This window comes from Acetomicrobium sp. UBA5826, assembly GCF_002433005.1.
Classification (GTDB): Bacteria; Synergistota; Synergistia; order Synergistales; family Acetomicrobiaceae; genus Acetomicrobium.
The window spans coordinates 1-49236 of record NZ_DJHF01000013.1; the positions used below are offsets into that span (position 1 = coordinate 1).

Annotated in this window: 47 protein-coding genes; 18 read left to right on the top strand and 29 right to left on the bottom strand. The window is 43.9% G+C overall.

Translation table 11 applies throughout. From position 1 onward, the window contains the following. The first annotated feature begins 339 nt into the window (after window positions 1-339). Genes B3N34_RS03325 through trpA form a run of 6 tightly spaced genes read left to right on the top strand, consistent with a single transcriptional unit; the run spans window position 340 to window position 6102 of the window. The gene (locus B3N34_RS03325) at window positions 340-1716 is read left to right on the top strand and encodes an anthranilate synthase component I family protein (protein ID WP_286974939.1); all 1377 of its coding nucleotides are present in this window, start codon (window positions 340-342) and stop codon (window positions 1714-1716) included. After that, window positions 1709-2734, top strand: a complete 1026-nt coding sequence (gene trpD / locus B3N34_RS03330; protein ID WP_286974941.1) for an anthranilate phosphoribosyltransferase — start codon at window positions 1709-1711, stop codon at window positions 2732-2734. The genes B3N34_RS03325 and trpD overlap by 8 nt, the downstream gene beginning before the upstream one ends. Next, window positions 2731-3480 carry an indole-3-glycerol phosphate synthase TrpC gene (trpC, locus tag B3N34_RS03335; protein ID WP_286974944.1) on the top strand — a complete coding sequence of 250 codons (750 nt, stop codon included), beginning with the start codon at window positions 2731-2733 and terminating at the stop codon, window positions 3478-3480. Before trpD ends, trpC begins: the two co-directional genes overlap by 4 nt. A 2-nt stretch (window positions 3481-3482) precedes the next feature. Further along, a complete protein-coding gene (locus tag B3N34_RS03340) occupies window positions 3483-4106 on the top strand; it encodes a phosphoribosylanthranilate isomerase (RefSeq protein WP_286974946.1) in 624 nt (207 codons plus the stop codon). A gap of 11 nt (window positions 4107-4117) precedes the next feature. Next, complete coding sequence (gene trpB / locus B3N34_RS03345) at window positions 4118-5302, top strand: tryptophan synthase subunit beta (protein ID WP_286974948.1); 1185 nt, start codon at window positions 4118-4120, stop codon at window positions 5300-5302. 2 nt (window positions 5303-5304) lie between these two features. Beyond that, the gene (gene trpA / locus B3N34_RS03350; RefSeq protein WP_286974950.1) at window positions 5305-6102 is read left to right on the top strand and encodes a tryptophan synthase subunit alpha; all 798 of its coding nucleotides are present in this window, start codon (window positions 5305-5307) and stop codon (window positions 6100-6102) included. 83 nt (window positions 6103-6185) lie between these two features. On the opposite strand, the gene B3N34_RS03355 is transcribed toward trpA, so the two are convergent. The 9 genes from B3N34_RS03355 to B3N34_RS03395 form a co-directional block, all read right to left on the bottom strand. Further along, on the bottom strand, window positions 6186-6983 hold the full coding sequence (locus tag B3N34_RS03355; protein WP_286974951.1) for a putative hydro-lyase: 798 nt from the start codon (window positions 6981-6983) through the stop codon (window positions 6186-6188). Beyond that, window positions 6980-7753: a LamB/YcsF family protein gene (locus B3N34_RS03360; protein WP_286974953.1), complete on the bottom strand. Its 774-nt coding sequence runs from the start codon at window positions 7751-7753 to the stop codon at window positions 6980-6982. The genes B3N34_RS03355 and B3N34_RS03360 overlap by 4 nt, the downstream gene beginning before the upstream one ends. A gap of 33 nt (window positions 7754-7786) precedes the next feature. Further along, window positions 7787-8854 carry a biotin-dependent carboxyltransferase family protein gene (locus tag B3N34_RS03365; protein WP_286974955.1) on the bottom strand — a complete coding sequence of 356 codons (1068 nt, stop codon included), beginning with the start codon at window positions 8852-8854 and terminating at the stop codon, window positions 7787-7789. Then, entirely contained in the window at window positions 8851-9573 is a 723-nt protein-coding gene (gene pxpB / locus B3N34_RS03370) for a 5-oxoprolinase subunit PxpB (protein ID WP_414632100.1), read from the bottom strand. Before pxpB ends, B3N34_RS03365 begins: the two co-directional genes overlap by 4 nt. 96 nt (window positions 9574-9669) lie before the next feature. Continuing rightward, entirely contained in the window at window positions 9670-10902 is a 1233-nt protein-coding gene (locus B3N34_RS03375) for an NRAMP family divalent metal transporter (RefSeq protein WP_286974959.1), read from the bottom strand. Between the two features lie 32 nt (window positions 10903-10934). Then, on the bottom strand, window positions 10935-11471 hold the full coding sequence (locus B3N34_RS03380; RefSeq protein WP_286974961.1) for a macro domain-containing protein: 537 nt from the start codon (window positions 11469-11471) through the stop codon (window positions 10935-10937). 154 nt (window positions 11472-11625) lie between these two features. Then, window positions 11626-13065, bottom strand: a complete 1440-nt coding sequence (gene proS / locus B3N34_RS03385) for a proline--tRNA ligase (RefSeq protein WP_286974963.1) — start codon at window positions 13063-13065, stop codon at window positions 11626-11628. Window positions 13066-13088: 23 nt separating this feature from the next. Then, window positions 13089-13337 carry a glutaredoxin family protein gene (locus B3N34_RS03390; RefSeq protein ID WP_286974965.1) on the bottom strand — a complete coding sequence of 83 codons (249 nt, stop codon included), beginning with the start codon at window positions 13335-13337 and terminating at the stop codon, window positions 13089-13091. Between the two features lie 28 nt (window positions 13338-13365). Next, the gene (locus B3N34_RS03395; RefSeq protein WP_286975015.1) at window positions 13366-13500 is read right to left on the bottom strand and encodes a hypothetical protein; all 135 of its coding nucleotides are present in this window, start codon (window positions 13498-13500) and stop codon (window positions 13366-13368) included. A gap of 254 nt (window positions 13501-13754) precedes the next feature. Here B3N34_RS03395 and B3N34_RS03400 point away from each other — a divergent pair, with 254 nt between their 5' ends. Then, window positions 13755-14240 carry a hypothetical protein gene (locus B3N34_RS03400; RefSeq protein ID WP_286974967.1) on the top strand — a complete coding sequence of 162 codons (486 nt, stop codon included), beginning with the start codon at window positions 13755-13757 and terminating at the stop codon, window positions 14238-14240. A gap of 163 nt (window positions 14241-14403) precedes the next feature. Further along, window positions 14404-14550 carry a hypothetical protein gene (locus B3N34_RS03405; RefSeq protein WP_213698705.1) on the top strand — a complete coding sequence of 49 codons (147 nt, stop codon included), beginning with the start codon at window positions 14404-14406 and terminating at the stop codon, window positions 14548-14550. A 50-nt stretch (window positions 14551-14600) separates the two neighbouring features. On the opposite strand, the gene B3N34_RS09835 is transcribed toward B3N34_RS03405, so the two are convergent. The 9 genes from B3N34_RS09835 to B3N34_RS03445 form a co-directional block, all read right to left on the bottom strand. Beyond that, on the bottom strand, window positions 14601-15137 hold the full coding sequence (locus tag B3N34_RS09835) for a tripartite tricarboxylate transporter TctB family protein (RefSeq protein WP_414632099.1): 537 nt from the start codon (window positions 15135-15137) through the stop codon (window positions 14601-14603). Window positions 15138-15210: 73 nt separating this feature from the next. Beyond that, a complete protein-coding gene (locus B3N34_RS03410; protein ID WP_286974971.1) occupies window positions 15211-16188 on the bottom strand; it encodes a tripartite tricarboxylate transporter substrate binding protein in 978 nt (325 codons plus the stop codon). A 25-nt stretch (window positions 16189-16213) separates the two neighbouring features. Beyond that, a complete protein-coding gene (locus B3N34_RS03415) occupies window positions 16214-17749 on the bottom strand; it encodes a tripartite tricarboxylate transporter permease (protein WP_286974972.1) in 1536 nt (511 codons plus the stop codon). 88 nt (window positions 17750-17837) lie between these two features. Beyond that, a complete protein-coding gene (gene larA, locus B3N34_RS03420; protein WP_286974974.1) occupies window positions 17838-19079 on the bottom strand; it encodes a nickel-dependent lactate racemase in 1242 nt (413 codons plus the stop codon). Next, entirely contained in the window at window positions 19069-20049 is a 981-nt protein-coding gene (locus B3N34_RS03425) for a phosphoglycerate dehydrogenase (RefSeq protein WP_286975017.1), read from the bottom strand. Before B3N34_RS03425 ends, larA (B3N34_RS03420) begins: the two co-directional genes overlap by 11 nt. A gap of 40 nt (window positions 20050-20089) precedes the next feature. Then, the gene (locus tag B3N34_RS03430; RefSeq protein ID WP_286974976.1) at window positions 20090-21637 is read right to left on the bottom strand and encodes a gluconokinase; all 1548 of its coding nucleotides are present in this window, start codon (window positions 21635-21637) and stop codon (window positions 20090-20092) included. A gap of 35 nt (window positions 21638-21672) precedes the next feature. Then, the gene (ilvD, locus tag B3N34_RS03435) at window positions 21673-23391 is read right to left on the bottom strand and encodes a dihydroxy-acid dehydratase (protein ID WP_286974978.1); all 1719 of its coding nucleotides are present in this window, start codon (window positions 23389-23391) and stop codon (window positions 21673-21675) included. 473 nt (window positions 23392-23864) lie between these two features. Next, complete coding sequence (locus tag B3N34_RS03440) at window positions 23865-24113, bottom strand: glutaredoxin family protein (protein WP_286974980.1); 249 nt, start codon at window positions 24111-24113, stop codon at window positions 23865-23867. A 29-nt stretch (window positions 24114-24142) separates the two neighbouring features. Next, complete coding sequence (locus tag B3N34_RS03445; RefSeq protein WP_286974983.1) at window positions 24143-25060, bottom strand: AEC family transporter; 918 nt, start codon at window positions 25058-25060, stop codon at window positions 24143-24145. 119 nt (window positions 25061-25179) lie between these two features. Between B3N34_RS03445 and B3N34_RS03450 the strand changes: the two genes are divergently transcribed. Both B3N34_RS03450 and B3N34_RS03455 read left to right on the top strand, forming a co-directional pair. After that, window positions 25180-27453, top strand: a complete 2274-nt coding sequence (locus tag B3N34_RS03450) for a DEAD/DEAH box helicase (protein WP_286974985.1) — start codon at window positions 25180-25182, stop codon at window positions 27451-27453. Next, a complete protein-coding gene (locus B3N34_RS03455; protein ID WP_286974987.1) occupies window positions 27450-28610 on the top strand; it encodes a ribonuclease H-like domain-containing protein in 1161 nt (386 codons plus the stop codon). Before B3N34_RS03450 ends, B3N34_RS03455 begins: the two co-directional genes overlap by 4 nt. Before the next feature lie 113 nt (window positions 28611-28723). Here the strand turns inward: B3N34_RS03455 and B3N34_RS03460 are convergent, their stop codons facing one another. Both B3N34_RS03460 and larA (B3N34_RS03465) read right to left on the bottom strand, forming a co-directional pair. Continuing rightward, window positions 28724-30100, bottom strand: coding sequence for a sodium:solute symporter family protein (locus tag B3N34_RS03460; RefSeq protein WP_286974989.1), 1377 nt, complete (start codon window positions 30098-30100; stop codon window positions 28724-28726). Window positions 30101-30104: 4 nt separating this feature from the next. Further along, window positions 30105-31370: a nickel-dependent lactate racemase gene (gene larA, locus B3N34_RS03465; RefSeq protein WP_286974991.1), complete on the bottom strand. Its 1266-nt coding sequence runs from the start codon at window positions 31368-31370 to the stop codon at window positions 30105-30107. A 147-nt stretch (window positions 31371-31517) separates the two neighbouring features. Here larA (B3N34_RS03465) and B3N34_RS03470 point away from each other — a divergent pair, with 147 nt between their 5' ends. Next, a complete protein-coding gene (locus B3N34_RS03470; RefSeq protein WP_213697205.1) occupies window positions 31518-32000 on the top strand; it encodes a ribonuclease H-like YkuK family protein in 483 nt (160 codons plus the stop codon). Here B3N34_RS03470 and B3N34_RS03475 read toward each other — a convergent pair. From B3N34_RS03475 to B3N34_RS03505, 7 genes are all read right to left on the bottom strand, one after another. Next, entirely contained in the window at window positions 31997-32197 is a 201-nt protein-coding gene (locus B3N34_RS03475; RefSeq protein WP_213697206.1) for a heavy-metal-associated domain-containing protein, read from the bottom strand. The genes B3N34_RS03470 and B3N34_RS03475 overlap by 4 nt on opposite strands. 22 nt (window positions 32198-32219) lie before the next feature. Further along, a complete protein-coding gene (gene pepF, locus B3N34_RS03480; RefSeq protein WP_286974992.1) occupies window positions 32220-34037 on the bottom strand; it encodes an oligoendopeptidase F in 1818 nt (605 codons plus the stop codon). Window positions 34038-34054: 17 nt separating this feature from the next. After that, a complete protein-coding gene (locus B3N34_RS03485) occupies window positions 34055-36211 on the bottom strand; it encodes a heavy metal translocating P-type ATPase (RefSeq protein WP_286974993.1) in 2157 nt (718 codons plus the stop codon). Window positions 36212-36335: 124 nt separating this feature from the next. Further along, on the bottom strand, window positions 36336-36656 hold the full coding sequence (locus tag B3N34_RS03490; RefSeq protein WP_040348841.1) for a hypothetical protein: 321 nt from the start codon (window positions 36654-36656) through the stop codon (window positions 36336-36338). 14 nt (window positions 36657-36670) lie between these two features. Further along, a complete protein-coding gene (locus tag B3N34_RS03495) occupies window positions 36671-36826 on the bottom strand; it encodes a hypothetical protein (RefSeq protein WP_286974994.1) in 156 nt (51 codons plus the stop codon). 91 nt (window positions 36827-36917) lie between these two features. Further along, entirely contained in the window at window positions 36918-37346 is a 429-nt protein-coding gene (locus B3N34_RS03500) for a hypothetical protein (RefSeq protein ID WP_286974996.1), read from the bottom strand. Between the two features lie 130 nt (window positions 37347-37476). Further along, window positions 37477-38526 (bottom strand): homoserine dehydrogenase, encoded by a 1050-nt coding sequence (locus tag B3N34_RS03505; RefSeq protein ID WP_286974998.1) that lies wholly within the window; start codon window positions 38524-38526, stop codon window positions 37477-37479. A 440-nt stretch (window positions 38527-38966) separates the two neighbouring features. Here B3N34_RS03505 and B3N34_RS03510 point away from each other — a divergent pair, with 440 nt between their 5' ends. From B3N34_RS03510 to B3N34_RS03535, 7 genes are all read left to right on the top strand, one after another. Beyond that, window positions 38967-39626 carry a bifunctional 2-keto-4-hydroxyglutarate aldolase/2-keto-3-deoxy-6-phosphogluconate aldolase gene (locus tag B3N34_RS03510; RefSeq protein WP_286975000.1) on the top strand — a complete coding sequence of 220 codons (660 nt, stop codon included), beginning with the start codon at window positions 38967-38969 and terminating at the stop codon, window positions 39624-39626. Window positions 39627-39650: 24 nt separating this feature from the next. Further along, on the top strand, window positions 39651-40679 hold the full coding sequence (locus tag B3N34_RS03515; protein WP_286975001.1) for a sugar kinase: 1029 nt from the start codon (window positions 39651-39653) through the stop codon (window positions 40677-40679). Between the two features lie 74 nt (window positions 40680-40753). Then, window positions 40754-42181: a glucuronate isomerase gene (gene uxaC, locus B3N34_RS03520; protein WP_286975003.1), complete on the top strand. Its 1428-nt coding sequence runs from the start codon at window positions 40754-40756 to the stop codon at window positions 42179-42181. A 92-nt stretch (window positions 42182-42273) separates the two neighbouring features. Next, window positions 42274-43266 (top strand): TRAP transporter substrate-binding protein, encoded by a 993-nt coding sequence (locus B3N34_RS03525; protein ID WP_286975005.1) that lies wholly within the window; start codon window positions 42274-42276, stop codon window positions 43264-43266. 188 nt (window positions 43267-43454) lie between these two features. Then, the gene (locus B3N34_RS09840; protein WP_414632101.1) at window positions 43455-43859 is read left to right on the top strand and encodes a TRAP transporter small permease; all 405 of its coding nucleotides are present in this window, start codon (window positions 43455-43457) and stop codon (window positions 43857-43859) included. Between the two features lie 5 nt (window positions 43860-43864). Beyond that, the gene (locus B3N34_RS03530) at window positions 43865-45163 is read left to right on the top strand and encodes a TRAP transporter large permease (protein WP_286975007.1); all 1299 of its coding nucleotides are present in this window, start codon (window positions 43865-43867) and stop codon (window positions 45161-45163) included. Window positions 45164-45201: 38 nt separating this feature from the next. After that, window positions 45202-46734, top strand: a complete 1533-nt coding sequence (locus B3N34_RS03535; RefSeq protein ID WP_286975009.1) for a tagaturonate reductase — start codon at window positions 45202-45204, stop codon at window positions 46732-46734. 62 nt (window positions 46735-46796) lie between these two features. Here B3N34_RS03535 and B3N34_RS03540 read toward each other — a convergent pair whose 3' ends face one another. Next, window positions 46797-48296: a UxaA family hydrolase gene (locus B3N34_RS03540; protein ID WP_286975011.1), complete on the bottom strand. Its 1500-nt coding sequence runs from the start codon at window positions 48294-48296 to the stop codon at window positions 46797-46799. 18 nt (window positions 48297-48314) lie between these two features. Then, entirely contained in the window at window positions 48315-49079 is a 765-nt protein-coding gene (locus tag B3N34_RS03545; protein WP_286975013.1) for an IclR family transcriptional regulator, read from the bottom strand. Window positions 49080-49236: the final 157 nt, after the last annotated feature.

Here is a 49236-nt window from a genome sequence, read left to right on the forward strand (position 1 = left end):
CCTACAAAAACTTGACGCGGTCAAAATGTTTTTACCACTTGACAATTGTTATCAGGCCATGATAAATTCTACCCAACCTGACGAAAGGGGCAATAGCAATATGATAATACTCAATGATCTCAATAAAAAGAACAATAATTGGTGGTGGCAGGCTCGCTGAGTCTGCCTGCCGTGGCCTAGATAAATTTTAAAGAGGGCCAGGGAGGCAGATCCCACAAGGATCGGTCTTCGTGGCCCTCTCTTTATACCCAGGTGTAATAAAACCGGAGGGCCCTCTAAAGAGGACTCTCCGGTTTTATTTTTAGAGATTAATTTTACTGATATGAGGAGTGATGGGAAATGTATGTGCAAAGAAAAAAATCACTGGCGACAGTTTCGGACAATACAAACCTCAAATCACCATACGATAACTTAATAGCCGAAGATAAAAGGGATTTATACGAGATATTGAAATACTACGAACCATCTTTTTTGATGGAATTCAATGATTATATCGTTATTGGCACTTCTCCAAAAAGAATCTTTCAAGCTAAAAAAGACGAAACCATCGTATTAGACCTGGATGGGAGAGAGAGCAAATTCCCAAAAAGAGACTTCCTCAAAATAGTAGATGAATACCTTAAAGAAAAGAGACCCTGTCCGAACAACTACGCGCCCTTCGACGGAGGACTTTTAGGATACATAGGATATGACATTATATCGGACTCGTGCTCATCTTCTCCCTTCCCCGATGCCTTTTTATTCGAGCCAGGGATTTATTGCGTTGCAGATAAGACCACCGGAAAGATTATTTCTTCCAACCAAAGGGCGTTCTTTGATGAATTACACTTTGAAACGGCCTTTGAAGCTCAGGGATATGAAAACGTGCCTTTCAAGTTAGAGTCCATCCCGTCGAAGGAAGACTTCATAAGCATGGTTTCCGAAGTATTGGAACGAATAAAAAAGGGCGAGGCAACTCAGGTCGTCCTATCAAGACAAATCAAATCCAAAGACGTTTTCTGCCCTCTCTCGTTGTACAAAACATTAAAAACCGTTAACCCCTCCCCCTATATGTTCATCATGAATTTCGACGGGAAAAGCCTGATCGGATCCTCTCCGGAACTTCTTTTAGGGATCAAAAATGGCGTAGCCGTCACCAGACCGATAGCAGGCACCAGGCGGCGAGGCAAAGACCTCGATGAAGACAATTTCTTCGAGATGGAGATGTTGTTTGACGACAAGGAACGGGAGGAGCACCTGCTTTTGTTGGAGCTCTCAATGGAGGAGTTCAGGGAAATATGTCTTAGGGAAAGCATCAAAGTCTCTAAGTACTTTGAGGTGGAAAGGTACAGCAAGGTCATGCATCTTGTCTCTCAAGTAGAAGGGAAGCTCAGACCTGATATCAGCGCAACCCGGGCTCTGCAAGCCTCCTTCCCGGCAGGGACGGTAACGGGAACGCCTAAGGAAGTCGCCATAAGAATTATAGGCGAGGCGGAGCCCTTTTCGAGAGGTCCCTATGGTGGCGCAATAGGATATATGGGGTTTAATGGCAACTTAGAGATGAGTATTGCCATCAGGACCTTCATGCAAACCGATGAAGGGCTGACAATTCAGGCCGGAGCCGGAATAGTCGCAGCTTCCGACCCGAAAAGAGAGTTTTTAGAGACGCAAAACAAAGCAGCAGGCTTGATCGAAGCTTTAAAAATTGCGAAAAACAGGAGGGATAGCAATGCTTAAAAACTACATTGAAAAACTTACCATGGGAGAAAACCTATCTTTCGAAGAGATGCACGAAGCCGTGGTGGAAATCCTAAACGGCACCGCCACCGAAATAGAGTCTGCGGGGTTTTTAGTGGCTCTAAGAAGCAAAGGAGAAACCGTCGAGGAAATCACTGCCGCAGCAAAGGTAATGCGGGAAAAGGCAACTAAAGTCACCGCCCCCTCTACGGCCATAGACACCTGCGGCACGGGCGGAGATGGGGTGGGCACGTTTAACATCTCAACTATCGCGTCTATCGTAGTAGCCGGCGCCGGAATTCCTGTGGCCAAGCACGGAAACCGCTCCGTTTCGAGTAAAAGCGGCAGCGCCGATTTGATTGAAGCTTTAGGAATTAAAATTTTGTCATCTCCTGAAATGATTAATGAAGCAATATCTCAGGTTAACTACGGATTCCTCTTCGCTCCCAACTTTCACAAAGCTATGAAAAACGTGGCCAGAACCAGAAAGGAACTGGGCATCAGGACGCTTTTCAACCTACTTGGCCCTTTAAGCAACCCTGCCTTCGTAAACTACCAGATAATGGGCGTATATGACGATTCTCTGACTCGACCGATTGCAGAGGTCCTAATGAACCTGGGGCTTAAAAGCGGAATGGTGGTTCACGGCCATGGAGGACTGGACGAATTGTCTCTCAGCGGCCCGAATCACGTCGTCTATTTCAAGGGAGGACAAATGAAAGAATTTTACCTCGCTCCTGAAGACGTAGGATTGAAAAAAGCTCCCATAACAAGCTTATTGGCCAACTCACCCAAGGAGAACGCAAAAATTGCGTTAGAGATCTTAAACGGCAAGGAACGCGGCCCTAAAAGGGACGTAGTTACGCTGAATGCAGGTGCTGCCCTTTTCGTTGTCGGAGCAGCCGGCGATCTCGCCGAAGGAATAAGGCTCGCCGCAAAGGTTATAGACGAGGGCCTTGCTGCAGATATACTGTACAGAATCGTTAAATTCACAAATAGCTTCGGTGAGGCTGCATGATACTTAATCAAATTGCAAGAGAAAAAACTAAAGAACTGAGAATCCTCAAGGCCCCTAAAAGATCGCTTTATGCAGCATTGGACAAGCCTGGCATCTCAATAATTGCCGAGATCAAAAGGGCCTCGCCCAGCGCTGGCACGATCTTGGAAGATATCAATGTCCCATTGCGAGTCAAACAATACGAGATGGGAGGAGCAAGTGTTATTTCGGTAGTCACTGAAAGGTGTTTCTTCAAGGGAAATATAGGCATGCTTGAAGAGGCCAAAAGGACGACTTCTCTGCCCGTTCTCCGAAAGGACTTCATTATAGACCAAATTCAAGTCTACGAAAGCCTCTTTGCAGGGGCTGATGCCCTTCTTTTGATCGTCTCTCTGATCGAAGAGGAGAAGAAATTAAGGGATTTGTTAAATCTAGCCAATGAACTTGGAATGGAAGCTCTCGTGGAAGTCCACGACGAAGAAGAACTGATAACAGCCCTGAAATGCGATGCCAAGATAATAGGGTTTAACAACAGGAACTTGAAAACCATGACCGTTGACGTCAACCGATGCGAGCACCTTATGTCTTTTTTCAAAAAGCTCGACCCAAAAAGCAACAGGAAGGTAGTAGCAGAAAGCGGAATGAAGACAAAGGAAGATGTAAAAAGGCTAAAGGAACTGAACTTCGACGGTCTTCTTATCGGGGAAACTTTGATGCGCTCTTCTTCTCCAGACAAGACCATTAGGTCCTTACTAGGTGGGGAATAACTATGAGGGTAAAGATCTGCGGACTGACCAGGAAAGATGATGTAGAGGCCGCTTTGAGGGCGGGAGTAGATGCAATCGGCTTTATATTGGCACAAAGTCCGAGGAAAGTAGATTTAGACACAGCGAAAGAACTGGCCTGCTGCATTCCGCCTTTCGTTTCAGTCGTGGCTGTAGTAAAAAATCCGACAATTGAATTTTTGAATGAAGTTATAAAGTCCAAAATCTTTGATATGGTCCAGTTCCACGGCCAAGAAGATCCAAACCTCATATATGATTGCCCCCTAAAGACGATTAAAGCCATACCCTTAAAAGATAAAAAAGACCTCAAGGCTATATCTCGTTATGCCCATGTTGCTAATTTTTTTCTATTCGATGCTAAAGCGGGACCCCTTTCGGGAGGGACGGGCAAGACTTTCGATTGGCGAATAATCAAGGGCCTTGACCCGGGTAAACCTTTTATACTGGCAGGCGGCATAGGGCCAGAAAACATAGAAGAGGCCATCGAATTTGTAAATCCACATGCAATTGACGTTAATAGCGCCGTCGAATCTTCTCCGGGAATTAAAGACGAGAAGAAAATTTACGGACTCATGGAAAAGTTAAAAAACTGGAAATATAAATTTTAGGAGGGATAAAATTGGATCTTAAAGGATATTTCGGAAGATTTGGAGGAAGGTTCGTACCGGAGACGCTAATTCCGGCCCTGGAGGAATTGGAAGAGGCCTTTTACAAAGCCATAAACGACGAGGCCTTTATGGCACAATACCGATATTTGTTGAAGGATTATTCCGGAAGACCGACATCGCTTTATTTTGCCGATCGCCTCTCGAAGCACCTTGGCGACATCAAGCTTTACCTCAAGCGCGAGGATTTAAATCACACGGGAGCTCATAAGATCAACAACGTCCTGGGACAGATCCTTCTGGCTCTTCGCATGAACAAAAAAAGGATAATAGCCGAGACCGGCGCAGGACAACATGGCCTGGCCACGGCCACGGCGGCGGCCAAGTTTGGCCTTGAATGCCACATCTACATGGGATTGGAAGACATGCATCGCCAAGCCCTAAACGTCTACAAGATGAGGACTTTAGGAGCCGAGGTCATACCAGTTACTTCAGGTACGATGACGCTCAAGGATGCCACCAACGAAGCCATAAGAGATTGGGTAACAAACGTGTCGACCACTCACTACGTCATAGGCTCCGTCGTCGGCCCCCACCCCTATCCCATGATGGTGCGCGAGTTCCAACGCGTAATAGGAGATGAAACGAAAGAACAAATACTGCAAAAGGAGGGTCGCCTTCCCGACCTTTTGGTTGCCTGTGTCGGCGGGGGAAGCAACTCCATGGGAATGTTCTATCCCTTCGTAAACGATAAAGATGTGAAGATGGTCGGAGTCGAAGCAGCAGGATACGGAATAGAAACAGGGCAGCACGCCGCAGCACTCACGGGAGGTAGCGTTGGCGTGTTGCACGGATCGCGCTCTTATATCCTTCAGGACGGGAACGGCCAAATTGTTCCTGCAGTTTCCATATCGGCAGGCTTGGATTATCCGGGGGTAGGTCCTGAGCACAGTTTTTATCATGAGACTGGCAGAGTTCACTATACCCATGCCACAGATGACGAGGCCATAGAAGCCTTCAAGCTCTTATGCGAAACGGAGGGCATTATCCCAGCGTTAGAAAGCGCCCATGCCCTTGCATTCTTAGTGAGAGAACACAAAAACATCGAGCCGGGAACGCTCGCAGTCCTATGCCTTTCCGGCAGAGGAGACAAGGATATGGAAGCGATAAAGGGAAAACTTTTCGAGGAGGAGATGTAATTATGAAGACATTAAACGAGGCTTTCGATGCCGGCAAAATACTCATACCCTACATAGCAGCCGGCGACCCGGACCTTGATACGACTGCCGAGATCATAGGAGAGCTGGACAAATTAGGGGTGGGGATTATAGAAGTGGGTATGCCTTTCTCAGATCCGCTTGCAGACGGACCGATTATCCAGGCGGCATCCCAGCGCGCATTAGCCGGCGGGACTAATATATCGAGGATATTTAAGATGTTGGAAGAGTTAAGGGACGTCAAAACACCCATCGTCTTAATGGGATATTTTAACCCCATTATGAAGTACGGCGAAAAAAGCTTCATCGAAGATGCCCTCTCCTGCGGAGTCTCTGGCGTTCTAATACCCGATCTTCCCTTCGACGAAGGCAAAGAATTCTACGATATTTGCTCTGAAAAGGGTCTGTGCCCCATCTACATGGTAACGCCAAACACCAAAGAAGAAAGGCTGTCTCAAATCGGAAGCAAAGCACGGGGATTCCTGTACTGCGTGTCTCTCCTTGGCATAACGGGAGATAAAAGAGGACCCATAGAAGGGATAAAATCCTACATGGAGAGAGTAAGAAGCCATGTCTCCGTTCCCCTTGCCTTGGGTTTCGGCATAGACAGCCCCGATAAAATAACAGCAGTAAAGCCCTACGTTGACGGAATAGTAATAGGAAGCGCAATAGTGAATATCATCTCTGAAAAGGCTGATATGGGAAGAAAGGCCATCGTCAACGAAGTATCGGTCTTTACATCCGCACTCATCGATGCCCTGAGAACAGCTTTGCAACCTTAAACGCCTGATCATACCCAAAGACCCTTCTCTTCGTACATAAAAAGGAGCGAGGATAAAAAGATCTCGCTCCTTATAAAAACTCCTTAAAATATGGCGTAATCGGAATCCTTTGGGTCGCATACGAACATATGGCCCGGTGCATGGGTTATCGCGAAGGGTGGCTTACTTGCCATCAAGGCTGCCTGAGGAGTAACGCCGCAGGCCCAAAAGACGGGAACCTCTCCTTGGTTTATAGGAACGGGATCGCCAAAATCGGGTCTGTTTATGTCTTTTATCCCTATGACAGAGGGCTCGCCAATGTGTATGGGAGATCCGTGAACTGCGGGAAAACGTCCCGTCGTCAAGACGGCCTTTGGCACCTGATGAGCGGGAATGGGCCTCATGCTAACTACCATTGGGCCGGAAAGCCTCCCGGCCGGCATGCACTGGATGTTCGTTATATACATCGGGACGTTGCAGCCGCATTCGATATGGCGCACAGGGATTCCGGCATCAAGCAAAGCGGATTCGAAGGTAAAGGAACAACCCAACAAAAAGGCAACAAGGTCATCTCTCCAACAAGAGATAATATCTGTAGGTTCGTCAACTAATTCGCCTCTTTCCCAAACCCTGTACTTGGGCAAATCGGTGCGAAGGTCGGCTCCCCTTGCTACAAGCTTGGGCTCGGGATCCCCAGGTTCCGTTATATCCAGCACTGGGCAAGGTTTCGGATTACGCTGTGCAAACACGAGAAAATCGTATGCCCAATCCTTTGGCAATATGACCAGATTTGCCTGCACGTGCCCCTTGGCCATCCCGGCAGTAGGACCCGTCCACTCCTTATTTCTGATCGCCTGTCTGACTTCTTTGGGACTCTTTGAGGCGTAATCTATGGCTTTCATCGTCTAATCACCTCTGATATGGGCATTATCTCTATGCCTGCCGCTTGCAAGCCTTTTCTGATTTCGGTGGCCATCTGAACGGCTTTGGGCGAATCTCCATGCAAACATATGGAATGTGGTTTAAGGTCTACGACATGACCGTCTATGGTTTCGACTTTGCCTTCCTTAACCATGCGAACTACCCTAGCTACAGCCAAGCTGACGTCATGTATCATGGAACCCTGGACTTTGCGCGGCACCAACGTGCCATCCGCTTGATAAGCTCTATCGGCAAAGGCCTCCGCTGCATAGAGCACCCCAACTTCCGCTGCCGCCTTGTCGAATTCAGAATTAGCCAGTCCCAGCAGAATTAAACCTTGGCCTGCATCCTTGACAGCCTGTGCTATGGCGACAGCGAGTGCACGATTTTTGGCTGCTTGGTTGTATAAAGCCCCATGGGCTTTGACGTGCTGCAGCTTAACTCCCACCGCATTGCATGCCGCCTGCACGGCACCTATCTGATACAGAGTGTAGGCATATACTTCATCTGGCGTTACGTCTATATTTCTACGTCCAAAGCCAATTAAATCGGGATAACCGGGATGGGCTCCTATGGCCACACCCTTTTCTTTGGCAGCCCTCACTGTTGAAAGCAACACTACGGGATCCCCGGCATGAAAGCCACAGGCTATATTGGCAGAACTGACGAACTGCAATACAGCATCGTCATTGCCCATTTTCCAGGCCCCAAAGCTTTCACCAAGATCGCTGTTTAAATCTATGGCATACATGAAACACACCTCCTCAGAACATCTTTACAGAATTCAATCGACCTCTTCAACGGTCACATCATAAGTCACTTCTTGAATCTTCAGCCTCATGCGATAAGCTTCTTTCCTGACCGTTCCCTCTCCGGGAAAAACCTTGCGAGTCCTGTATGAAGCTCGAAGCCTTAAAAGCTCTTCTATCTGCTCCCTTTCGACCTTTACGGCAGCTATGGATTCTTCAAGGGTTATAGACTTAAAACGTACCCCTTGTCCCGGCATTCGCTGCGCTAAATTAGCTATATCGGGGGTACAAAGCACTGCTATTTTCGTATAGCCTCCAGTAGTCTGTCTGTCGGCCAACATACATATAGGCTTGCCGTGACCGGGAACCTGAATTGCCCCTAAGGGGATTGCATCTGAGATAATATCCGCTCCGGATTTATGCTCTATCACCGGCCCCTCAAGTCTGTAACCCATTCTGTCCGCCTCGTTAGTTATGGTGTACTCCGATTCCAAAAAAGCCCTGATTCCCTTTTCCGTGAAGGCATCGTCTTGTGGCCCCAAGACCACGCGCAATGGAGAATCTTCGCTTCTGTCCGGTCTCAGATGCTCGGGGCATTGAAAATCGGCCGTCTGCCATGTTAAGGGTTTAAGAGGACCCGTGGAAAGCTTGTCTTGTGCTTTAAGAGGGCGCCCTTCCAAGCCGCCTACTTTTGCCCTTAGATAGGTAGATTTGCTTCCCATTACCATCGGGACATCGATGCTGCCCGATAAGCAAAGGTAGGCTCTGCAACCTCTTCCCTTGGGTGAAGTGACAGATATTTCGTCACCGGATTTTACCCTAATCGATTGCCACATAGGCGCACCGACACCGTTAATATTAAACCCCAGCTCCGCTCCAACTAAGGCAATCAGCCCTTCCCCTTCCGTCACAATCAATTTAGGTCCCATGGCCGTAATCTCCAAAGCAGCTTCCTTAGGATCGTTTCCCACCAATATATTCCCTATCTGCAGGGCCTGTGGATCCATTGCCCCCGCCACCGGCATCCCCTTTCCCTGATATCCCCATCGGCCTAAATCCTGAACGGTCGTCAGCAATCCCTGAGTTTGCACTTCTAATATCATGCAACATCACCGCTTTTTTGCAATATTGCAGGCTTGTAAGTTCTCGAGGCTACTTCGGATGCAATTTCGTCGTATTCCTCTCTGTCGATGCTTTTAAATCTAACCCACATACCGGCATCGATCAAAAAAGGTTGTTCGCCTTGAGGATCAAAAAGCCTCAAGGGAGTCCTTCCAATCAGTTGCCATCCTCCCGGGCTGTCTATGGGATATATGCCGGTTTGCTTTCCCGCTATTCCCACGCTTCCCGCGGGAATCACCTTTCGAGGCTCCTTCAACCTTGGAGTAGCGAGGCTCTCGTCCATCCCTCCCAAATAGGAAAAGCCGGGCGTAAAACCCAACATATAACAATAGTAATCCGGAGCTGTATGCCTGCGTATAATTTCTTCTTCCAAAATCCCCGTATGGCTTGCAACATTTTCCATATCGGGCCCAAATTCCCCACCGTAACAGACGGGAATTACTATGACAAGTCCTCCTTTGGAAATTTCTCCTTTGGTCCTTTGGGCCATGCTTTTGAGCTTTTCAAAGAAGAGGCCTATATCGCCTACGGCAAGAGGATCAAAATAAATTGCCAGGGACCTGTATGTTGGGACCAGTTCCACAATGCCGTAAAGATGTGAGTTTTCAATGTATCGGCGAAGCTGTTGAACCCTGGCGTTGATTTTCATATCTATACTGTCCCCGAATTCAATAACTACCGCACTATCACCGGCGCACATGATCTTGGGTTCAAGATATTCGGCCAATTAAACACACCCCTTAATGCCCTAATATAAAGGGCAGAAGGCTATTAGCGCCTTCCGCCCTTAACAATCCTATCCAAACATAGTAAATATTCTGCCCAGCGAAGTAATGCCCATCCACAACGTAATGGCCACCATGAGATACCCCGTAACGGTTAACCATTTAGGATGTCGATACTCTCCAATGATATCCTTTCTGTGGGCTGCGAGCATGACCGACAACAAAGCCAAAGGAAGGATCAATCCGTTGACCGAACCGGCGAAGATCAACAGCGTCACGGGTTGACCTATTGTAATCAGGACCACAGTAGAAGTAACGATGAATCCTATGATCCACCAACGATTATTCTTCTGAATTCCCTTAAATAAAGTCTGCAAGAAAGATATGGACGTAAAAGAAGCACCTACGACGGATGTGATCCCGGCAGCCCAAAGCACCACTCCAAAAATTCTATAGCCAATCTCGCCTGCCCCCAACCTAAAAGCAGAGGCCGGAGGATTTTGCGGATCTAAGGTGTGACCTGCCCATACAACGCCAAGGATTGCCAAAAACAGGAGTATCCTCATGATACCTGTTATTACGATGCCGTTAGTTGCTCCTCTCGTCACGTCCTTGATATGCTCAACACCGCATATTCCGGCGTCCAAAAGCCTATGGGCCCCTGAAAAGGTAATATACCCGCCGACGGTGCCTCCGATTAACGTAATGATGACCATCCAATCGATTTGAGAGGGCATGAAAGCTTCTCTAGTCGCAACCCCAACAGGCGGCTTAGTAACAAAGACTGTATATAAGACCAAAGCTATCATGATAAAACCAAGTATTTTAGTGAACTGATCCATAGCTCGTCCCATTTCTCTGTATAAAAATATTATGATGCCTATACTGGCACTAATAACTGCTCCCCATGCAATAGGTATCCCTGCTATTACATTTAAACCCATAGATGCTCCGGCAACGTTTCCTATGTTAAACACCAAACCGCCCAAGGCAACTAAAAAGGCAATAAAATATCCAAGACCGGGAAGGACTTTGTTTGCCACGTCTTGGGCACGCATCTTAGATACGGCTAATATTCGCCATACATTTAGCTGAACTATCAAATTAATGATAATGGAAATCAAAATAGCAAAGGCAAAAGAGGCTTTGAGCTGGTTGGTGAAGACCGCAGTTTGCGTAAGAAACCCCGGACCTATCGAGGATGTGGCCATCAAAAATGCGGCACCTAACAGTATGCTTAACGTTTCTTTTCTGCTCCTTTGTCCTACATTGTCGATGCCATTCTGAGATTCTTGCTGTGACAATTAATCCACCTCCCAATAGTTTAAGTAGCTTTTCAGGAAACAATTTTTACTAGTGCTTCGACAAAAATCTGATAGGCCTTATCATCATATAGATATATGGCAATTTCTTTTAGCAATGTATCCTCTTCTTCAATGTAATACATCATTTCTTCCAACATTGCCCCCGCACATGTCTCGTAGTCGATGGAACCAACGCCCGTACCCAAAGCCGGAAAGGCAACGCGCTCGATCTTCAATTCGTCACAACGCATTAGCGCGCTTTGAGTAGCCTCTCTTATCGACCGCTCATTTGTTTTAAGATCTTGGCCCATCACCACAGCATGAATTACATAGTCAACTTTCAGTTTTCCGGCCCCAGTAACCACTGCTTCCCCCACTTTTACCGGCCCTTCGGAGATTGCTTCTTTCTCTATTGCGTCACCTCCTTTTTTCTTTATCGCTCCAGCAACCCCAGAACCCATCCAAAGGTGATTGTTCGCTGCATTGACTATGGCATCCCCATCGTATTCAGTTATATCTCCTTTATAAAGCCTTATCGTAACAGCTTTAACCTTTGCCTCCGTAAGCATCTTTCTCCCCCCAAGGGAAATATTAGATAGCGTTTAACTATATGATAATACACGCATGACAATAGACTCAATTATTATCGAGGCTTGCAATAGCTTTAAATTATGCATAAAACCATCTGTCGCCTATTGCACATACCAGAATATTCCCATATCGCTAATAGGCCTTGGCGAATACGGCTAATTTGCCGCCCCTTTTTTTCGTATAAAAACACGTTCCCTCAGTTGGCTCGTTTAACAGGAAACATCGTATGGTAGCGGTGGTTGCTTCCTTTATGGCCTTCTCGTCCTCGGGAGAGCCGGCAAAGTATGCTTTGATAAACCCTCCTTTTTTGTTTAAGACCTCATTAAATTCCTCAAAGGAAGTCACGTGATAGGTGTTTTCCTCTCTGAAAGATCTTGCCTTCCGGTACAATGTGTTCTGTATATTTTCTAAAAGCCTGGGAACTTCTCTCTCTACAGCATCGAAGGATATGTTTACCACCTCACCAGTATCCCGTCTTACAGCACGTAAATGGGATGACTTCATCTCTGCTTCTCCCAACTCCAATCGCAGAGGAACGCCCTTTTGAAGATGATAAAAGAACCTATCGCCCGGTCTCATATGAAATTGTGTATCCAAAACAACCCGATTTGCTCCTAAAATTTTCTTAAGACTTTCCGAGATCTTTTGTGCTTCGGGCAATATTTTCTCCTGTAACAGATTTTGATCAGGAGTTATCGGTAAAATTACAGTTTTAACGGGCGCAACATTTGGGGGCAATACAAGGCCATCGTTATCGGCATGAGTCATGATAATTGCACCTATCAAACGCGTGGAAACACCCCAACTTGTCGTCCAGGCGTATTCCAATTCCCCATCCTTATTCTGAAATCTTATATCGAAGGCCTTTGCAAAATTTTGCCCTAAAAAGTGGCTTGTACCGGCCTGCAGTGCGCGCTTATCTGTCATCATGGCCTCACAGGTATAGGTGTTTTCCGCTCCTGGAAATCTTTCTCCTTCCGACTTCTCACCCGTAAGCACCGGAAGAGCCAAAACCTCTTCCATGAAAGAACGGTAAACTTCCAACATTCGAAGAGTCTCTTCGAGGGCTTCTTCTTTCGTCGCATGGGCAGTGTGCCCCTCTTGCCACAAAAACTCAGAAGTGCGCAAAAACAGCCGCGGCCTTTTTTCCCAGCGAAGAACGTTACACCATTGATTTATCAGGATGGGAAGATCCCTCCACGACTGTATCCATTTGCTGTACATGTGCCCAATTACCGTCTCCGAAGTGGGCCTTATAACCAATGGTTCTTCCAACTCTTCGCCTCCGGCGTAAGTAACGACAGCGCACTCTGGAGAAAATCCCTCAACGTGTTTTGCCTCCTTCTCCAAGAAAGAACTGGGAATCAAGAGTGGGAAATAGGCATTTACGTGCCCCGTCTCCTTGAAGCGTTCGTCCAGTTGGCTTTGTATGGATTCCCATATTGCATACCCCGTAGGTCGGATGACCATGCACCCCCTCACCGGGGCGTAGTCGGCCATCTCAGCAGCTTTTATTACATCCAGATACCACTGCGAATAATCTTTTTCGCGGGGCGTTATATTTCGTGCCATTTCAATCCCTCCGTAATCTAGCGCTATAGACTTGCGATCCCCTCATCCTCCAAAAGGTCGATGAGGCGCTCTTTGTTAAATCCGATTACAAACCTATCTCCTACCTGAACTACAGGAACGCTCAATTGATGGGTACGCCTGACCAGTTCCATGGTTGCTTCTCTATCGCGGCTTATATCAACAACCTGATACACAATTCCTCTTTCCGACATGATTTCCTTAACCTTCTCGCAGGCATGACATGTCGGATTGGTGTAAACCTTGATATGCATTACAAAATCACTCCTCGCTTCTATTGTCCTAAAATAAAATGTAAACCCATACTGGAACTACCAATATGGAGATAAATGTACTTGTAGCAATAAGTTCTGCTGCGTACTTATGATCCGTGCCTATCCCCTTGGCAACTATAGACGTATTAACTGCTACAGGCATGGCAGAAACTAGTATAACAGCGTTTCGGACGTTATGGGCAATCGGCCACACAAAAAAACAATAACAATACTAAAAGTAGGTAAACAGCCACCTTTATCAGCATATCTACCCAAGTATATTTTATGCGCTAGATGTAAACTACAAGTGCAACGGGGCTAAGATTCCCAAGATTTAAGTATAAAAGAATAGCCCACAGCAGAACACTTAGTTAATATTGTTTCTGGACAAAACCTATTGATGAAAAAGCCCCTGCCATGAGCTACCATCATTTTACCGCAGAACAGAGAGAAAAGATATTCTCCCTGAAGGAGAAACTGAGTTATGCAGACATAACCGACGAAGTAGGCTGTCATAAAAGCACTATCAGCATAAAGCTCTCCCGTAACGGAGTCCTATCTGGATACAGTGGAGTTCGTGCTCAAAAACGTTACCTGGAATGCCGAGTGCTCGGAAAACATGGAACCGGATGCCTTGTCACTCTGGCGGGGAAACTCTCCGGAAAGCATGCAGATCCCCTTTCAGAAGTTGTCACGAAGCTTCTGGAAGGCAAACCTTGCGAAACCATTACTTTCGATAAGGGCAAAGAATTTGCCCGACACCAGAAAATAGGAAATGCCCTGGGAACCAAAGTCTACTTCTCCCATCCTAACAGCCCCTGGGAGCGAGTAACAAACGAAGGAAAACACGAATGGACTGCTTCGGCAATTCTTCCCCAAGGGGAAAAGCATGACTCAAGTTAGCCATAAGGATGTGGACGCAGCTGTCCGCCTTCTTAACGATAGACCCTGAAAGTGTCTTGGCTGAAAAACTCCTCTGGAAGCTTTTTTTAGAAATACTTCATCAGGATGGCCAAAAGCGTTGCACTTGATTTGACAAACTAAGTACAGAAAGATAAACGTAACCGTGGAGATTTTAAAGATATACGAACATAAACTAAAGGATGCAAAGGCAGCCCTATCTTGGGCCGACAAGGCGATGAGGATTTCCTACAATATCGTCCCTTTGCTCTGGCATGGCAAAATAGACTGTCTGATCTTTCAAAGCGCCTAGAACGTTTGAAAAAGAGATGGGGTGTGTCTTAAAAAGATCTTATACCGCAATCAGAAAAACTGAGACCTTGGCATTACCAATCCCAATGCTTCAACAAATACAAACCACATAATTGCGGTTGTAATAATCGAATACAATATACCAAATACAAAACCCTTTTTGGTCAAATCTGTTTTTAAAAATGCATAGGTTAACAGAGACAATAAAAGGGAAAACAAGATAAAACCTATAGTATCAAGAAGATATACCAGCAAGCAAAACAACAACAAGTATATTACTATTGAGATAGTCTGCTTTCTCGAATTTCCTTTTTTTGCTTCGACATTAGTGCTGGCTTTGATGTTACCTTTATATTTAATAAACGATTTAAGAGCAGTTACAAACCACAGAACCGATAAAATTATTAACAAACTGGATATGGTCTTGGGGAAGAAATCGCCTCCCAAAGATCCAAAGCTCAGCGCGCGAATTTTCCCGGCCTCTACCCGAAATATTATTCCGACAATAATGAAGCAGATCGAGGCAATTAAATCCAACTTCCGCTCATTCATACACAACAACCCCCAAATGCGCCAAGTTTCAAGCATTGATTTTAAAAGAAAGAGGCTAGCGTTACCATCGGTAGGAAATAACGTTATTCCCTACCGATGGTAAACAGTGTTACTTTTTATTTACAATATATTCGGCTAACTTCTTATAGGTAACCTCTTGTTCTTGCCAAAACTCTACCAATTCGTCGCCTGTTTTGAAAAATGGAACGGCGTAAACCATATCTGCAAGCTTTTGTTTGAACTCAGGGTCATCGATAATCTTTTTCATTATTGCATTAAAGCTAGATACAACAGATTCAGGAGTTTTAGGCGGGAAGAAAAACGTATTGGTCATAGGAAATACCAGGTCGGAATAGCCAAGCTCGGCAGAACAAGGAACGTTAGGAATGAACTCATCCCTTTCATTATCATGAACGGCCAATACTTTGATCTCGTCCGTCTTAATATAGGATACCAGCGACACCAACCCAACAGGTATCAAGTCGACATGTTTCCCGAGTAAAGCTACTATTCTTTGAGCATCTCCACCCTCGTTAGGAACTACGCGAAAGGCCTTTGGTGCCGCAGCTTCCACAGCGGCATACTCAAGATAAGCGATTCCACCAGCACCCGTACCATAAACGTATTTATCAGGATGGGCCTTAGCGTCTTCAATGGCATCCTTCAGGTTTTCCCATGGCATATCGGGTCTGGTAGCCGTAACCCTTGATGTCTTCGTCACGACACATGCAGGGACAAAATCGGTCCAGTTAAGATCTGCTACCCCCAAGTAAAGATTGCCCAAAATTGCCTGATGGTACCATAAAACGGTATAGCCGTCAGGTCTGGCTCCCTTAACTTGCCTTGCTCCTACGGCACCTTCTGCTCCAACAACATTTACGATGGCCATTTCTTGACCTGTGTACTTTTTCCAAAACTCAGCTATCAACCTAGCTGCGACATCGCTAGCTCCTCCAGCTGAGTAAGGGACGATGACTGTAACGGCTTGTTCCGGATAGGCATCTTTTGCTTCAGCCTTTGGAACTACAGTCATATGGCCAACAACGATTGACAACAAAAGAACAACCAAAATGCACTTCTTAAACATCATTACACCCCCTAATACTTGATTATTATTGCTCTTGCGCTTTGCCAGGTTGCAACTTGGCAGCAAGTCTTGTGTTCACGTATATGCCCAACAAGAACAAGAATACCGCACCGATAAGGAGGATAACGCAAATAGGCCTAATGAACAAAGGCATTATACTGCCACCTGAATGGGCAAGCCCTTGACGTAAGCCCTTTTCTATAATGGGCCCCAACACGAAAGCTGTGATAATGGGAACAATAGGTAGATTTATTTTTCTGAAAAGATATCCCATCACTCCAGAGACCAACATCAGCCATATATCTAAAAACCTACTATACAATCCATAGGCACCTATAACCATGCAAATCGTGATAATGGGGAACAAATAGTAAGATTTTATACTAAGTACCTTTATGAAGAAGCCCATCAACAAAAGGCCCATGATCACCATCACTATCGTTCCTACAAACTGAGCCGCAAATATCGTGTACACCAATTCCGGGGTATCCCTAAACAATAGTGGCCCAGGAAATAAACCGTGGATCATAAATCCACCAATCATCATTGCAGTAGTCGCATCCCCTGGAATCCCTAAAGACAACAAAGGTACCAAAGCTCCCGGGACAGTGGCATTATTTGCCACTTCAGAGGCAATAATGCCATCAGGAATTCCGGTACCGAATTTCTCAGGATGTTTTGAAGACGATTTGGCAAATCCGTAGGATACAACACATGACGTTGCGCCGCCAACTGCAGGGAAGACGCCTATTATAAAACCTATTAACAAAGAACGAATAAAATTGATCGGCTGCTCAAACAGGACAGTTTTAATTGCCTCCATAAAAACCTTGATACCCATCTTGGACTTCCTGGCTTCCAGGGGCACCACATTCTGTGTTCTTTGCTCTATTGCTACAAGAACCTCGGAAATGCCAAACATTCCAACAAGCAAGGGCAAGATGTCGATACCAGCTATCAAATCCGGTATCCCAAATGTCAGTCTACCTACACCTGTCAACATGTCAGCACCAATTGATGCCAACAGTAAGCCGATAATTATCCCAATGGCATTTTTAATGAGGCCGCCTTCCATCATTCCCATGCATCCGGCAAAGGCCAGTATACCCAAAGCAAAATATTCAAATGGCCCAAATTTAAGCGCAATTTGCACCAAGCCGTATGTTGCTATAATCATGAGAAAAACAGCCACTATTCCCCCTAAAAAGCTGGATGCCAGGCTTAGTGCAAAGGCTCGTGCGGTTTCTCCCCTCTTTGACATGGGATATGCATCAAATGTAGTGGCAATGGATGAAGGCGTTCCTGGCATATTAATTAAGCCCGCAGAGACAAAACCACCCGATATGGCACCTACGAATATGCTGGTAAGCAATATCAATGCCGTCTCAGGCCTCAAGCTATAAGTAATGGGAATTGCTAAAGCAACACCCATTGTAGCTGTAAGACCAGGTATAGAACCAAAGATAATACCCCACAAGATACCTACCACCATAATAACAAAATTTAAAGGTTGAAAGAGAATACTCATGCCCACTTGAAATGTTCCGATTAAAGCCTCCATATTCCGTCACCTGCCAAACTAATCTCAATACGTTACTTGGTTAAATCTACAATTTCTTCTCTGGGGAAGGAGTATTTGACGCATACTATCAATCCACTATCGGCAAAAGCTCTCCCCCGCATTTGCACAGAATTATGTCATCTCCACCCACAAAGGATTCCGCAATACCTAAAGCTTCTTTAAGATTATTAGCAGGAATAAATCCTATTTTTTTTGCAACCTCAGCTTCTATACCAGGACATAAAATAATCCCCACACCTTTGTCCTTTATAACACGTCCTACATGAACCAAATGTGCAGCAACTATGAGATTATCAAGTTCCCCGCTCTCTACCAGCTCTTTAACGTCTTCGTATCCTTTGTAACCGTATCTTTGAACTAAATTACCAAACTCTACGCCAACTCCCTCAGGACAAGGTGTAACCAATATCAACGCCCCCCCCTCGTCCAGTACGAGATCTCCAGAGTATACGCCCTTGGCGGCCTGCCATAGCTCTAAGTCAGCAGGAAAAGAATCGGTTATTACTATCTTCGATTTTGACGACTTAACAGAAAAGTATTCTCTGGAAAACTGAGCAGCCTCATAAAAGGTGGGCTTGGGCTCGCCAGCGAAAACCTTGATTGGATTCCCTTGGCTATCGGGAACAACATTAATGATAAAATCTAGACCCGCGAATTCCGCTATTTCCTCTATTTCCTTGCGCACAGGATTGTCAGCCTTTCCTAAAATCTCCCGCCCTTCATATTTAGCACTTAACCAATGCGTTAAGCCTGTAGTATTTTCTCCTGATATACCAGGCTGAACAATCTTACCACCACCACTAAAACCGGCTACCCTGTGAGGTATAACGCTTCCTACACCCATGATGAAATCATGCTCCAAGACTAGTTTGTTAACCATTACCGGGATGCCGCTTCGAGTGTTGCCTATATTTACTACATCATTCTTGTAATCGTGAAATTTAATGTTTACCGCATTGACGATAGATTCACCATACTTCTCTATCTGTTCCTTCAAGCTCATGGGGCGATGTGTACCCGTTGCGACCAATATATCAACTTTCTCGCTAGGAATTCCAAAGCGAGCGACATGATCCAAAACTATAGGCAAGATCCAGGAAGTAGGGGTTTGCCTGGTGATATCATCAACTAAAATTAATAAATTTCTTACGCCTGATAATTTAGATGCTAGCTTTTCCTCAAGCAAACGATGCAAATCCCTCTCAAAGGTTTCTCTGTTTATCTGCTGGCCATGGGGCGGTTCTAGTATTGCCTTAATTCTTTCATCTGGAATCATGGCTTCCGCGAAATCATAATATTTAACTTTCATGACTTATCCCCCTTGTATTTACAGCCCTTGACACGACCTCTCGATTGACGACAATACTGGCGGAAATGTTCCCTTTAAAGAAATCAACAACAGCCTGAGCTGCCATCATGTTCATCCTATAGATAGCTTCTTTAGTATGTGCTCCAATATGGGGAGTAACAATTATATTTTGACATTCCAAAAGAGGCGATTGTGGATTCAGCGGCTCTTCAGCAAAGACGTCCAATGCTGCCCCCGCAATCCAATTCTCCTTTAAGGCTCTAGCCAGTGCTTCTTCATTCACAATATGACCCCTGGCTGTATTAATGAGGAAAGAAGTCCTCTTCATATTCCTAAGCTCTCGTTCTCCTATTAAGTTCCTCGTCTTCGAAGTTAATGGTACATGCACCGAGATAAAGTCGGCCTCTTTAAAGATCTCGTCAAAGTCAGCCGGTGTTACGCCTGCCTTTATAATATCATCTCTTTTTACGAAGGGGTCATGAGCCATGACCTTCATCCCCAAACACTGAGCCTTCTCGTTTAATAGCCTGGCAATATGTCCAAAGCCCAATAAACCTAATATCTTACCGCCGATTTCCATGCCCACAACATTAGGCCAAGATTGTTTTTGAAACACCTCGCAGTGTGCTGCAACGACGTTTCTTGAAAGAGCAAGAATAAACGCTAAAGCTAACTCTGCCACTGACGGAGTGTTTGCCCCAAGGGTTATCGTAACTGGTATCCCCAATTCGGTAGCAACCTTAAGGTCTATGTTATCTACCCCAACTCCATGTTTAGCTATTATCTTAAGCTTTGATTTTCTTAGCATTTCTGCAGTTATAGGTGTTGTTCCAACTATTAAGGCATCAGCATTCCCTAAATGATCAATAATATTTTTCTCATCTACGTTTATAATTTCGAAATCATTTTCTTTAAGTAAATTTACAGGATCATCAGAGTATCTTCCAAAAGTTCGGGTACTAATGAGCACTTTTCTCAATACAATAACGCCTCCCGAGTTAAAACTATTTTCATAGATAGTAATTAAGGCCGTATTTTGCATAAATATTTTTTTCTATTGATATCATTTCATTTAACCATTTAGAGTATGCGGAATTGCAATGCAAGCTTATTTTTCTATCCGGGGAAATGATACAACTATTCGCAGACATCGCTCTAAACACAGCAGAAGCTCTGTCCTTAAGATAAAACATTATCAACCCAACAGAGGCATCATATTTACTCTCTCGAACGGTCATAGAACAATTAAGTACGCTTGCCAAAAGGCCTAGCCAATTTTCTATTTGACACATACCTCCTGTTGCAACGACTCTGAACGACCCATTGTCATGGCTATTGAAATAATTTTTAACCGACTCGAAAACTCTCTTGAGGTTAAAGGCAATACCTTGCATTACCGATTTAGTTGCGTCATTTATCGTTGTAGCACCTTTGAATCCAATGAATGCACCAGCTCTATCTGGTATCCAGCGAGGCACTCTCTCGCCATAAACGGCAGGTATAAAGATGGGCAACATGCTTTCGGTTGATATCTCCTGATCGTGAATTAGCATCGATCGCAATGCGTTTGTGATTTCATCGTAATCATTAGATTGTAAGAAGTTCTTCAACCACCAATCTATAACACAACCGCCGCTCCTCATGGCCATTCCAATGATATAGGTTTCTTCATCAACGATATAGCACCATATGCCTTCATTGGGAACATTGGAATCATTAAAGGGGGATTTGCACATCCTCCGAATCGCAGCGCTTGTACCCATAGAAATTGTAAAGGCATCAAAATCATAACATGTAGTTCCAATGCTCGATGCTGCTGCGTCAGATATTCCCACTAGAAAGGCGATCTCTGAATTGTAGCTTTTAAAAATTTCTTGAATATCATTTACCGGTTTTAGGACTTGGCTAGGAGAGACAACGGTGGGGAACTTTGCAGAGCTCACTCCTGCCAGTTCTAAGAGTAAGTCATCTGCCCAAGTTCTCTTTGAAGTATCAAGACAGCCGCTTCCCGATGCTACTGAATAATCGATGACATGCTCTCCCGTCAATCTGTAAAGCAGATAATCCTTTGTGGCTGCAATTTTCCCAACTGCATTCATTAGGGAGGCATCGTTCTTGACAAACCATATAATTTTATATAGGGGATAAACGGAATCAACCGGGCATCCAGTGCGTTTATGGATCTCCGAACAGTATTTAGACCTCAATATATCAACGGCTATCGCATCGGCCCTCGTGTCCATCCAGGGTATTATGTCGCTGATTGGGTTCATTTCCTTATTAAGAAACAACAGAGAGTGCAAGGCAGTATCCAGAACGACTATGAAGGATTTAAATCCACTTGCCTGTTTTTCTAATGTTGCAACAATATTTTTTAATATACCAACAACAGCCTCGTAGATCGCCTCCGGGTCTTGGCGAACCTGACCTTGATGGTCGAAGGAGGCTGGGTAGCCCTCGCTAAGCTGCAAAACGATCTGCTCTTTCGCAGTATCCCACACTGATGCCTTTACACTTGACGTACCTATGTCCAACCCTACAACATGAGAGGCATCCATATCGCAATTCCCTCGCTTATATTTGTCTTAAGTGATTACTCCATATAGGCTCCTTTCATAGGAGATACCGCAAGTTTCGTATATATAGCAAGCGCACCTTTAGTATACCTGGGCTTAGGTTTCTCCCATCGTTCTTTACGTTCGGCCAGTACCCTTTCGACTTCATCTTTAGTCAAAGCCTTACCATTTATTCCAATCAAATCCAATTTTCTATTGGGGATGTCGATTTTTATCAAATCACCATCTTCAATTAGGGCAATCGGGCCTCCTTCGCTTGCCTCCGGAGAGACGTGTCCTATAGCAGGTCCTCTAGTGGCGCCGGAAAACCTTCCGTCGGTGATTAGCGCAGTGGTAGAGATCAGTTTTTCATCCGAAGCTATCGCTTCCGTTGTATAAAACATCTCAGGCATGCCGCTTCCCTTTGGACCTTCATACCTTATGACAACAACATTGCCCGGTTTGATGTTTCCGTCTAGTACTGCTTTCAAAGCTTCTTCTTCACAATCAAACACTCGCGCGACCAATACCGCTGTCAACATCTTCTCGTCTATGGCCGAATGCTTCACTACGGCTCCTTCGGGAGCAATGTTGCCTCTTAAAATGGCAATAGCGCCTTGGCTTCGAATTGGATTGAAGCTCTTTTTTATAATATCTGCCCTTGAGATGCCCGTATTTTTAAGGTACTCGTCGCATCTTTCGTAAAAACCAGATCTTTTAAGATTTTCAAGATTTTCCCCAAGGGGAAGCCCTGTAATCGTAAGAACATCTAAATTTAAAAAATCTTTTATTTCCTCCATAACAGCAGGAACGCCACCTGCATACCAAAAATACTCAGCTGGATAAAAACCACTTGGCCTTATGTTTGTAATATAGGGGATATTCCTGTGTATTTTGTCAAAGAGATCTGGAGAAATGTCTATTCCAAGTTCATGGGCAATAGCGGGAAGATGAAGCAATGCGTTCGTAGAACCCGCAATGGCAGCGTGCACCATGATTGCATTTTCAAAAGACTTTAAAGTCATTATGCTAGACGGTTTTAATCCCTTATACACTAAATCAACGATGCGGCGTCCAGCTTCGGAAGCTGCGTTCAGGAGATCGCCAGATGTGGCCGGCATAAGCGCTGTCCCGGGTAAGGCAATTCCCAATGCTTCTGCCATAATTTGCATCGTCGAAGCCGTCCCAATGAAAGAACAAGCACCACAGCTCGGACATGCGTTACATTTGTAGTAATTAAATTCCTCTTCAGACAACTCTTTTCTCTCGTACATAGCGCTATATTTACCAATTTCTTCTAAAGTAAGCATATTAGGACCGGCCTTCATCACACCACCGCAGATTACTATCGAAGGAATATCTAATCTTGCCACAGCTTTGAGGTGTGCTGGCATTGCCTTATCGCAACTTGCTATAAAAATCCCACCATCGTATGGAGTGGCATTAGCATGAACTTCGATCATATTGGCAATATATTCTCTTGAAGCCAAGGAGTAATTCATACCATCGTGCCCTTGTGCTTGACCATCGCATATATCTGTGACGAAATACTTGGCAGGCTTTCCACCATTAGCATCTATATTTTGACATGCTATTTCTACAAGACGGTTTAAATGAACGCTTCCAGGATGACTATCACCATAGGTGCTCTCCACCAATATTTGCGGCTTAGATAGGTCCTCCAACTTCCAGCCCATACCAATCCTCAAAGGATCCATTTCTGGGGCTTTCTTTCTAATCTCCTGGCTTCTTAACACTATTGGCACGCTCCCATATGAATAAAATTGGTCTATAAAGTCACAGGATTTTAAACAAGGCAAAGTTAATTTTAGCTAAGGAAATCAATATTATTTATAATTATGATATAAAAACGATCTGTCATTGTCAAGAATAATTATCCATATTGTAAACAATTGGTTCATTATACGGAATGATCAATATCAATTGACACCTGGCTTTTAAACTATACACATTGTCATGTTGACTAACCTATGCTAGGTTAAATTAATAGCATAGGGCCTCCTTATTTGAGGCCCTATGCTATATAAGAATTTTAAGTCAATAGAAAAAATTACTTTATTGCGATCAACAGAGGAAAATAGGCATTCACATATCCCGTCTCCTTGAAGCGTTCGTNNGCAGCTTTTATTACATCCAGATACCACTGCGAATAATCTTTTTCTCGTGGTGTAATATTTCGAGCCATCTTCATTCCCTCCGCAATCTCGATCTATATATTGACTATCCCTTCGTCCTCTAGGAGGCTCAATAGACGATCTTTATTGAAACCAACCACGAACTTGTCCCCAATTTGAACCACGGGCACAGCTAGCTGATGAGTTCGTCTGACAAGCTCCATAGCCGCATTTCTATCGCGACTAATATCCACCACCTCAAAGCCTATCCCTTTTTCAGATAGAACCTCTTTAACTTTTTCACAAGCCGGACAGGACGGGCTCGTATAAACCTTGATATCCATAGAAGTATCACTCCCCATTTGCCAATAATTTAAAACAAAATAGCAACCCATAAAGGAATGGTTATTAACGAAACAAAAGTGCTAGTTGCGATAAGCCTGGCTGCATAGTCATGATCCATATTCATGCCCTTGGCAACAATGAAGGTGTTTACAGCAACAGGCATTGCAGAAACTAGTATAACAGCGTTTCGGACGTTATGGGCAACCGGCCAGAGGAAAAATAAAAACATAAGCAAAAGAGGATAAACGGCGTTTTTCATCAGGGTATCGATCCAGGTCTCTTTCAAGGATTCGCCCATTTCACTTAACCGTATGTTTGCTCCCAGCGCAAGCAACGCCAATGCTGTGGCCGAATTGCTTAACATCTTAAGGGATTCGTCAATCCATAAGGGCAAGCTGATGCGAAATATTTCCGAACACACCGTAGCAAAAATACAAGAAATTATTAAGGGATTTCTTGCTAATTCCTTTAGCGTCTTTGAGACAGCATTAAAGTTGAGTTTACCGTAAAGGCCGAGCTGTCCGCATGCAACGGAAAAAATATGGTAACCTACAAGTGATATCCCTAAATATTTAGATGCTGCCGTAACCCCCGCCTCCCCCATTACTAAAGAAACAACGGGTATCCCCATATAAATGTTATTAGACCTCATGCAGGTCAGGAGGGAAACCCCACGCCTTTGAGGATTTTTCTTCCACGGAGACATCACAAAAGATACAGCGGGCATGATAATAAAAGAAACATACACAACATATAATAAATTTAGATCCTCTTTCGCAAATCCTCCTGAATAAAAGATGCTCCTGAAAAGAAGGGCCGGCAATATTCCCCAATATAGAACGTTTTCTAAATTACCCACATCGCCTTTTATAACTTTTATTCGCCGTAAAAACCATCCCAATCCCATAATTGCAAATATGGGCAATACCACAGTTACATACTTCACAAGACATCTACTCCTCTCAAAGAAAGACGCAGGGATCCCGAAAAATTATAAGCTACTTTTAGAAAAATAAATTACCGATCCTCCATCTAATGCTAAACTTTAATCGGAGGTGTATAAGCTTGGAAGCGCTCATGCACAAGAAAGATTTAACGGAATTTTTAAAATCACTTCAAATTCTTCCCGGGGAAATCGCTGCCTATGAAAAGATCCCCGCACAAGAGGCAAAATTTGGTCCGTGGCCGAAAATCGACCCCAGACTTTCTGAATCCTTAAAAAAACTAGGCATAGAGAAACTATATACACACCAAACAAAGGCTATCGACCTTGCAATGGCCAATAAGCACCTAGTTGTCGTCACCCCAACTGCCTCCGGAAAGACATTATGTTACAACATCCCGGTAATACATTCCATTCTACAGGACCAATCTTCAAGAGCTCTTTACATATTTCCAACAAAGGCTTTAAGTCAAGATCAATTAGCTGAGATTAACGCGATAACAGAGGGAATCGATGTTTCTATAGCGACCTATACATATGATGGAGATACTCCTCCAAACGAGAGATCGAGGATCAGGGCTGCGGGTCACGTTGTAATAACAAATCCAGATATGCTGCACACAGCGATCTTGCCTCATCATACCAAATGGATAAAGCTCTTTGAGAATTTAAAATACGTGGTAATAGATGAACTTCATACATATAAAGGAATTTTCGGATCCCATCTGGCGAACGTGATAAGACGACTTAAAAGGATTTGTGCTTTCTACGGATCACACCCAACCTTCATTTTCTGTTCCGCTACCATTTCGAATCCTGGGCAATTGGCCGAAGGGCTTATCGAGGAGCCTGTTGAGTTGATTGTCGAAAACGGGGCGCCGAGGGCAGAAAAACACGTGATGATTTACAACCCTCCATTGATCAACAAAGAGCTCGGGATACGGGCGTCTTCCCTTTCTGCAACGGCAGACATTGCAACTCAGGCAATAGCCAATGGAATAAGCACTATAGTGTTCACCAGGTCAAGGATAAACGTTGAACTCTTGTTGACATATATCAGAGAAGGCCTCAAAAAGCTGCGCATAGACGAAAACCTCGTCAGTGGATATCGTGGCGGATATTTGCCCAAGGAGCGAAGAAAGATCGAAAGAAATCTCAAGAGCGGAAAAATTTTGGGCGTCGTTAGCACAAACGCCCTGGAGCTTGGTATTGATATAGGAAGCCTCTCTCTTGCCATAATACACGGCTATCCGGGCAGCATTTCTTCCGCTTGGCAACAGATCGGCAGAGCCGGCAGACGTTTCGGACATTCTGCGGCAATAGTAGTGGCCTCTTCCGGACCTCTTGACCAATTCATCGCCACAAAACCGAGTTACTTTTTTGGCGGATCGCCCGAGTTGGCGAGGATCAATCCAAATAATTTATACATTTACGTCAATCACGTAAAATGTTCTGCTTTCGAGCTGCCCTTTTCTGAAGATGAACCCTTTGGTTCAACGAAACCAAAAGAGGCACTCGAATACCTTGCCCAATATGACATCTTACATAAAGCCGGATCAAGATATTTTTGGCAAAGCGATTCCTTTCCCGCACAGGATATTTCTTTGAGAAGCGCGACGAACGATAATTACACGATCATCGACATCACTGAAAAACATAAGCCTAAAGTAATTGGAGAGGTAGACAGGCCAAGCGCGCCAATGCTGATCCACCCTGAGGCGATATATTTTCACGACGGAAAAAGCTATCAGGTCACCGAACTGGATACTAAGGGTTTGCGCTGCTATGTGAAACGTGTATCTGTGGACTATTACACAGATGCAGATCTTGCCACGCGTTTACAGGTTCTGGATATATTTAAAGAAGACGGCCATTGGGGTTTAGGCGAGGTTTTATTGAGCTTTAGACCTACGGTTTACAAAAAGATCAAGCTCATGACTCACGAAAATGTCGGATACGGACAAATTTACATGGACGAGGAAGAAATGCACACAACCGCATGTTGGTTTAAACTGGGAAAAGAATTTATAGACTCATTAAATGAAAGTTTCTTGAGTTCTGGCCTTTTGGGTGTCTCCCATCTGATGAAAGTTGTCGCACCTTTATTTTTAATGTGCGATCGAGGCGATATAAGAGTACATCACATGGTTCGAGATCCCTTTTTTGAAACACCCAGTATATATATTGCAGACAACGTTCCTGGCGGAGTTGGCTTAGCGGATGGAGCCTTTGCCTTAAAGAAAAAACTAATAGATGCGGCCTCTGAGGCAATATATAATTGTCCCTGCGAGAATGGCTGTCCTGCCTGTACGGGCGCCTTAGGGGCAACAATGAATGCAAAATATGCCACCATCGCTTTGCTCAATCTTTTAAGCACACAAGAGGGTATAAGATGAACGACTATATGCCGTTACACATGAAATTTCTGCTAGACAACTCAAAGAGGAAGAACGAAGAAAGGAAGAGAACCTTTATAAAAGGCCTTCCCGCGGGACAATTTTTGGACGATGACGTATATTTTTGCGAGAGCAAGCATGAAATGTTACCTTACAAAAACCGGGGCGAGTTGGAAAATCACTTACAGATCCTCTCCCATTGGGGAGCGAAGGAACCGTTGGTCTTTTTTGACTTGGAGACAACTGGGCTCTCTGGAGGGACTGGCACTTACGCTTTTTTGGCAGGAATAGGCATGCTCGATCAAGACCAATTTATCGTTCGTCAATTATTCTTGTGCTCGCCAAGGGCCGAAGGAATCTGGCTCCAAAAGCTTATGGAAATAATTCCCTACAAACCTTCCTTCGTGACATATAACGGCAAAAATTTCGATCTTCCCTTAATCAACACTCGCTTTATCCTATCAAGGATGGAACCGATTGAACCTACAGGGCATTTAGACCTACTCCACCTCGCAAGGAGACTTTGGAAAAAGCGGATAGGCTCGTGCACATTATCCAATGTGGAAAAACAAATTCTTGGCATCGACAGAAAAACCGAGGATGTCCCGGGATTTCTCATACCTGAACTTTATGCTCAATTTCTTAAAACGGGAGACGCTTCAGGATTAAGTGGCGTATTTTATCACAACGAGATGGATATTTTGTCGCTTTGCATGCTCTTCAGTAAAGTGGCATTGACCCTTTCCGGAAGGAGCACCGACCCACACGAAATCGATATGGCCGGAGATGCTTGGTATAACTACGACTTAAATAAGGCCAGCCGCTTATGGGAAAAGGCTTCCTCGCTAACTCCACCAGCAAAAAACGCCATATGGAAGCTGGCAATTGAATACAAGAGGCAGGGAGATCATTGCGAAGCTTTGTCTCTCTTTAAAAAGTTATATGACATGGAATACAAAAAGATCGACGTCGCCGTTGAAATATCCAAAATCTATGAACATCAACTCAAGAACGCAAAAGAAGCCCTGCTTTGGGCCGAAAAAGCTATGGATAATTTTCTTAGGTATAGACCTTTCTTATCTTCGATAAGAAAAGAAAAAATGGCTGAACTAACTAAACGAATAGATCGGTTAAGAAATAAAATCCGCCTACGTTGATATAAAACACTATAATTACATACTTAAAGCCATTAAAGCCTTTGATAGAGGCTTTAATGGCTTTAAGTATACAGTTACTACATTAAATTAAACTTTCTTACTTTTTACCCACCCTATTTATTCGTAAGCAGGGAAACAACTACAAAAACTACAAGGGAAATTAGAGCAGCGAATATCTCTACGGGGGCTCCAAATAGCGAAACGCCGCCAACTATTCCCCATAAAGCAACGATCGAGCCTACGACCAAAGAAGCTAAGGCTCCCGCCTTAGTGGCGCCTTTCCATAAAAATCCTCCAATGACAGGAACGAAGACGCCTGCTGTATACATAGTATAGGAATAAATCAGGGCATCTATGATACCCGGCACCATCAATGCTATGACCAAGGCTAATATGCCAATGACGAACGTCGAAATTCTGGAGATCTTAAGCAATTCCCTTTCTTGGTCTGCTTCGCTAGCATGAAATATTTCAATCCAGAAGTCCTTGACAATATGAGATGTGGCAGCAGATAACAACGAATCTGCCGTCGACATAATGGCAGCCAACAGCGCAGCCAGGATCACTCCGCCGAGCAACGGTCCCATCATGTTCTTTAATATCCAGGGTACGGCCATCGCCGGATCTTCCAGATCTGCCAAAGCATTGGCACCCATGCCCATAATGGCAGGGAAAAAGCTGACTATTACCAAAACAATGCCGCCTACCAGGGCAGCTCCTTTAGCTGTTGTCCCATTTTTAGCAGAAAAAAGCCTTTGGTAAAAGTCTTGGCCTATCAGAGTGTACATCACTGTAGGGACGAGCAACCACATGATGCTGGCGGTTCCCATTCCCCATATGCTCAAATATTCCGGCCCAACGGCTTTCGCCTGAAGAAGCGATTCCAGACCTCCAAAACCTCCGGTATGTCCTAAAACTACAGATGCTGCAACTATAACTCCGATAGCTCCAAGAAGCATCTGTATTAAATCGGTTAAAGTTACAGCCCACATCCCCCCTGCAGTGGTGTATATGACGAAGACAAGGGTCGCCAGTATTGCTCCGGTATTTCCGGTTATTCCTAAAATACCCAAAGCTCCTCTAGCCGAAAGCACCTGTGCTGCTAAAATTCCTATTAAAGCAACAATAGAAAGCAATGAACCGAGAACCCTAATAGTCTTGCCACCATAACGCTTCTCCAGGTAATCCGGGACGGTATAAAAGGCCAGATCGCGAAATTTCCTGGCCGTGACCAAACCCAATAAAATTAATCCAATGCCGCAGGAAACGCCATACCATGCTCCGGACAGCCCATACCTGAAACCATACTCTCCGCCACCCATGACCGCACCGCCTCCAAAATGCGTTGCAGCAAGAGTAGCAGCACAAAGGATGATGCCGAGCCTTCTGCCAGCAAGCAAAAAGTCAGTCATCCCCTTGACATAAACCTTGCCAACCCACCAACCTATTAAAAGAAGCACCGCCATATAAAAGATAACTATATATAACACCGTTTCACACCTCCCTGTTAATTTTCTCTACGTGAACCGCATTCCCGGTAGGTATGTACAAAGCCCTTCCAGCAAAAGCCTCGCCTAAAACGTAATTTGCTGCTTCTTCTATATTGTCTGTTATTAGTCCAGGAAAGGCAACGTTCTTGTTTTTCGTGACCAAGGCACACCTTCGCCCTTGAAGCTCATAGACCGTTTTTGTAGCTATATAAGCAGGAATTGTAAAATCCTTCTTCAGTTCCTCTATCGCTACAGCTAAGTTACCCATTGCAAGCCTCATGAATCTATCGAAAATGGGGGTGCCCATGCCTTCCCTGAGTTCTGCGACCAAAATTATGCCTCCCCCCTCTTTGATGCCATGATATACAGCCGTCAGCGCTTTTGTCGCCTGGTAGAGCTCTAAATCATAGGGATAACCTCCACATGAGACAAAGGCTACATCTGCAAGCTCATCCACCCATATGGTCTGTAAAACCTGAGCTTCTCTTACTCCTTTTTTCCAGGCCTCCAAGAAATCCCCTGCTACATACGAATGTGGTTTTCCTCTCTCATCAGTTATTACGTTTAACAGAAATGATTTTTTGTCCTTCAAAACAACCTTTGCATATTCTTCCATATCTAGAGCCACAGGGTTTTTATCGAGCTCGCCACAGGTAACTTTTTCATTAAATTCATTTCCTATCAATCCGTTACGGTGGTTTGCCTGGATCGATTCTCTTGAACTTATGCCTGGAATTATGATTTTTCTCCCCCCTGCAAAGCCAGCCAAATCATGATAGCAAACACCTCCCAAGAGGATCAAAAGATCTGCCTCATAGGCATCTTTTTGTATCACTATAGGTGTGCCGAGGTTGGTTACCTTACCGGTATCCGTTAAATTTTCGGTGGATTGATGACACAGGACATGGTCTTGAGGTTTTCTCGCTTCGCCTAAAACTGCCCTTTCTTCATCACTCGACATCCTGCGATGTTGGCCTGTAGCTATAAGCCAAGTTACCTCACCTACGCCTGCCGTGCTCAACCTTTTTCTGACGGCTACGCACATCCTGTCTATTCCCTGCCAGGCTCGTGTGATATCGGGCACTAAAACGACAACCTTGCGGGAACCGGCAGCAAGTTCTTCCAAACGAGGCGATTCTATTGGGGAATTCAAAGCTTGCTCTACGTCGACGGGTCTTGCTTCTCCCGCTCGAGTTGTCGTATTTATTATGTCATACTGGCACTCCCAAAGAAGGGTATCGTCGCCCATTTTAAAAGCCAATGATTTCATAAAAGTTCACCTCCAACTGTCAATAGATTAACATAAAAAACGGTCATTTGAAGTATAAAGTGTAGCGAATCTGTAAGACTGATGCAATATGATGTGATCTAAAATATAATAGAATTTAACCCTTGACGAAGAAGGAGATGATCTTTGGTGTTCATTAGCCCTACTTACGGTCCTCTCGAACTCGACCAAGTGATCAAACGAATGTGCAACTTTATGGTTCAAGAGGGGAATTATCGGATAATAGTTGGAACCGATTCACAGCTTTTGATCAACAGTACGCTTTTCGTTTCCGCAATAGTGGTTCACAGAATCGGACGAGGCGGAATTTACTTTTACAGAAAAACCTACGATTCAAAACCCTACTCCATTAAGGAACGCATCTTAACGGAAACATCGATGAGCCTTACGCTTGCAAGCGAAATACTTCAACTTCTTGCCCAAGACATAATTCTTTGCGAACAATATAGACAATTACTTGAGATACACCTCGACGTCGGAGAAAAGGGTCTTACGAGGGAGATATTAAATATGGTTGTCGGCATGGTAAAAGGAAGCGGCTACGTGGCCCACATAAAACCGGATGCCTTCGCCGCTTCCTGCGTAGCCGACAAATACACGAAGAGCGCTTAATTTTTTAACGTGGCTTCATATCCGATTTCGTCCAGAGTTTCTACGACGCTTTCAATGTCATCGGTATTTGCTTCGACCGTCTTGTTATCCAGGTTCACCTTAAATTCCGTTAAACCCAAACCTTCTAAAGCCCTTGAAATTCGCTTAACACAATGTTGACACGACATATCCGGAACATCCAATATGAAATGCGCCATCCATAAATCTCCTCCTTCTTTTTTATCCTTCTAGCATCAGTTCTTTTAATGTGTTCAAATCTTCCTCAAATTTTTTACAAGTCATTTCCAAGGGTTGAGGTGAAGTCATATCCACTCCCGCTACCTTCAAGGCGTCAACGGGATCCATGGAATCGCCCAAGGAAAGAAATTTCAAATAGCAATCCACCGCCTGCTTTCCGTCTTTCAATATGCTCGCAGCAATTGCAGTGGCAGCCGAATAGCCGGTGGCGTATTGGTAAACATAATAGGCATTATAAAAGTGCGGAATTCTGGCCCATTCCAAAGGCAATTCTTCATCTATAAATAAAGTATCGCCGTAGTGCCTTTCATACAAATCTCTCCATATGGAGCTAAAGTCTTCATTTGTCAAGGGAATACCTCTCTCCAATCTTTCGTGCACTTGAAGTTCAAATTCCGCAAAGAGCAATTGCCTGTAGACCGTGGTGCGCGCCTGTTCCAATCCATAGTTGATCAAATAGGCCTTTTCGGCTTTATTGTTAGCTCCTTTAATCATGTGCTCAAGCAATAATATTTCGTTAGTCGTCGAAGCGACCTCGGCCGTAAAAATGCTGACGCCGGAATATACGTAAGGTTGGTTTTTAAAAGTAAAATGGGAATGCATTGCGTGTCCCATTTCGTGAGCCAGGGTGAAGACGTCCCTGAAGGTCCCGTTGAAATTTAAAAACACGTAGGGATGTACTCCGTAAACGCCCCAAGAGTAGGCCCCACTCCTCTTGCCCCTGTTTTCATACACATCCAACCACCTGTTTTCGAAGGCTCCCAGAAGAGCTTTCCGATACTCCTCGCCCAGAGGAGATAGGCCCTCTATGACGATATTTTTTGCTTCATCAAAGCTGTATCTCGTCTTGGGTTCCGGAAAAAGAGGAACGTAAAGGTCGTAAAAATGCATCTCATCCAGACTTAATACTTCTTTTTTAAACAATACATATTGCTGAAGAGGAGACAGCCATTGGTTTATCGTTTCTAATGCTTTTTCATAAACGATTGTCGGGATGTTCTCAGGATTAAGCGAGGCCTCTAGCGTTCTGTCGTAATTCCTCGCTTTGGCATAAAACACGTCCTTTTTTAAGCTTCCTAAATAGGTGGAAGAAAGCGTATTTTTTACTTTTTTATAACTTGAAAAAAGTCCCTTGAAGGCATCGCGACGCAAGCGCCTGTCTCTGCTGTGTAAAAAATATGAATACCTTTCCTCGGACAGTTCCACCTCCGTTCCTTCTTCGTCCCTGATCTTCGGAAACTCCATATCTGCATTTGTTAAGAAGGAAAATACATCTTCGGGAACTCTTGCCACATCTCCGGACATGGCAAGAATTTTTTCCCCCTCAACAGAAAGAATATGACCTTTAAGGCGCATTATCCTGGCAAGTTCAACCCTGTATAAATCAAGGCCCGGCTCCTCGGTTAAATACCTTTCAACCCCCTCCAGATCCAGCGATATTATGTTAGGTACAAAAGAGGATACTGCCTCGGAAAAGCGCAGATATATCAAAGAAGCGCGCTGCGCCATCGATTGGGCCTTTGTATCTCGGGCGTCTTCGTGACTTTTAAAAGAAGCATAGGCATAAAGCCTTCCCAACTCTTCCGCAACTTCGTCCCTGAGCTTAAGAGCATTTAAAAGCGATCTGGCTGAAGAAACAATGTCGTTGCCAGCTCTTTGCAATTCTTCCACCTTAACTTCCAGGTTACGTAACCTTTCGTCCCAAGCCTCTAAATTTGGATAGAGATCTTCCAGTCGCCACTTATATTCCTCCGGTATTTCATCCCTATCGGGAATGTCTGAAATCCTTTCCTCAGTCATAGAGATACTCCTTTCATTCAAACACTTTTTATCCTTAACGAATTCAATATTACTGATATAGAACTCAAAGCCATAGCCCCTTCGGCAATAATCGGGTGCAACAAGGCAGACATTGCCATAGGGATCGCTATGACGTTATATCCAAAAGCCCATGCCAAATTTTGTCTAATTATACTAAAGGTTTCTTTCGATATCTCAATGAGATCCACAACCTTTGACGCTCCACCCTTTAATATTACGACGTCTGCGCTGTCTATGGCCAGATCTGTGCCGCTCCCCATGGCCACACCTACATCGGCAGCTTTCAAAGCAGCAGCATCGTTCATGCCGTCTCCTGTCATCATAACCTTTTTGCCCGTTCCTTGATAGCGCCTTACGATATCGACCTTATCATCCGGACGAATGCCCCAATAAAAGTCCTTTATACCTAATTCACTTGCGACGACTTTTGCTGTTCCTTCACCATCGCCTGTGGCTAACACGAGATCTATGCCCATGCTCTTAAGGCGACGCACAACCTCAAAGGAATCTTCCCTTATTGGGTCAAATACCCCAATGTAGCCCAATATAGAACCATCCTTCTTTACTTCGACAACTGTGTAGCCCTTCTCAAGTAATTGACGATATCTTTGAGGATTTTCCGGTCTTCCGACCAAGTATGCCTGACCCCTTACCGTGCCTCTAACACCTTCGCCAACTATCTCTTCGAAATCATCTATCTCGACATCGCCTTTCTTTAATTCAGCTATAGCTTTTCCTAAAGGGTGATTGGACAGGGACTCCAGGTTTCCAACGATATTTGCCACTTCTTCCGTAAGGTTGTGCTCTACAACCTTGGGTGATCCCAAAGTAAGAGTGCCAGTCTTATCGAATATAACGACGCCTACATCTTTTGTAGTTTGTATGGCCTCTGCATTTCTTATTATGAGCCCCTGACGCATAGCCTTGTTCGTTCCCGTTATCAAAGCCATTGGTATCGCTAAACCAAGCGCACAGGGACAGGCGATCACTATGGTTGTAACAAAGGCAAAAACTCCTACCGACAGAGGGTCTCTGGACTCGATAACCCAGGGCAAAAATTGCTTAGCATGGCTTAAAAAGCCTCCCCACTCACCCACGTTAAAAGCCCATAGCACACCCGATAGCAGAGCAAGAAAAGTCACTATTGGAACAAAGACATTTGTAACCCTATCCGCAAGAGCCTGAATAGGAATCTTTGAACCCTGAGCTTCCTGAATCAACGATATCATCTGCGAAAGAAAGGTATCTTCACCGACTTGAATAACTCGAACCTTGAGGAAACTAGATAGGTTAAGAGAGCCAGAGGTAACTTTATCGCCCGATTTTTTAAGAACGGGCATTGGCTCGCCTGTGATCATCGCTTCATCCACTGAAGAGGCGCCTTCTGCAACTTCACCATCTGCAGGAATACGCTCTCCCGGCTTAACTGCTATCAAAAATCCCTGCTTTACGGCTTCTATGGGCATTAAAATTTCCTTGCCATCGTCAGTGATAACTCTTGCTTCCTGGGCCTTTAGCATCAGTAACGCCTTTACTTCTTTGGAGGCTTTGTCCCTCAGGCGGGATTCTATAAAGCGTCCAGTCAGATGAATTGACATAATCATTGCCCCTATGCTTCCAAAAGACGTCTCAAATAAACCGACCGAGGCCAATAGAGCAGTTATCAATGAAGTGAGGGATCCTAAAAAAACGAGAACATCCATATTGGCATGAAAATGAGATAAAGCGATCCATGCCCCCCTTATTGTTTGTTTTCCTGCTATAAATATGACTAATGCCGAGGCTATTGTCTCAGCGTAAAAAAACCACGAAATATGATATCCCGTCATATGTAAAAACATTAATAACATTAGAGGAACCGTTATAGACCATGCGAACATAACGTTTCGTTTAGATGCCTTGTAACGTCGAGCTTCAAAGTCCTCTGTAGATTCATAGGTTACACCGTAACCTACCCTTTCGACTGCCTCTTCCAAAACCCTCTGGGGAACATCTTTCTCTAACAGAACAAATGCAGTTTCAGTTGCCAAATTAACAGCGGCAAACTTAACCCCTTCTACTTTTTTCAATGCCTTTTCGACAATCATTGCGCATGTCGCACAAGTCATTCCCGTTATTCGAAAATTCCTTTTCTCCTCAGTAGTCGTATTCATCTCGTCATCTCCACCGGCTAGTTCTATTTAGGTATATATTAACATTATTAGTAATACCTAAATTCTATTAACCATTTTAGGGCAAGCTCTTTTATAATTCAAGCTTGCCCTTTTGAAGCACCTTTTAAGAAAGAAGCGTCACGCTTTTTATCAATATGTACATCTTTCCGCTGCCGAGAGACGAGCGGGCCTCTCCCTCAACGTAAATAGGAGCGCCATCTTCGAGAGAGCATAAAGTTTCTTCGATTTGAGGATCATAAGTTCTCATAAGCAAATAGTCATGCCTGGGTTCTCCGTTTATATCGATGAAATCCCTTCGCAGAGAACACTGAAAGTACCTTCCGCATCTGTTTTCCTTTATCGATTCGCCGCTAAGAAAATGCAAATAACCAGACACCCTAACCTCGTTTACTCCCAATTTTTCCTTGAGCGTCAAATCCTCCACTTCAGTCGCCTCCTTTAAGATAAAAAAATTGGAGAGGGCAGGACACCCCAACCCTCTCCGGACACAAGCATATTGGTTTTATTTTCCTCTGAGGCATTACCGACGCCCTTGAACGCCACCTCTTCGGGCGCGTTGGAAATTACCCTGAACGTCAGTAACCCCTCCCTCATCTAAACGCCTCCCAAAAATTGTCTTGTAACTATATAGTAACCTAGTTTTAGAAATTATCCAAGTACCCTTTTGTGTAAGTTTCATTTAATTTTATTGGTTATTCGATGGTGCACCGCTTTGTCGCTGCTCTATACCCTTAAGCCACTGCTCAAATTGCCATCGGGAGACATCTGTTCTCAGAGATAAAATCCTTTCATGTAGCTCCGTTGCCTTTTTTTGATCTAATTTATCCTCCAAAAACAACATTCTTAATTCTAATCGAGTGCGCTCGAGATCGCGCATCTTCTGGGCTATCTCTGCCGGGACTTCATATTTATATGGATATCTCCCCAATCCTTTTCGTCCTCCAAAGTCATCGTCACCGTCGTAACCGCCCCACATGTAGGCAGGACCAGGGCACCACCCTCCCCCACCGGCACCCCACATACTTCTAGGACCGGAACCATAAAAGGCAAAAGCAGAACCACCGATTAACAATACGAGCAAAGCACCTAAAACAGGAACCCAAGGTCTCTTCATGACCTAACACCTCCGTTATTTGTTTAATTTTCATTCTACGTCCATATGATAACAGGGATGCCATGCGAGTCCTCGGTATTCCAAAGTATACCCCTATGAGTAAAAATACTTAAATAGTGTCCAAATAAATTCAATGCACCGAGCAAAGGCGTGTTCGGTGTATGGCTAAAATATCGGACAACAATGCCTGACCTGTTTCTATTCTTCCCGCCCCGGGACCTATGACAGTCACCTCCCCTAAGTGATCTGTAGCCACTGTCAGTGCATTTGTAGGACCCATCACGTTACCTAAAGCATGACTCACAGGAATGAACTTGGGAGATACGCTTGCCAAAATCTCGCTCCCCTCTTTTCTGACCTCTGCAATTAATTTAATGCGCTCTCCTTCTTTTTTTGCCTCGATCACTTCTTCTTTTGTAACCTTTGTTATACCCTGTCGTGCGATATCGGTAACTTTAATATTCGCCCCAAAAAATAACTTCGCCATTATGGTCGCTTTTACTGCAGAATCCCAGCCTTCTACATCGGAGGTTGGATCTGCCTCGGCGTATCCCAATTTTTGCGCTTCCATCAAAGCTTCAAGATAGTCGTAGCCCTCTTCCATTTTGCTCAATATATAGTTTGTCGTACCGTTAACAATACCCGCTACGGACTTTACATCGCACCCGCTCATGCATTCCAACACCATATTTATGCAGGGCGTACCCGATAGAACTACACCTTCATATCTCAAACAAACACCGTTTTCTTTGGCGACGTTTTCCAGTTCTTCCAAAGCCAAGGCTATAGGGCCCTTATTTGAGGTAACGACATGTGACCCGACTGAAAGAGCCTTGCGCATGTGCGACAACCCAGGCTCTCCTGACTCTAGATTGGTAATAGTCGCTTCGACGACGATATCCGTTTTTACCCTTTCAATTAGTTGTAAAGTCCCTTCAGATGTAAACTCCGGTCTATTCTTCAAAGACCCCTTTTGAGCCATTTCCTTTAATATAGCATCTAAATCCAATCCATCTTCATTAAATAGGGAACCTCTAACGGGGTCTGCAATGAAGGTCACCGAAAATTCAAAGTCGTAACGCTGTTGTAATACCTCTTTCTTGCGATTCAAAATGTGAGCTAAACCTTGTCCGACGTTCCCAAATCCGACGATACCAATCTTCCAAAGCAAAGCATACACCCCCTGCTTTTTACGTGCTTCAGAATATGATAGCATTTAACTTTGTATTGGCATAGAAAACGTGGGAAATAAAAATGACATATTATTAGTCTCAAAAAAATTCCCCATGTTTTAGTAGTTTCAGTAAAGTTTCATTCACAATCCCAACCCGCTTCTACATAAAAGGCATCCGGCAGTCAAGTGGATTACAAGATATTAAAAGCAAATTTAACATGTCATATTAAAAGCATGTTACCGCCAAGCCCTCAACGATTCCGTTGGTTGCATGGATTATTATAGTTTTAATTGAACAATAGGAATTCTAATTGCAGGAATTTTTAAATGCTTGACATTCTCCTCATGCGGGTTTATTATAAAATTGTTTCATTATAAGGTTTCATATACCATACTATGGAATAAGACAATAACAGTCACATCACAATAGAGGGGAGTAATAAAAATTGTCTATCAAAAAATACGAAATACTTCAAAAGATTCACGAAAAGGGCATAGTGGCCATTGTGCGTGCAAGGAATGGCGAAGAAGGTCTGAAGCTAGCCAACGCTATATTTGAAGCAGGTATACCCGCGGTTGAAATCACAATGACAGTTCCAAACGCTATCGATATCATGAAAGATTTGGCTAAAGAGTATGCTCATAAGGGCCTTATACTGGGAGCTGGAACTGTACTGGATCCAGAAACAGCACGTCAATGTATACTTGCGGGGGCAGAATATATAGTTGCCCCTAACCTCAACGAAGATTTGATTAGACTCTGCAATCGCTACTCTATACCATGCATGCCTGGCGTAGGGACTGTAACAGAATTAGTGCGAGCTATGGAATTAGGTATTGATGTGGTAAAGTTATTCCCTGGAGAAGTATTAGGCCCAGACTTCATAAAAGCGGTATTGGGTCCCATACCTTATGCAAAAATGATGCCTACTGGAGGCGTAAACATCGATAATTTGGACAAATGGTTCAAGGCTGGTGCTTACGCAGTTGGTATGGGTTCTGGCATAACGAAACCCAACGGAGTTGAAGGCGACTATGAAGCAGTCAGACGTACTGCAAAAGATGTCGTGGAGAAAATTGCTGAAATCAGAAAAAATATTAAATAATTTTGCAAGAGAGGAAGATATGTCATGAAGCGAATAATTACTTTCGGCGAGTTAATGCTTCGTCTATCGCCTCCAGACCACGAAGTACTTCTCCAAAGCCCGATTTTGGAGGCCACCTTTGGGGGTGCCGAGGCCAATGTAGCTGTTTCTTTGGCAAATTACGGTGAAAATACGAGCTTCGTCACGGCACTGCCAAACAATCCGATAGGTAAAGCAGCCGTTATGAATTTGCGTTCCTTTGGGATCGACACTTCGCACATAGTGTTCAAAGGTGAAAGGGTAGGAATATACTACGCACAAAAGGGATCCTGTTTTAGGCCATCGCAAGTAATTTACGACCGTGCCCATTCCTCCTTTTCTGAAATCAAACCGGAAGATCTGGACTGGGACGTTATCTTCGAGGATGCCGATTGGTTTCATGTAACGGGAATTACACCTGCCGTCTCCGAGGGGGCTGCCCTGGCAACGTTAGAGGCAGTTAAAAAGGCAAAAGACATGGGAATTACTGTATCTTGCGACCTGAACTACAGAAAAAAGCTGTGGAAGTGGGGCAAAAAAGCACCCGAGGTCATGAGAGAGTTGGCTAAATATCTCGACGTAATGATCGCCAACGAAGAGGATTGCCAGTTAGCGCTTGGAATAGATGCCCATATCGACGTAACCAAAGGCGCCTTAGACCCGGAAAGCTACAAGGGAATAATAAAAACGGTATTCGATCTATACCCTCAACTCAGTTATGTTGCCACAACATTACGAGAAAGCGTAAGCGCAGACCACAACAATTGGTCTGCTATTTTAGCCAACAAAGACGCATTCATGGTAAGTCGCAAGTATCAAATAACGGATATCGTAGATAGAGTGGGCGGCGGAGATTCTTTCGGTGCAGGCCTAATTTATGGACTGAGACATTTTAAAGATCCCAAGGACGCTTTGGAATTTGCCGTAGCCGCTTCAGCTCTTAAACACACGATACCCGGCGATTTCAATAGGGTAAGCAAAGAAGATGTGCTAAACCTGATGGGTGGAGACGTAAGCGGGAGGGTTCAAAGATAAATTAAAGGCAGTGACACATCACTGCCTTTAATTTATCTAGTAATATATACTCAATAAATATATGGGAGATTGATATGACAAAGAAAATTTTTATTGATGATAACTTTTTGTTGGAGTCCAAGGCTGCGCAAAAACTTTATCATGAATATGCAGAACCTATGCCTATTATCGATTATCACTGTCATTTGCCAGTGTCCGACATTGCGGCAGATCGAATATTTGAGAATATAACCCATGTGTGGTTAGGCGGAGATCATTATAAGTGGCGTGCCATGAGAACCTGTGGCATAAACGAAAAATATATAACCGGCGACGCTTCAAACGAAGAAAAATTTAAAGCCTGGGCCACAGTGGTACCCAAGCTTATTCGCAATCCCCTCTATCATTGGACCCATCTTGAGTTAAAGAGAATATTTGGGATAGACGAGCTTTTAAATCCCTCTTCAGCAATGGATATCTACCGACAATGTAATGAGCTTTTACCTCGCAGCGAATTTTCAGTGCAATCAATTTTGAAAAAATTCAAGATGGACGCTTTATGTACCACTAATTATCCAACAGAAACATTAGAGCATCATAATAAAATCCGCAATTCTAAATGCGATATTATTGTGCTCCCCTGTTTTAGACCTGACGTCGCCCTAGATGCACATCTTCCGCAAAAATTCAATAATTTTGTAGATTCCTTAGAAGACTTGACAGGTCATTCAATTAATTCTTTTGACGATTTTATGGAATCTCTATGGCAGAGACACCAGTTCTTCCATAAAAGTGGATGTCGCATATCCGATTATGGTATAGAGACGGCATACTCTGAGGATTGGACTCTGGGAGAAGTCAATAGCGGCTTAGCCCAAGTTAGGTCAGGCCTTCCTCTAGAGGGAGAAGCGCTTTCGAAGTTTCGCTCTGCCGTGCTCTATGAACTTCTTTCAATGGATTACAAGCAGGGCTGGGTTCAACAGCTCCACCTAGGCGCTATGCGAAATAACAATACCAGGATGATGTCCATACTTGGGCCTGATAGCGGATATGATTCCATTGGCGATTTCGAGCAAGGGCGCTCTCTGGTCAGGCTTTTAGATAAACTGGATCAATCCGGACATCTTGGCAAAACAATAATCTATTGTTTAAACCCAAGGGACAACGAACTTATAGCATCTATCATCGGATGTTTTCAAGATGGTAGTGTTCCCGGCAAAATTCAAATGGGATCTGCATGGTGGTTCAACGACCACAAAGATGGCATGACGAAACAAATAGAGGCTCTATCTGCCATCGGCGTACTATCCACTTTCGTAGGAATGCTCACAGATTCGAGAAGTTTCCTATCTTACCCCAGGCATGAATACTTTAGAAGAATACTATGCAATATTTTGGGGAAAGGAATAGAGAGCGGAGAATTGCCTGAGGATTACCAACTCATCGGAGGGATAGTGCAGGACATTTGTTACTTCAATGCCAAGAATTATTTTCAACTTCACGAAGCGCACAATAGCATATAACGTATAAGGATTTTAAAACCTAATATCATCGAGAATAAATAATAATATTGATAAAATAGCAGTAGAACCATCACAAAATGGGAGGGATTGGTATGAGGAAGTTTGTTGCTTTAGGTGTTATGTTTACCGTTTTGGTGCTTCTCTTCTCTGTTAACGTTCCGGCCCAAGCACAACCCCAGATCGTTATGAGGCTGGCAGAAACGCATGCTCCTGATTACCCAACGACAAAAGCTGACTACGAATTTGCTCGTTTAGTCGAAGAAAGGACAAATGGGCGAATTAAAATCGAGGTTTATCCAAGCGCACAACTTGGGGAAGAAAAAGCTGTCATCGAAGCAGTGCAGTTTGGTGCAATAGACTTTAACCGCACAAGCATTTCTCCTCTTTCCGCCTTTGCTTCAAACCTAATTGCCCTTCAAATGCCTTATCTATATCGAGACGACGATCATATGTGGAAAGTATTAACCGGACCAATCGGCGAGAATTTCCTAAAATCTCTGGAACAGTACAACTTCGTTGGCCTTGGTTGGTATGATGGAGGCACAAGGCATTTTTACAACTCTAAAAAAGAAATCAAATCAGTATCGGATTTAAAAGGCATGAAAATAAGAGTTCAGGAAAGCAAATTGATGACAGACTTGGTATCATGTCTGGGCGCAGTGCCAACACCCATGCCCTTCGGCGAAGTCTACAGCGCCTTGCAGACTGGCGTAATCGACGGTGCAGAAAATAACCTGCCGAGCTATTATTCAACCAGCCATTACGAGGTTGCTAAATATATCACCCTCGATGGTCACAGCAGAATTCCCGAAATAATCATTGCAAGCAAATTATCTTGGGATAAGTTGTCAAAAGAAGATCAGGAGATCATCCGACAAGCAGCAAAGGACTCCATGCCCTATCAAATCAAACTCTGGAAAGAATTCGAAAAGGACTCTGAAGAGAAGACTAAAAGCGCTGGAAGTATCTACACGGAACTGACCCCGGAATCATTGGCAGAATTTCAGAAAGCAGTTCAACCAATGTACGATGCTCTCAGCCCTGAATTAAAAGAAATCGCAGAACAAGTCAGAAGCGTGAAATAAGCATAACCTTATAATAAGGTAATAATAATCCAGGAACCTCTTAGGCTGATACCTAAGAGGTTCCTGGGAACATAGTTTGGTTTGGACGATCAATTGGGAGGTCTTGTTTGTAAATGAATATACTCAATAGAATATTTGATTCTGTTGATCATATATTGATAATTATTGCTAAATTATTGCTATTAGCAATGGTAATAATCGTGTCTACAAACGTCTTTATGCGATATGTTCTAAACTCGGGAATTCGCTGGGCAGAAGAAATCTCGCTAGTTTGCGTCGTTTGGTTTACGTTCATAGCATTAGCACATGGTGTAAAAGAAAAGTTGCACATCAAGATGAATTTATTACCTGCTAGTATTATACGAAAATTCTATAAATTTTTTATTATTTCTTCTAATATTATAATTTTTATTGTCGGATATACAATGATCTACTACGGAATAAAACTTGTAGAAGTTACTAGTCGTTCTATTCTCCCCGCTTCGAACCTTCCTGCAGCGGTACTTTATTTTCCTCTTATATTATCAGGAATGTTAATCATATTTAACATTATAATTGATTTTTTAAGATTATACAGGCATCGAGAGGTGTAGAATTAATGGCGGACCCAACTATTGCGACATGGATTTTAATAGGATCTTTTATTTTTATGCTCTTCATAAGAATTCCAATAACATTTGCCTTGGCAGCTTCTTCCATCTTTACCGCCTTGTATCTCAAAATTCCGCTCATGGCCATAGTCCAACAAATGGTCCAAGGCGTTAACTCATTCTCCCTGATGGCAATACCCTTTTTTATCATAGCGGGCGAGATCATGGGGGAAGGAGGAATTTCTCGACGATTGATTGAATTTGCAAATCTTATTGTCGGAAGGTTTCGCGGCGGGCTAGCTTTAGTCAACGTATTGGCCAGCATGTTCTTTGGTGGAATCTCCGGCTCAGCAGTAGCCGACGTTTCCTCTATAGGCGCAATACTCATCCCCATGATGAAAAAACAGGGTTACGATTCAGATTATTCCGTTGCCGTTACAGTCACTAGCGCATGTCAAGGGGTTATTATTCCCCCAAGCCACAATATGATAATTTTCTCTTTAGCAGCAGGAGGAGTTTCCGTTGGCAGATTATTTCTTGGAGGATTCGTCCCCGGAGTTTTGTTGGGAATATCACTGATGATCATTAGCTACATTATGGCCGTCAAGCGCAATTATCCCAAAGGAGGAACTTACTCTCTCAAAGAAGCTAAAGTCATAATCAAGGATGCCTCCTTAGGAATATTTACTGCAGTTATAATCATCGGCGGCGTAATATCAGGAGTTTTCACAGCAACGGAATCAGCAGCCATTGCATGTGTGTATGCCTTTTTTATAACATTTTTCGTCTACAAAGAAATTCCTTTGTCAAGAATGAATAAAATTTTGTATTCGTCACTTAGAACATTGGCCATGGTCATGAGTCTCATTGCTGCTGCAAAAGCCTTTGGTTGGCTATTGGCATATCTCAAGATCCCTGCCCTTGTAACGGCCTCTCTTTTGGATATAACGGCAAACCCAATTCTACTGCTACTGCTCATCAACGCTTTGTTGCTGATATTGGGGTGTATCATGGATATGGCTCCTCTTATTTTAATTACAACACCCATTTTATATCCTGTAGTCGTTAATACACTAGGTATGAATCCCGTGCAGTTCGGAATCATGATGATACTTAACTTGGGAATTGGACTTTGCACTCCTCCAGTGGGATCGGCTTTGTTCGTTGGTTGCGCTATCGGTAAGATCTCCATCGAAAAAGCAACGTTTGCTATGTTGCCTTTTTATATTGCAATGATTGCGGTTCTTTTATTAGTCACATTTGTGCCGTTTATAAGTATATATATTCCCAATTTATTGATGGGATAATAGTAAGTATAATGTATAATGTAGGAGGAAACATATTAATGATAAAACTTAAGCGCGATACTCTCAATAACGTGGCATCGAGCGAGGTAGACTTACCAAAGAAGAAAACTCTTGATCTTGTACCAAAGGTTTTACAGTTCGGCACAGGCAATTTTTTAAAAGCTTTTGTAGACTCGTTCATACAGATAGCAAACAACGAGAATATATTTGGAGGACGAATCATAGCTATTCAATCGACTCTCGAAGGCAGAGCCGATGCAATTAACGCTTCAGACGGCATTTTCACCCATATAGCCCGAGGCATGCATCAAGGACAACCTAAAGAAGAGATCAGAATCGTAGGAAGCATCGACAAAGCGCTCAAGGCACACGGGCAATGGGACGAGGTGCTTGAAGCGGCAAAGGACCCAAACATCAAAATAGTCGTCTCCAACACGACTGAAGCTGGAATTGCCATATCGCCTGATGATCGTTTCGACGACAACCCTCCTCACTCCTTCCCAGCCAAAGTAACCAGACTTCTTTACGAACGCTATAAGACATTGGGCAAAGATAAAGGTAAACTGATATTCATTCCCTGCGAGCTCATTGACCGTAACGGTGATGCTTTAAAGGAATGTGTTATAAAATTATGCCATATATTCGACCTAGAAAAAGAATTTATCGACTGGGTGGACAAAGAGTGCACATTTTGCTGCTCCTTAGTCGATCGAATTGTAACGGGATATCCGCGGGATGAGATCGAAGAGCTGGCAAAGAGGTTGGGATATGTCGACAACAACCTCGTGGTTTCGGAGTTGTTTCACTTATGGGTAATAGAAGGACCCAGCTTTGTAAAAGACATATTCCCGCTACATGAGGCAGGCCTCAACGTGATCTTCACAGAGGACATAACACCTTATCGAACCAGAAAGGTTCGCATTCTAAACGGAGGACACACATCCACTGTCACTTTAGCTTATGCTGCAGGATTAAATTATGTAAAAGAAATGGTCGAGCATCCAATTATCGGTTCATACTTGAAAGACCTCCTTTTTGAGGAGGTAGTTCCAACCGTTCCCGGCAATAAACCAGAAATATCGGCATTCGCAAAAGAAGTGCTAGAAAGATTCAAAAATCCCTACATTAAGCACTCCTTGCTGGACATAACTTTAAATTCAACGAGCAAGCTGGCTGTTCGCATAATACCAAGCCTTGTGGATTTTTATTCAACCACCGGAAAACTTCCGAACCGTTTGCTTTTGTCCGTCGCAGGCTATCTGAGGTTTTATAAGATCACCAGGACTGACGGTAAATATTTCTACGGTACTCGTGATAACGGCGAAGAATATCCCATTAGAGATGATAAGGAAATACTCGAATTCATGAAAAGCATTTGGGACGCTCCTGATGCCTCTTTTGGCATAAGACAATGCAGATCTATCGTAAAGAAGGCTCTCTCCCATCCAAAGCTTGGAGCCAAAGACTTGTTAAAAGTGCCGGAAATAGTCGACAAAATATCGCTCTATTTGCACGATCTTTTAAACAAAGGTGCCGTAGAAACTGTTAGGAGTGTAATCTACGACAACTAACAAAACGGGAGAGATTCTCTCCCGTTTTTGTCGTAATTTCAAAAAATTAATCATTTTTTATATTATAACATAACCCCATCTTTCCAGATGGCTATCTGTCTAAATCCGTTTTCTTCGCTTTTCGTCTTTTCTCCGCTGGCCACGTCTATTATCTTTTGAATAAATTTATCTAAAAGCCTCTCCATTGGCTCTCCTTCGAGCAAACTTCCTGCGTTAAAATCTATCCAATTTCCTTTTCTGCGATAGAGATCGCTGTTGGTGGATACTTTTACGGTAGGCACAAATGTGCCGAAAGGCGTACCTCTGCCTGTCGAAAAAAGAACCATGTTACAACCCGCGGCTCCCAGAGCAGTTGATGAAACTAGGTCATTGCCAGGTCCTTCCAACAGAGACAACCCCTTCTTCGTGATTTGACATCCATATGGCAAGACGTCTACTACTGGTGCTCTACCGCCCTTTTGAACACAGCCAAGGGACTTTTCCTCTAAAGTCGTTATTCCGCCGGCCTTATTTCCGGGAGACGGGTTTTCATATACGGGTTGTCCGTGGGATATAAAATATTCCTTGAACCCATTGATAAGCTTGACGATTTTCTCAAATACTTCTTCATTTTCGGCCCTTTCCATTAACAGCCTCTCAGCCCCGAACATCTCAGGCACTTCCGTCAGGACAGAACTGCCTCCTGCGCATACTAGGAAATCCGAGAAAGCCCCAAGCAGCGGATTGGCTGTTATGCCCGAAAATCCGTCAGATCCTCCGCATTTAAGGCCAACCGACAGCGACGAAATGGGAACATCTTCTCTCCTGTCAGAAGATGCATTTTCTGCCAGCTCGCATATTATTTTTGCTCCCACTTCTATTTCGTCATCCACTTCCTGCGCAATAAGAAAACGAACTCTCTCCCTATCGAAATCGCCAAGATGCGCGACAAAAGAATCGAGTGTGTTATTTTCACATCCCAACCCTAAAACCAATACCCCGGCCGCATTTGGATGTTTTACTATTCCGGCAAGTATTTTTTGGGTCTTTTCCAGATCTCCTCCGAGTTGCGAGCAGCCAAAGGGGTGAGCCATGACGTTAAAACCATCGATCGTGAACGGGAAAGATTTACCGTCGAGCATTGATTTGGCTTTTTTAATTACCAGATCCCCAATTTCGTTTATGCATCCCACTGTCGGCACTATCCAAATCTCGTTTCTTATGCCCACCAAACCGTTTTTACGCATAAATCCCTTGAATTTCCGCATTATCGAAGAATCGGGACAAGTCAGATAATTCTTTGGTTCGTATGAATATTCCTCCAAGCCTTCCAGATTGGTTTTCACATTATGGGCATGGACATGCTCCCCTGCTCGAATCTCAACAATTGCCCTTCCAATGGAGAATCCGTACTTTACCACCTTTTCTCCGGATTTTATATCCTTTAAAGCGACCTTATGTCCTACGGGCACATCGCTTATCAACGTCAAAAACTGTCCGCCAATTGTTACGACATCGCCCGTTTTAAGTTCTTTTACAGCAACTGCAACGTTATCTTTGGAAGTTATTTGCAATATAGACATTGTATTCACCTTCTACTGCTACATTCCAGGCAAAGAATTTAGTGCCTCAGATATCTTGGCGGCAATTTCCTGAACCTTTCTTCCCGCTTCTAGCATCTTTTCTTCTTGGAACCTATAAGCCGGAGCGGAAACGCTTATGGCGCCTACGGGCCTGCCATTCTGCAATATGGCCGCTCCGACGCAACAAATCCCCTCTTCGTTTTCCTGCAAATCCTTTGCAAAGCCCTCCTGCCTGATTTTAGACAATGCGGCCATTAGATTTCCACGATCAACTATAGTATTGGGCGTTTTTGAGATAAGCTGGGTTTTCCTTAAATAGGCGTCCAGCTCCTCTTTGCTCAAGGAAGCTAAAATCGCCTTGCCCGCTGCCGTGCAATATAAAGTCAGATGCGCACCAATTCTGGAGTGCATCCTCACTGCATGGGGAGTATCTAACTTCTCGATGTAATATGCTTCTTCCCCATCGAAGGATATCAAATGAACTGTCTCTCTGGTAAAATCCCAAAGCTCCACCAAGTAGGGTTTAGCTATCTCCAGCAAGACATTTTGTCCCTTGTAGGCGCTGGCCCAAAAAAGCACTGCAGGACCTATGGCATACTGCCCGTTGCAGCGCACGACAAGCGAATGTTCTTCAAGGGTGTTAAGAATTCTAAAAACTGTAGTTTTTGGCAACGATATCTTGCCCACTATCTCCGACAGACTTGAAGGCTGCCCCAGTTCAGCAAGACAATTCATGACATCTACTGCTCTTTCTAAAACCCGTATGTTTGCGACGCCAGGCATTTAAATTCCTCCATGTGGAAAATTATTTCATTATTTGTATATTATACCATAATTTAAATTTCTCTTATTGGAAAGTAAACGCCCTTGCATTGAAATTAACAGAAAAATTGGTAATACCCCACGACAAATATGATTGCAATTATAACAGGCAAAACGT

Bases quoted from the DNA above. Each gene is read 5' to 3' on its own strand.
- trpC (WP_286974944.1), top strand. From the start codon at position 2,731: ATGATACTTAATCAAATTGCAAGAGAAAAAACTAAAGAACTGAGAATC.
- B3N34_RS03475 (WP_213697206.1), bottom strand. From the start codon at position 32,197: ATGGCGCATTTCATATTGGATGTTCCGGATATGTCGTGTCAACATTGT.
- B3N34_RS03355 (WP_286974951.1), bottom strand. From the start codon at position 6,983: ATGAAAGCCATAGATTACGCCTCAAAGAGTCCCAAAGAAGTCAGACAG.
- B3N34_RS03540 (WP_286975011.1), bottom strand. From the start codon at position 48,296: ATGTCTATATTGCAAATAACTTCCAAAGATAACGTTGCAGTTGCTGTA.
- B3N34_RS03415 (WP_286974972.1), bottom strand. From the start codon at position 17,749: ATGGAGGCTTTAATCGGAACATTTCAAGTGGGCATGAGTATTCTCTTT.
- B3N34_RS03400 (WP_286974967.1), top strand. From the start codon at position 13,755: ATGAGCTACCATCATTTTACCGCAGAACAGAGAGAAAAGATATTCTCC.
- B3N34_RS03485 (WP_286974993.1), bottom strand. From the start codon at position 36,211: ATGAATACGACTACTGAGGAGAAAAGGAATTTTCGAATAACGGGAATG.
- B3N34_RS03535 (WP_286975009.1), top strand. From the start codon at position 45,202: ATGATAAAACTTAAGCGCGATACTCTCAATAACGTGGCATCGAGCGAG.
- B3N34_RS03360 (WP_286974953.1), bottom strand. From the start codon at position 7,753: ATGTATGCCATAGATTTAAACAGCGATCTTGGTGAAAGCTTTGGGGCC.
- B3N34_RS09835 (WP_414632099.1), bottom strand. From the start codon at position 15,137: ATGCTTGAAACTTGGCGCATTTGGGGGTTGTTGTGTATGAATGAGCGG.
- larA (WP_286974991.1), bottom strand. From the start codon at position 31,370: ATGAAATCATTGGCTTTTAAAATGGGCGACGATACCCTTCTTTGGGAG.
- B3N34_RS03340 (WP_286974946.1), top strand. From the start codon at position 3,483: ATGAGGGTAAAGATCTGCGGACTGACCAGGAAAGATGATGTAGAGGCC.
- B3N34_RS03515 (WP_286975001.1), top strand. From the start codon at position 39,651: ATGAAGCGAATAATTACTTTCGGCGAGTTAATGCTTCGTCTATCGCCT.
- B3N34_RS03325 (WP_286974939.1), top strand. From the start codon at position 340: ATGTATGTGCAAAGAAAAAAATCACTGGCGACAGTTTCGGACAATACA.
- B3N34_RS03410 (WP_286974971.1), bottom strand. From the start codon at position 16,188: ATGTTTAAGAAGTGCATTTTGGTTGTTCTTTTGTTGTCAATCGTTGTT.
- trpD (WP_286974941.1), top strand. From the start codon at position 1,709: ATGCTTAAAAACTACATTGAAAAACTTACCATGGGAGAAAACCTATCT.
- B3N34_RS03530 (WP_286975007.1), top strand. From the start codon at position 43,865: ATGGCGGACCCAACTATTGCGACATGGATTTTAATAGGATCTTTTATT.
- B3N34_RS03455 (WP_286974987.1), top strand. From the start codon at position 27,450: ATGAACGACTATATGCCGTTACACATGAAATTTCTGCTAGACAACTCA.
- pxpB (WP_414632100.1), bottom strand. From the start codon at position 9,573: ATGTGCGCCGGTGATAGTGCGGTAGTTATTGAATTCGGGGACAGTATA.
- B3N34_RS03545 (WP_286975013.1), bottom strand. From the start codon at position 49,079: ATGCCTGGCGTCGCAAACATACGGGTTTTAGAAAGAGCAGTAGATGTC.
- larA (WP_286974974.1), bottom strand. From the start codon at position 19,079: ATGAAAGTTAAATATTATGATTTCGCGGAAGCCATGATTCCAGATGAA.
- B3N34_RS03395 (WP_286975015.1), bottom strand. From the start codon at position 13,500: ATGCCTGTAGCAGTTAATACGTCTATAGTTGCCAAGGGGATAGGCACG.
- B3N34_RS03390 (WP_286974965.1), bottom strand. From the start codon at position 13,337: ATGCATATCAAGGTTTACACCAATCCGACATGTCATGCCTGCGAGAAG.
- proS (WP_286974963.1), bottom strand. From the start codon at position 13,065: ATGGCACGAAATATAACGCCCCGCGAAAAAGATTATTCGCAGTGGTAT.
- B3N34_RS03380 (WP_286974961.1), bottom strand. From the start codon at position 11,471: ATGCTTACGGAGGCAAAGGTTAAAGCTGTTACGATAAGGCTTTATAAA.
- trpA (WP_286974950.1), top strand. From the start codon at position 5,305: ATGAAGACATTAAACGAGGCTTTCGATGCCGGCAAAATACTCATACCC.
- B3N34_RS03495 (WP_286974994.1), bottom strand. From the start codon at position 36,826: ATGAGGGAGGGGTTACTGACGTTCAGGGTAATTTCCAACGCGCCCGAA.
- pepF (WP_286974992.1), bottom strand. From the start codon at position 34,037: ATGACTGAGGAAAGGATTTCAGACATTCCCGATAGGGATGAAATACCG.
- B3N34_RS03525 (WP_286975005.1), top strand. From the start codon at position 42,274: ATGAGGAAGTTTGTTGCTTTAGGTGTTATGTTTACCGTTTTGGTGCTT.
- B3N34_RS03365 (WP_286974955.1), bottom strand. From the start codon at position 8,854: ATGATATTAGAAGTGCAAACTCAGGGATTGCTGACGACCGTTCAGGAT.
- B3N34_RS09840 (WP_414632101.1), top strand. From the start codon at position 43,455: ATGGTAATAATCGTGTCTACAAACGTCTTTATGCGATATGTTCTAAAC.
- B3N34_RS03430 (WP_286974976.1), bottom strand. From the start codon at position 21,637: ATGGATGCCTCTCATGTTGTAGGGTTGGACATAGGTACGTCAAGTGTA.
- uxaC (WP_286975003.1), top strand. From the start codon at position 40,754: ATGACAAAGAAAATTTTTATTGATGATAACTTTTTGTTGGAGTCCAAG.
- B3N34_RS03500 (WP_286974996.1), bottom strand. From the start codon at position 37,346: ATGAAGAGACCTTGGGTTCCTGTTTTAGGTGCTTTGCTCGTATTGTTA.
- B3N34_RS03440 (WP_286974980.1), bottom strand. From the start codon at position 24,113: ATGGATATCAAGGTTTATACGAGCCCGTCCTGTCCGGCTTGTGAAAAA.